At 43.7% G+C, this 57671-nt stretch carries 48 protein-coding genes, 1 tRNA gene and 1 pseudogene (2 of these 50 cut by a window edge); 27 read left to right on the plus strand and 23 right to left on the minus strand.

All coding sequences use genetic code 11. From position 1 onward, the window contains the following. The 5 genes from tolB to ACHUFZ_RS11590 form a co-directional block, all read left to right on the plus strand. Positions 1-1020, plus strand: the 3' portion of a protein-coding gene (gene tolB, locus ACHUFZ_RS11570) for a Tol-Pal system beta propeller repeat protein TolB (protein ID WP_370447442.1). It extends 294 nt beyond the left edge of the window; the window shows 1020 of its 1314 coding nt (coding positions 295-1314); its start codon lies beyond the left edge, outside the window; it ends in the stop codon at positions 1018-1020. 34 nt (positions 1021-1054) lie between these two features. Beyond that, entirely contained in the window at positions 1055-1585 is a 531-nt protein-coding gene (pal, locus tag ACHUFZ_RS11575; RefSeq protein ID WP_134834456.1) for a peptidoglycan-associated lipoprotein Pal, read from the plus strand. Between the two features lie 15 nt (positions 1586-1600). Then, positions 1601-2371, plus strand: coding sequence for a tol-pal system protein YbgF (gene ybgF / locus ACHUFZ_RS11580; RefSeq protein WP_394127285.1), 771 nt, complete (start codon positions 1601-1603; stop codon positions 2369-2371). Positions 2372-2510: 139 nt separating this feature from the next. Beyond that, the gene (gene nadA, locus ACHUFZ_RS11585) at positions 2511-3572 is read left to right on the plus strand and encodes a quinolinate synthase NadA (protein ID WP_053438524.1); all 1062 of its coding nucleotides are present in this window, start codon (positions 2511-2513) and stop codon (positions 3570-3572) included. A gap of 102 nt (positions 3573-3674) precedes the next feature. Next, positions 3675-4718, plus strand: a complete 1044-nt coding sequence (locus ACHUFZ_RS11590) for a potassium channel family protein (RefSeq protein ID WP_394127286.1) — start codon at positions 3675-3677, stop codon at positions 4716-4718. A 47-nt stretch (positions 4719-4765) separates the two neighbouring features. Here ACHUFZ_RS11590 and ACHUFZ_RS11595 read toward each other — a convergent pair whose 3' ends face one another. The 5 genes from ACHUFZ_RS11595 to ACHUFZ_RS11615 form a co-directional block, all read right to left on the minus strand. After that, positions 4766-6088 carry a CoA-disulfide reductase gene (locus ACHUFZ_RS11595; protein WP_394127287.1) on the minus strand — a complete coding sequence of 441 codons (1323 nt, stop codon included), beginning with the start codon at positions 6086-6088 and terminating at the stop codon, positions 4766-4768. Positions 6089-6164: 76 nt separating this feature from the next. Next, the gene (locus tag ACHUFZ_RS11600) at positions 6165-7571 is read right to left on the minus strand and encodes a cation:dicarboxylate symporter family transporter (RefSeq protein ID WP_394127288.1); all 1407 of its coding nucleotides are present in this window, start codon (positions 7569-7571) and stop codon (positions 6165-6167) included. Positions 7572-7611: 40 nt separating this feature from the next. Further along, a complete protein-coding gene (locus tag ACHUFZ_RS11605) occupies positions 7612-7995 on the minus strand; it encodes a RidA family protein (RefSeq protein WP_394127289.1) in 384 nt (127 codons plus the stop codon). Positions 7996-8019: 24 nt separating this feature from the next. Then, positions 8020-8688, minus strand: a complete 669-nt coding sequence (locus ACHUFZ_RS11610) for a helix-turn-helix transcriptional regulator (protein WP_134834450.1) — start codon at positions 8686-8688, stop codon at positions 8020-8022. Between the two features lie 425 nt (positions 8689-9113). Then, on the minus strand, positions 9114-9683 hold the full coding sequence (locus tag ACHUFZ_RS11615; RefSeq protein ID WP_394127290.1) for a UPF0149 family protein: 570 nt from the start codon (positions 9681-9683) through the stop codon (positions 9114-9116). A 127-nt stretch (positions 9684-9810) separates the two neighbouring features. On the opposite strand from ACHUFZ_RS11615, the gene ACHUFZ_RS11620 reads away from it, so the two are divergent. Then, entirely contained in the window at positions 9811-12243 is a 2433-nt protein-coding gene (locus ACHUFZ_RS11620; protein ID WP_394127291.1) for a hybrid sensor histidine kinase/response regulator, read from the plus strand. Between the two features lie 223 nt (positions 12244-12466). Beyond that, a complete protein-coding gene (locus ACHUFZ_RS11625; protein ID WP_053438532.1) occupies positions 12467-12916 on the plus strand; it encodes an L-alanine exporter AlaE in 450 nt (149 codons plus the stop codon). A gap of 110 nt (positions 12917-13026) precedes the next feature. Here ACHUFZ_RS11625 and ACHUFZ_RS11630 read toward each other — a convergent pair whose 3' ends face one another. Beyond that, on the minus strand, positions 13027-14127 hold the full coding sequence (locus tag ACHUFZ_RS11630; protein WP_394127292.1) for an alkene reductase: 1101 nt from the start codon (positions 14125-14127) through the stop codon (positions 13027-13029). 120 nt (positions 14128-14247) lie between these two features. Here ACHUFZ_RS11630 and ACHUFZ_RS11635 point away from each other — a divergent pair, with 120 nt between their 5' ends. From ACHUFZ_RS11635 to ACHUFZ_RS11645, 3 genes are all read left to right on the plus strand, one after another. After that, entirely contained in the window at positions 14248-15174 is a 927-nt protein-coding gene (locus tag ACHUFZ_RS11635) for a LysR family transcriptional regulator (protein ID WP_394127293.1), read from the plus strand. A gap of 163 nt (positions 15175-15337) precedes the next feature. Further along, positions 15338-15425: transfer RNA gene (locus tag ACHUFZ_RS11640), tRNA-Ser, on the plus strand. Between the two features lie 256 nt (positions 15426-15681). Continuing rightward, the gene (locus ACHUFZ_RS11645) at positions 15682-16503 is read left to right on the plus strand and encodes a restriction endonuclease (protein ID WP_394127294.1); all 822 of its coding nucleotides are present in this window, start codon (positions 15682-15684) and stop codon (positions 16501-16503) included. Positions 16504-16908: 405 nt separating this feature from the next. Here the strand turns inward: ACHUFZ_RS11645 and ACHUFZ_RS11650 are convergent, their stop codons facing one another. Genes ACHUFZ_RS11650 through ACHUFZ_RS11665 form a run of 4 tightly spaced genes read right to left on the minus strand, consistent with a single transcriptional unit; the run spans position 16909 to position 20999 of the window. Beyond that, a complete protein-coding gene (locus ACHUFZ_RS11650; RefSeq protein WP_394127295.1) occupies positions 16909-17763 on the minus strand; it encodes a Bpu10I family restriction endonuclease in 855 nt (284 codons plus the stop codon). Next, on the minus strand, positions 17756-18574 hold the full coding sequence (locus ACHUFZ_RS11655; RefSeq protein ID WP_394127296.1) for a Bpu10I family restriction endonuclease: 819 nt from the start codon (positions 18572-18574) through the stop codon (positions 17756-17758). The genes ACHUFZ_RS11650 and ACHUFZ_RS11655 overlap by 8 nt, the downstream gene beginning before the upstream one ends. Before the next feature lie 9 nt (positions 18575-18583). Continuing rightward, positions 18584-19774 carry a DNA cytosine methyltransferase gene (locus tag ACHUFZ_RS11660; protein ID WP_394127297.1) on the minus strand — a complete coding sequence of 397 codons (1191 nt, stop codon included), beginning with the start codon at positions 19772-19774 and terminating at the stop codon, positions 18584-18586. Continuing rightward, on the minus strand, positions 19764-20999 hold the full coding sequence (locus ACHUFZ_RS11665) for a DNA cytosine methyltransferase (protein ID WP_394127298.1): 1236 nt from the start codon (positions 20997-20999) through the stop codon (positions 19764-19766). The genes ACHUFZ_RS11660 and ACHUFZ_RS11665 overlap by 11 nt, the downstream gene beginning before the upstream one ends. A 363-nt stretch (positions 21000-21362) precedes the next feature. On the opposite strand from ACHUFZ_RS11665, the pseudogene ACHUFZ_RS11670 reads away from it, so the two are divergent. The 3 genes and pseudogenes from ACHUFZ_RS11670 to ACHUFZ_RS11680 all read left to right on the plus strand — a co-directional run. Next, positions 21363-21474 (plus strand): annotated as a pseudogene (locus ACHUFZ_RS11670) (IS5/IS1182 family transposase); the annotation flags it as partial. 445 nt (positions 21475-21919) lie between these two features. Further along, on the plus strand, positions 21920-22537 hold the full coding sequence (locus ACHUFZ_RS11675) for a class I SAM-dependent methyltransferase (RefSeq protein ID WP_394127299.1): 618 nt from the start codon (positions 21920-21922) through the stop codon (positions 22535-22537). Between the two features lie 3 nt (positions 22538-22540). Beyond that, positions 22541-23668, plus strand: coding sequence for an HNH endonuclease (locus ACHUFZ_RS11680; protein WP_394127300.1), 1128 nt, complete (start codon positions 22541-22543; stop codon positions 23666-23668). Between the two features lie 75 nt (positions 23669-23743). On the opposite strand, the gene ACHUFZ_RS11685 is transcribed toward ACHUFZ_RS11680, so the two are convergent. Beyond that, positions 23744-24157: a VF530 family protein gene (locus ACHUFZ_RS11685; RefSeq protein WP_394127301.1), complete on the minus strand. Its 414-nt coding sequence runs from the start codon at positions 24155-24157 to the stop codon at positions 23744-23746. A 307-nt stretch (positions 24158-24464) separates the two neighbouring features. Here ACHUFZ_RS11685 and ACHUFZ_RS11690 point away from each other — a divergent pair, with 307 nt between their 5' ends. Then, positions 24465-26201: a methyl-accepting chemotaxis protein gene (locus ACHUFZ_RS11690; RefSeq protein WP_394127302.1), complete on the plus strand. Its 1737-nt coding sequence runs from the start codon at positions 24465-24467 to the stop codon at positions 26199-26201. Positions 26202-26279: 78 nt separating this feature from the next. Here the strand turns inward: ACHUFZ_RS11690 and ACHUFZ_RS11695 are convergent, their stop codons facing one another. The 4 genes from ACHUFZ_RS11695 to ACHUFZ_RS11710 all read right to left on the minus strand — a co-directional run bounded on the left by ACHUFZ_RS11695 (position 26280) and on the right by ACHUFZ_RS11710 (position 31569). Continuing rightward, positions 26280-27677 carry a fructose-specific PTS transporter subunit EIIC gene (locus ACHUFZ_RS11695; RefSeq protein ID WP_394127303.1) on the minus strand — a complete coding sequence of 466 codons (1398 nt, stop codon included), beginning with the start codon at positions 27675-27677 and terminating at the stop codon, positions 26280-26282. Between the two features lie 12 nt (positions 27678-27689). Further along, the gene (locus ACHUFZ_RS11700; protein WP_394127304.1) at positions 27690-28130 is read right to left on the minus strand and encodes a PTS sugar transporter subunit IIA; all 441 of its coding nucleotides are present in this window, start codon (positions 28128-28130) and stop codon (positions 27690-27692) included. A 251-nt stretch (positions 28131-28381) separates the two neighbouring features. Beyond that, the gene (gene manA / locus ACHUFZ_RS11705) at positions 28382-29599 is read right to left on the minus strand and encodes a mannose-6-phosphate isomerase, class I (RefSeq protein WP_394127305.1); all 1218 of its coding nucleotides are present in this window, start codon (positions 29597-29599) and stop codon (positions 28382-28384) included. 65 nt (positions 29600-29664) lie between these two features. Continuing rightward, the gene (locus tag ACHUFZ_RS11710) at positions 29665-31569 is read right to left on the minus strand and encodes a PTS fructose transporter subunit IIABC (RefSeq protein ID WP_394127306.1); all 1905 of its coding nucleotides are present in this window, start codon (positions 31567-31569) and stop codon (positions 29665-29667) included. Positions 31570-31963: 394 nt separating this feature from the next. Here ACHUFZ_RS11710 and ACHUFZ_RS11715 point away from each other — a divergent pair, with 394 nt between their 5' ends. Then, positions 31964-32803, plus strand: coding sequence for a helix-turn-helix transcriptional regulator (locus tag ACHUFZ_RS11715; RefSeq protein ID WP_394127307.1), 840 nt, complete (start codon positions 31964-31966; stop codon positions 32801-32803). 38 nt (positions 32804-32841) lie between these two features. On the opposite strand, the gene ACHUFZ_RS11720 is transcribed toward ACHUFZ_RS11715, so the two are convergent. Next, a complete protein-coding gene (locus ACHUFZ_RS11720) occupies positions 32842-33618 on the minus strand; it encodes a PTS sugar transporter subunit IIA (RefSeq protein ID WP_394127308.1) in 777 nt (258 codons plus the stop codon). A gap of 26 nt (positions 33619-33644) precedes the next feature. Further along, positions 33645-33944 carry a PTS fructose transporter subunit IIB gene (locus tag ACHUFZ_RS11725; protein WP_126574402.1) on the minus strand — a complete coding sequence of 100 codons (300 nt, stop codon included), beginning with the start codon at positions 33942-33944 and terminating at the stop codon, positions 33645-33647. 202 nt (positions 33945-34146) lie between these two features. Here ACHUFZ_RS11725 and ACHUFZ_RS11730 point away from each other — a divergent pair, with 202 nt between their 5' ends. Next, on the plus strand, positions 34147-36012 hold the full coding sequence (locus ACHUFZ_RS11730; RefSeq protein ID WP_394127309.1) for a fructose-specific PTS transporter subunit EIIC: 1866 nt from the start codon (positions 34147-34149) through the stop codon (positions 36010-36012). A gap of 58 nt (positions 36013-36070) precedes the next feature. Here the strand turns inward: ACHUFZ_RS11730 and ACHUFZ_RS11735 are convergent, their stop codons facing one another. Continuing rightward, positions 36071-37165, minus strand: coding sequence for an HD-GYP domain-containing protein (locus tag ACHUFZ_RS11735; RefSeq protein WP_394127310.1), 1095 nt, complete (start codon positions 37163-37165; stop codon positions 36071-36073). A gap of 106 nt (positions 37166-37271) precedes the next feature. Between ACHUFZ_RS11735 and ACHUFZ_RS11740 the strand changes: the two genes are divergently transcribed. From ACHUFZ_RS11740 to ACHUFZ_RS11780, 9 genes are all read left to right on the plus strand, one after another. Beyond that, the gene (locus tag ACHUFZ_RS11740; RefSeq protein WP_394127311.1) at positions 37272-41231 is read left to right on the plus strand and encodes a PAS domain-containing hybrid sensor histidine kinase/response regulator; all 3960 of its coding nucleotides are present in this window, start codon (positions 37272-37274) and stop codon (positions 41229-41231) included. A 73-nt stretch (positions 41232-41304) separates the two neighbouring features. Further along, complete coding sequence (locus tag ACHUFZ_RS11745) at positions 41305-43041, plus strand: methyl-accepting chemotaxis protein (RefSeq protein ID WP_394127312.1); 1737 nt, start codon at positions 41305-41307, stop codon at positions 43039-43041. 364 nt (positions 43042-43405) lie between these two features. Next, positions 43406-47041, plus strand: a complete 3636-nt coding sequence (locus ACHUFZ_RS11750; RefSeq protein WP_394127313.1) for an ATP-binding protein — start codon at positions 43406-43408, stop codon at positions 47039-47041. Next, positions 47031-48197, plus strand: a complete 1167-nt coding sequence (locus ACHUFZ_RS11755; RefSeq protein ID WP_394127314.1) for an EAL domain-containing response regulator — start codon at positions 47031-47033, stop codon at positions 48195-48197. The genes ACHUFZ_RS11750 and ACHUFZ_RS11755 overlap by 11 nt, the downstream gene beginning before the upstream one ends. Continuing rightward, a complete protein-coding gene (locus ACHUFZ_RS11760; protein WP_394127315.1) occupies positions 48190-48786 on the plus strand; it encodes a response regulator in 597 nt (198 codons plus the stop codon). Before ACHUFZ_RS11755 ends, ACHUFZ_RS11760 begins: the two co-directional genes overlap by 8 nt. Then, on the plus strand, positions 48783-50180 hold the full coding sequence (locus ACHUFZ_RS11765) for a sensor domain-containing diguanylate cyclase (protein ID WP_394127316.1): 1398 nt from the start codon (positions 48783-48785) through the stop codon (positions 50178-50180). The genes ACHUFZ_RS11760 and ACHUFZ_RS11765 overlap by 4 nt, the downstream gene beginning before the upstream one ends. Then, entirely contained in the window at positions 50177-50530 is a 354-nt protein-coding gene (locus tag ACHUFZ_RS11770; protein WP_394127317.1) for an Hpt domain-containing protein, read from the plus strand. Before ACHUFZ_RS11765 ends, ACHUFZ_RS11770 begins: the two co-directional genes overlap by 4 nt. 5 nt (positions 50531-50535) lie before the next feature. After that, positions 50536-51468, plus strand: a complete 933-nt coding sequence (locus ACHUFZ_RS11775; protein ID WP_394127318.1) for a response regulator — start codon at positions 50536-50538, stop codon at positions 51466-51468. A gap of 126 nt (positions 51469-51594) precedes the next feature. Beyond that, on the plus strand, positions 51595-52164 hold the full coding sequence (locus ACHUFZ_RS11780; RefSeq protein ID WP_394127319.1) for a hypothetical protein: 570 nt from the start codon (positions 51595-51597) through the stop codon (positions 52162-52164). Between the two features lie 29 nt (positions 52165-52193). Here ACHUFZ_RS11780 and ACHUFZ_RS11785 read toward each other — a convergent pair whose 3' ends face one another. Together ACHUFZ_RS11785 and ACHUFZ_RS11790 are read right to left on the minus strand one after the other, a co-directional pair. After that, positions 52194-52592 carry a PPC domain-containing DNA-binding protein gene (locus tag ACHUFZ_RS11785; RefSeq protein WP_394127320.1) on the minus strand — a complete coding sequence of 133 codons (399 nt, stop codon included), beginning with the start codon at positions 52590-52592 and terminating at the stop codon, positions 52194-52196. 16 nt (positions 52593-52608) lie between these two features. After that, positions 52609-52923 carry a DUF1496 domain-containing protein gene (locus ACHUFZ_RS11790; protein ID WP_394127341.1) on the minus strand — a complete coding sequence of 105 codons (315 nt, stop codon included), beginning with the start codon at positions 52921-52923 and terminating at the stop codon, positions 52609-52611. Between the two features lie 294 nt (positions 52924-53217). Between ACHUFZ_RS11790 and ACHUFZ_RS11795 the strand changes: the two genes are divergently transcribed. After that, entirely contained in the window at positions 53218-53838 is a 621-nt protein-coding gene (locus tag ACHUFZ_RS11795) for a LuxR C-terminal-related transcriptional regulator (RefSeq protein WP_394127321.1), read from the plus strand. Positions 53839-53849: 11 nt separating this feature from the next. Here ACHUFZ_RS11795 and ACHUFZ_RS11800 read toward each other — a convergent pair whose 3' ends face one another. The 3 genes from ACHUFZ_RS11800 to ACHUFZ_RS11810 are packed head-to-tail and all read right to left on the minus strand — an operon-like array spanning position 53850 to position 56745. Next, the gene (locus ACHUFZ_RS11800; RefSeq protein WP_394127322.1) at positions 53850-54743 is read right to left on the minus strand and encodes a pyridoxal-phosphate dependent enzyme; all 894 of its coding nucleotides are present in this window, start codon (positions 54741-54743) and stop codon (positions 53850-53852) included. A gap of 56 nt (positions 54744-54799) precedes the next feature. Then, the gene (locus ACHUFZ_RS11805; protein WP_394127323.1) at positions 54800-56071 is read right to left on the minus strand and encodes a sensor histidine kinase; all 1272 of its coding nucleotides are present in this window, start codon (positions 56069-56071) and stop codon (positions 54800-54802) included. Next, complete coding sequence (locus ACHUFZ_RS11810) at positions 56071-56745, minus strand: response regulator transcription factor (RefSeq protein WP_394127324.1); 675 nt, start codon at positions 56743-56745, stop codon at positions 56071-56073. Before ACHUFZ_RS11810 ends, ACHUFZ_RS11805 begins: the two co-directional genes overlap by 1 nt. 167 nt (positions 56746-56912) lie before the next feature. Between ACHUFZ_RS11810 and ACHUFZ_RS11815 the strand changes: the two genes are divergently transcribed. Continuing rightward, positions 56913-57671, plus strand: partial view of a glycosyltransferase family 2 protein gene (locus ACHUFZ_RS11815; protein ID WP_394127325.1) — the 5' portion only. The gene runs 246 nt beyond the window's last position; the window shows 759 of its 1005 coding nt (coding positions 1-759); it begins with the start codon at positions 56913-56915; its stop codon lies beyond the right edge, outside the window.

Genomic DNA, 57671 nt, shown 5'->3' on the forward strand with positions numbered 1-57671 from the left:
GACTATGTCATCAACTACCAACTGGTTGATGTGGTACGCGGCCAATTAACTCAAGGTCAAAGCAAAGCACTGAGCGACGATGGTCAGCTTGTGCTGTCGAAAGATCACGTTATCTTCAATAAGCGAGCGACCGTACCGGGCAAGCGTTTAAGAGAGTACGCACACCGTATCTCTGATTTGGTTTATGAAGCGTTAACAGGCGAGAAGGGTGCATTCCTAACTCGTATCGCTTATGTGGTGGTGAGTGACAAAGATCAGTTCCCGTACCAGCTACGTGTGTCTGATTACGATGGTTACAATGAGCGCCTAGTGCTGCGTTCTAAGCAGCCACTGATGTCACCTGCGTGGTCTCCTGACGGTAAGAAGCTGGCTTATGTCAGCTTCCAAAACGGTCAGGCGGAAATCTTTATCATGAACATCTACACTGGTGAGCGTGAAAAGATATCGTCATACCCGCGTCATAATGGTGCGCCAAGATTCTCGCCTGATGGCAGTAAGCTTGCATTGGTTCTGTCTAAAACAGGTAGCCTGCAGGTTTATACTCTGGACCTAAATACTCGTAAGCTGACGCAAATTACCCGTGGACGATCGAACAATACTGAACCGTTTTGGCATCCCGATGGCAAATCTCTAGTCTTTACGTCGGATCGGGGTGGAAAACCGCAAATTTATCAAGTAGATTTGGCGAATGGCGCGACTAACCGTCTTACTTGGCAAGGTAGCCAGAACTTAGGTGGTCAAATCACACCTGACGGCCGTTTCTTAGTCATGGTTAATCGCAGCAATTCTGGTTTCAATCTCGCGAAGCTTGATCTCGAAACGGGTGCAATGCAGACACTTACCAAGACACTGCTTGATGAATCACCAAGCATTGCGCCAAACGGCGGAATGGTTATTTATAGCTCTACTTATAATAAATCTAACGTGCTTTCAATGGTGTCCATTGATGGGCGCTTTAAAGCAAGATTACCCGTCACTAATGGACGTGTTCGTGCACCAGCATGGTCACCGTTCTTGTAACGAGTAAACAATTACAATAAAGGAAAAGACAACAATGCAACTTAACAAGGTTCTTAAAGGGCTTCTAATTGCGCTGCCGGTTCTAGCAGTTACAGCATGTAGTTCAAGCGACGATGCAGCAAACGCATCTGGTTCAACTGAAACTAACCAAACTCAAGTAGTTGACAACAACACGGCTGTATCTCCAATTGATGCAAACGGTCAACTAACTGAGCAAGAGCTAAAAGAGCAAGCACTACGCGAAACTCAAACTATCTACTTCGCTTTCGACAACGCGACTATCGCGGGTGACTACGAAGCAATGCTAGCTGCACACGCTGCATACCTAAGCAAAAACCCAGCTCTTGAAGTGACTATCGAAGGTCACGCGGACGAGCGTGGTACTCCTGAGTACAACATTGCACTAGGTGAGCGTCGTGCTAACGCAGTTGCTAAGTACCTACAAGCGCTAGGTGTTCAAGCTGATCAAATCTCTATCGTTAGCTACGGTGAAGAGAAACCACTTCTTCTAGGTCAATCTGAAGATGTATACGCTAAGAACCGCCGCGCAGTTCTAGTATACTAATCAAGGGATTAGCCTATGTTCAGTAACCTTAAGCGCGTTGTTACGCTTACGTTACTGGCAAGTGCAGCGGGCAATGTGCTCGCTGCACCAGCTCCAGTATCCGATCTAAGCGGTAGCAACACAGCCACTTCTTCATCGTCAGTTCGTGGTAACGAGTCTGATGTCCAGCGCTTAGAGCGCCTATTGGAAAACCGTAATCGTGTACAGTTGCAAATGCAGCAGCAGTTAGACGATATGGCTCTAGAGATCAGCGACTTACGCGGACAACTAGAGAAAAGCACTTACGACATGCAGCAAATGTTGAAGCGCCAACGTGAATTGTTCATTGAACTGGACAAAGTACGTAGCCAAGCATCAACGCCTGCAGCTCAAACAGAAACGAAAACACCAGAGAAACAAACCGGTGGCACATTCAGCTCTAATGTTGATGAGCAAACCGCTTACCAAAACTCTGTTGATTTGATTCTGAAAAAGCGTGATTACACTGGTGCGATTGCTTCATTCCAACAGTTCCAAAAGGACTACCCAGATTCAACCTTCACCCCTAACTCTCATTACTGGTTAGGTCAGCTTTATTTCGCTAAGAAGCAAGATAAAGATGCGGTGAAGAGCTTCGCTGCGGTAGTGTCTTACAAAGATTCAAACAAGCGTGCTGATGCGCTAGTTAAGCTTGGCGACATCGCTCAGCGTAACAACAACGCAGAGCAAGCGAAGAAGTACTATCAACAAGTGGTTGATGAGTATCCAAATAGCGCGTCTGCCAAACTGGCCCAAGAGCGTTTATAGCCAAGATACTTTGGCAAAATCTAAAAGGAGCATTTGATGCTCCTTTTTGTTCTATATCTAATTTGACTCGAAACTGGAATCTACTCAGTTGTTGAGGTTACAATACTCGGATTACTGGAAGTAGCGTAGCGCAAGAGCAATGAGCCACATATTAGATACAATCGAGACAGTTTACCCATTCCCACCAAAACCAGTCCCACTATCAGAAGAAGAAAAACAAGCGTATACCGCCAATATTAAAAAGCTTCTGAAAGAGAAAGACGCGGTTTTGATCGCCCATTACTATACCGATCCTGAAATTCAAGCACTGGCTGAAGAGACAGGCGGCTTTGTTGGCGATTCTCTTGAGATGGCCAAGTTTGGTAACCGTCACCCAGCAAGCACCCTGATCATCGGTGGTGTACGCTTCATGGGTGAGTCTGCCAAGATCCTAACGCCTGAGAAACGCATCTTAATGCCAACGCTTGAAGCAGAGTGTTCGCTTGATTTAGGTTGCCCAGCTGACAAATTCTCTGAGTTCTGTGACGCGCACCCTGACCACACCGTTGTTGTGTATGCCAATACTTCAGCAGCAGTGAAAGCACGTGCTGACTGGGTGGTAACATCAAGTATCGCTCTTGAAATTGTTGAGCACCTAGACGCAGAAGATAAACCCATTATTTGGGGCCCTGACCGCCACCTAGGTTCATACATCTCAAATAAAACTGGCGCAGACATGCTGCTGTGGCAAGGCGAGTGTATCGTTCACGATGAGTTCTCAGCTGATGCTCTACGTAAGATGAAGTCTGTCTACCCAGACGCGGCTATTCTTGTTCACCCAGAGTCACCAGCAAGTGTTGTTGAACTTGCAGACGCAGTGGGTTCTACAAGCCAGTTAATTAAAGCTGCCAAAGAGCTACCGCATCAGCAGATGATTGTCGCGACTGACAAAGGTATCTTCTTTAAGATGCAGCAATTAGTGCCAGAGAAAGAACTCATCGAAGCGCCGACAGCCGGTGCAGGTGCAACCTGTCGTAGCTGTGCACACTGTCCTTGGATGGCGATGAACGGCCTAAAAGCGATTGAAGCAGCGCTTCGTGAAGGTGGTGCAGAGCATGAAATCTTTGTTGATGAAGCATTACGCGTTAAGTCTCTTATCCCGCTGAACCGAATGTTAGATTTCGCAGAACAGCTAAATATGCAAGTTAAAGGCAATGCATAAATAGATAGTTATCACAGTTCTTAAAACCAGCCACACTTGGCTGGTTTTTTTATGTGTGTGGTTAGGCTTAAATACAACCACAGTGTTTTAATAAGGAGTGTTATGACTCTTTGGTTATCATTTAAAAAATGGCTCGACTCCCATCTTTTTAACCTCAGTAATCGCAATTTGGCCTTTTTGGTTCTCGCCTATATTGCGCTTTCTTGGGCGTTATTGAGCCTAAGTGGTGAGCATTCACTTACCCATGATCTTTCTACTTTCGTTTACTTCTTAATGGTAACGGCCTCGACGGTTGGCTATGGGGATCACTCTCCAGAGACAGCGGCAGGTAAGTGGGTGGTGATCTTATTAGTTATCCCGGGTGGTTTGACCCTTTTCGCGGCGTTGATTGGTCGCTTAGCAACAGGCGCAGTCGAGTACTGGCGCGCAGGAATATTAGGTAAACGGAGAGTTGGTGTGGAAAATCACATATTGCTATTAGGTTGGAACGGTCAACGTACGATGCATTTGATTCGCATGCTGCAACACGAAGAAGAGGGCAAGCGTCCGATCGTGTTATGTAGCCGCTCAGATATCGAAAACCCGCTACCTGGTCAAATTGGCTTCGTAAAAGTTAACAGCTATACCGATGCTCAAGAGATGGAAAAAGCCGCGATTGATAAAGCGAGCTGCATTGTGGTGGATAACCTAGAAGATGACATCACGCTCTCTGCTGCGTTATACAGTGCCAACATTAACCCTAAGGCGCACTTGCTGGCTTATTTCAAAGATGAAGCGCTGAGTAACCTGCTTAACCAGCATTGCCCAAATGCTGAGTGTATTCCGGCGGTAGGGGCAGAGATGTTAGCCAAAGCGGCCGTCGACCCAGGTTCAAGCGCGCTGCACCAAGAGCTATTGGCATCGACTCGCGGTATGACTCAGTATTCGACGATATATCCAGAAAGCTTAAATGGAATCACGGTTGAAGCGGCGTTTCATTTTATGAAGAAAGAGTATCAGGCAACCTTGATTGCTCTTGATATTGGCAACGGCATTGAACTTAACCCAGAGCTAGAACGAGAAGTGATAGCGGGTAGTAAACTGTTTTACATTGCCGATGAGCGAATTGAATCGTTTGATTGGACGGTATTAAACAAGGACAACTAAAACCAATAGGGGGCTCGTAAGCCCCCTTTGAATATTGGTCAATAACGCTATTTTGCCACGTTACCTGCAACGTTGAGTGCATCCCATGTACGTGCAAATGGTGGTGCGTAGCAAAAATCCATATAGCCTAGCTGCTGCGTCGTCATTTTCGCGGTGATGGCAACAGCGAGAGCGTTGATTCGGCCGACTGCACCTTTCTTACCGACGATTTCACCACCAAGTAGAACCTTGGTTTCTGGGTGGTACACCAGCTTCACTTTAATGTCTTCTTGGCCTGGGTAGTAATCGGTTTGGTTTTTATCGGCAATGGTCGAAACTTTCACATCTAAACCATGTTCTTTCGCTAATAGTTCTGATACGCCAGTACATGCCAATTCGTAGTCCAGCACTTTTAAACAAGACGAACCCAAGAAGCCACTCATGTACGTGTCTTTACCTGCAAGCTTATCCGCCATCATACGCGCTTGTTTGTTGGCGGTAGTTGCAAGTGGAACATACACAGATTTGCCCAGCGCCATATGGTGAACCACTGCGCAGTCACCAACAGCGTAAATACTAGCGTCTTCTGTTGCGCCAAACTCATCGACTAACAATGCACCGTTAGCGGCTTTTGGTAACTCAAACGCTTCGGTGTTTGGTTTAAAGCCGAGTGACATGATCACCACGTCGGCTTCTACATTGCCGTTGGCGGTCTCGACAATGTAACCGTCATGCTCTGCGTCGCGAATGGCTGATACGCTGCAACCAGTTTTAAGCTCCGCACCCGATTCACGAATCGCGCCTTCTACCACCTCGATCATTTCTGGGCTGAACTGACGGCTCATCACGTGTTGTTCACGTTCAATGATGGTCACATGTTTACCTAATAGATGCGCGGCATCGAACACTTCAAGGCCGATAAAGCCACCACCGATAACGCAAACGCGTTGTTTGTTGCTGTCCTTAAGCGCTTCTTTTACTGCCAAACCATCTTCCATGCTGGTTAGCGTGTATACGTGTTCTGGGTTGTACTCGCCAAATGAAGGAACGATTGGGCGTGCACCAGTCGCAATCACCAACATATCGTAATCAATCGTGCTTTCTTCGCCTTGGTGACGAACTTTGATCTGCTTTTCAGCGCGGTCTAGAGCGACCATTTCCGTTTCAATGCGAACGTCTAAGCCCGACTTAATCGCTTGCTCCGGCGTGCGAGAAATCATGCGCTCTGTGTCATCAAACATGCCACCAGCAAAGTAAGGTAAACCACACGCACCGAACGAGATGTAATCGCGCTTATCTAGCACAATCACTTCATCTGATGGCTGATTACGTTTGTATTTCGCTGCGAAACTCATACCTGCAGCGCTACCGCCTACGACAACAACTTTCATATTTATTACCTAAATAACCTGAACTCAGGAAAAACGGAGAGCACCCGTGTTGGGTGCTCTTTATTAAGTTTGGAAATTACACTGCTGCTTCTTTTGTTACTGTTGCAGCAACATCAGCATTGTATTGCTCAGTGTTTAGTGAGCCATTCTTCTTCGCGGTGAGTACACCTGACAACATTGAGCCTGAGATGTTAAGCGCGGTACGTGCCATGTCGATTAGCGCTTCGATAGAAACCAGAATCGCCACAACCGTAATGTCTAGACCCATGATGGTCAGTACTGCTACTGCTGCGAACGTTGCACCGCCACCAACACCTGCGATACCGAATGAAGCAATCGCGATTACAGCAATCAGTTGTACGATGAAGCCTAGGTCAACTGGCATACCCATTACTTGAGCCGCCATGATAGCTAGCATTGCTGGGTAGATACCCGCACAACCATTCTGACCGATACTGGTACCGAATGTTGCTGACATGTTTGCTGTTTCTTCGTCCACACCTAGACGTTGAGTTTGAGTTTCAACGTTTAGTGGGATTGCCGCCATGCTTGAGCGAGAACCGAAACCGAATACTAGCACTGGCCAGATTTTCTTCATGAACTTCGCAGGAGACAGACCGAACATAGACACCATCACGAAGTGGATAGCGAACATTACACCGATTGCCACGTAGCTTGCTAGTAGGAAGCGCCCCATTTCTGCTAGTGCGAACAAATCGTTAGTCATCATGAACGTCGTCATCAGAGCAAATACACCGTAAGGCGTCAGCTTGAGGATCTCACGAACCATAGACAGTACAACTTCTTTAGCAGAGTTGATGAAATCAACGAAGTTTTGCACTTTCTCAGGCTTACGGTTTTTCACTTGTAGGATACAGTAGCCAAGGAACATACCGAACAATACGGTTGATAGTGTCGATGTACGTTGAGAACCCGTTAGCATGTCGAAGATGTTAGTTGGGATGATAGACAGCGCCATGCCTGATAGGCCGCTGCTCGCCATCGCATCTTGTGTTGCAATCAGAGAGTCACCACGTGCTTCGATAGCACTGTTAGTACCAATTGTGCTTACTAGCGCGTTAGCATCGATACCGAATAGGTAAATACTTGCGATGCCCACAGCCGCAGAGATAGCACAAGTGAAAAGTAGAATACCGATGATTTTTGGTGCGATGCGTGATAGTGCACCACCGCCTTCTACGTTCATGATCGAAGAGATCATCGCCACAAATACGAGTGGGATTACGATCATTTGTAGAAGCTTGATGTAGCCTTTACCAAACACAGAAATCAGTTCAGCAAAGCCTGACGTTGCAACGTTGCCCACGCCGAATACGAGCTGAATTGCGCCACCGAATAACAGACCAGCAGCCAGTGCGCTTAGTACGCGGAAGTTAAAGCTTTTCTTTTGTTTTTTGAAGTTAGCGAGTAACGCGTAGAATCCAAAGAACAGGATGCTCAATCCAATAAATGAAACGCTCATGAGAATCTCCTATTGATACCCATTTATGTCCGAAAGTCGGTTATTTTTTGAATGCAATGGCTTCAACTTCAACCAGTGCGTCTTTTGGTAGTCTTGCAGCTTCAACACAAGAGCGAGCTGGTGCGTTTTCGGTACCAAATACCTCTGTGTACACTTCGTTAAATGCGACGAAGTTTTCCATATCCGATAGGAAGCATGTCGTCTTCAATACGGTGTCTAGGCCAGCACCGCTTGCTTCTAGAACTGCTTTCAAGTTCTCCAGAGACTGACGAGCTTGCTCTTTGATGCCGCCTTCCACAAACTGCATGGTTTCTGGAACCAGTGGAAGTTGGCCTGATGTGTAAACCATGTCACCGTAACTCGTACCTTGAGAGTAAGGGCCGATAGCGGCTGGGGCTTGCTCAGTAGCAATGATCTGTTTCACAATATAACTCCTAAGTTATTAATTTTATTCTGATTTAAATTCACGGATAAATTTGTAGACTGCCTGGCGGCTGATCCCAAGTTGCTCGGATACTTGTGTGGTTGTCTCTTTTAGCTCGAATACGCCGTTATCAAATAGGCAGCGAATGATGGCTTTGTTACGACCTTTAGATGAAATCGTTTCGTCTTGATCGACTTCTTGGATGGCTGCATTCAAAGCTTGTTGAATCACATCATTGGCGTTGTTGCTGAAGGTCTCACTGACTAAGGTTTGTGAGACATTACAGTGCGGCATCAAGGTTTTGACGATTTCAGGGAATGGGAAAGATAAGTTCATGTTGATGCACAGCATGCCAATTGGCTTTTGTTCTGGGCCTGCCAAAATGCACGTGGTCGATTTCAGTAGCGAACCGTCTGCAGCATTGGTGAAGTAACTCTTTGGTGACACTTCGCCAGTTTTCTCAAATGTACGCCACATACGTAAACCAAGATCAGTAATCGGCGAACCAATTTCGCGGCCGGTATGATGGCCGTTGACGATCTTCACGACTGAATTTTCTAAGCTTTCAAATGAATGAATAACGACTTCGCAATACGGGCCAATTAGATCAGCGATAGTGTCTGCTAAGCGAAAATAGTTGCTTAAACATTTTCTGTCTTCATCGGTGAATCGAACTTGTTTTACATTCATCATTTCGGTTTACATTTTTGAACTCAATGATTAAAAGCTACTCCTTTAGGGTTATTTGAGCAATACGCAGTAAACTTCTGTAAACCGTTAAAAAGTGTTTGAAACACCAACAAATATCGAATTTTTAATCTAATTTGCGAATGAATTTCGAGCAGGATCACTAAAAACATATTAGTGCAGTTTAATTTCTTAAACCGCATCAAAGTTTAAATATTTAAAATCAAAGATTTCATTTTTGAACACTTTAATGATCTAGAACAATTTCCAAAGTCCGCTATAAATTACTGGTGTTTATGAGTTAGTTGGAGTTATTTGTGGTGGTGATGTTGGGGCTGATTTTGATAGAAGAGAGTGGATTGAGTGAAGAAAGGCAGTATTAAAAATGGGGCAATGTTCGCCCCATTTATATTTAATCTAGCAAGCTGAATTTAGTTTGTCTCAGCCAGCGTTACACCGCGCATCGTTAGACCACACAGCATGGTTGGCATCGCATTGAAGATCTCTTCAAACTGCTCTAGGCCTTGAATGCCTTGCTCTGCTAGCGTCGCAATTGATGTTTCTGGATCGTAAAGCATGCTCAAAGACAAAATCACGCCACCAAGTAGGGCGCTGTCTTCGGTGCCATCTGGCATGATGGTTTCCCAATCGTCTCTAGAAAGCTGCCAGCCTTGCAGTAGACCTTCACAGAAATCACGAGTTTGCGCTGTCACAATATCTTCTTCATCAAGCGTGCAGCCTTCAGGCCACTGCCAGGTATTATCAAGCAGTGCAGGGCGGTATTGATTCCAAAGGGCAATGATGTGCTCAATGTAAGTTTCGAGCTGCTCGCCATCGCTAAATGGTGCCACTTCTTCACCACCCCAAAGGAACGGTAGCCACTCTTCAGGCGGAAGAATATTAGGCGCAGCGGCCATCGCAGTGACGAAACCGTAAGTCTTAGCTTCGTTAATCAGTTTATCTTCTAGCTCTGGCAATGACAGCAGTTGTTGTAAAGTCAAAATAGACACCCTATTACAGTCAGGACTTGTGATGAGGCAATGGTAACAGCCAACACATAAGAGAAAAAGGTTGCTGCATTGATATATTCGCTATAATTTTTAATAAACGATAAAAATTCAAAGATTTATGGATATACGCTCGTCACTAAAAAGGAAGAGTATCATTGCCTTAGCTATTTACTTAGCTGTGGCGGTGGGGTTGATCGGTACGATTAACTATTTGGTAGTGGAGCCTCCAACGCGCGCCCAGCTAGAGCGAAACCTTGAATTACGCACAGAACTCATCTCTACTCAAATCAAAGAACCGCTCAATAAATCGTTAGGTATCTTGCAAGGTATTGTCACCATTGGGACTACCGACGAGTCTCAAGAGCATCAAGCCTACTTACTGCACCAACTGTTTCTGTTGATCGACGATATCACCGTTAGTGGTGGGTTATGGCCAGTTCCTTACTCCATAGATAAGAACAGCGCATTTAACAGTCTGTTCTTCAATCGAGCCAACGATGGCCAGGTGGATAGAGTCTACTCGTGGGACAACCCGGCATCAGGTGGCTATGACAAAGAGTCTTGGTATACCTCGGTGGTAAATATGCCTCAAGACACCGTTTCTTGGTCACCGGTATACATAGACCCGTTCACACATGTACAAATGATCACTGCATCGTCACCTTATTACAGTAATGGCGAATTTGCTGGCGTGGCGACGGTGGATATCTCCCTTGAATCACTCGTCGAGTTTGTCCGCCTGCACGCAGAGGAGTACGACTTAGGGGTGATTTTACGTGACGGCTACGGAGATGTGGTGACGGAATATAACTTTCAACTGGCAGAAAATATTTACATCAGTAAGAACACCTTTGGTGACTTCAATTGGAGTGTCGATGTCGTTAATGCCAAGCGCTTAGTAGCCGAACAAGTTTATGATGTGGTCTCCAAAGTTGAAGCTGTGATCGTGCCTCTTATGCTAGCGTTCGTAATGCTGGGTTATTTCTTGATTAACCGCTTTCTTATCTCTCCAGTTGTGGTTGTCGCGAGAAGTGTGCGGGAATCCAAAGAGGGCGGCAGCATCGACCTTAAGTACAACAGTAATGATGAGATCAAATACCTGATTGACTCCTTTAATCAGAAAACCGTTTATCTCGAAGAGGAGAAGGTAAAAGCCCAAGCGTCAACCAAAGCCAAAAGTGCCTTCTTAGCCACGTTATCACATGAGATCAGAACGCCAATGAATGGTGTACTGGGTACCGCTCAGATACTGCTCAAAAGTGACTTAACGAGTGAGCAACGCAAACATATGAAGACCTTATACGAATCGGGCGAACATATGATGACCTTGCTCAATGAGATCCTCGATTTTTCTAAAGTGGAGCAAGGTCATTTAGAGCTAGAGCGAGCGCCATTCCCGTTAGAAGCCATTATTGGCAGTATCAATAGTGTGTATTACACCTTATGTTCTGAAAAAGGCTTACAGTTCAAAGTTTATTCTGAAGTGCCAGAAAGTCGTTGGTATCGCTGTGACAAAGCAAGGTTAAGGCAGATCCTGTTCAACTTACTCAATAATGCAGTTAAGTTTACCTCACGTGGTTACGTGGAAGTGAGTTTTAAAGAAGAGTACAGAAACGGCCGTAACTTCTTAATTATTCAAGTACGAGATACAGGGATCGGAATAGATAAGTCCGTCCAACAAAAAGTCTTCAAACCCTTTGAACAAGCGGAGTCTTCAACTACTCGACGCTTTGGTGGCACTGGGCTTGGCCTTGCCATCGTTAAGCAGCTGTGTGATTTGATGGAGGGTGAGATCAAACTGACTAGTGAAGTTGGGATTGGCTCATGTTTTGAAGTCGCACTGCAGGTAGACATAGGCGAAGCGATTTTTGCCGAATATAAAGAGCGCAAGAAACTTGATTACCATGGATTGAAAGCACTGATTGTTGAAGATAATCGCACCAACTCAATCATCCTAAATACCTTCATGACCAATAAAGGTTTCTCGTGTGAATGTGTCGAAAATGGTGAATTGGCGGTTCATGAAGTAACCACCGGTGAGTATGACCTAGTTTTGATGGATAACCATATGCCGGGTATGGATGGGGTAGAGGCGACCTCCGTGATTCGCGGCCTAAGTGGAGAAAAATCTAAGGTTCTCATACTTGGCTGTACTGCGGATGTATTTAAAGACACTTGGCAGAGCATGCTAACTGCAGGGGCAAATTACATCGTCTCTAAGCCAGTTGATGAAACCGAGCTTGATGATGCACTGCTGAGTCACTCTGAGCAGCTCTATCAATATAAACCCCATTTACTTAAATCAACGCTCGACGAAGGAGAGGTTGAGATAGAAGAACCTCTCATGATGTTCTTTATGGCAATTGAAAACGAAAATTTACTCTATGCACGTGAGAGCTTTAGCTTAATTCAGCATCAACTTGAATCCGTACAGTCGCCAGCTTTAGACGAAACTCTCGCGATCATCGAGCGTTATCTAGTGTCTGGAGATTTTCCTCCGCAAGACGAGTTAGATGTGCTGACTGTACAACTAAAAGATTACTGTAACTAAATTACACCAACTTGTGTGTTTTTTGAGCTATTATTAAAAAGGTAGCGGATTTATCTAACTTTATTACTAATTCTAGTTGTTTATTTACCACTTTGTTTTAACTTTGAAATCTAAAACTGCAAATTTAATGATTTAATAGCGATATTGACTGGATAGTTTGCCTGGTCTTGGGTGTTTGTTTTGTCGTTTATTTAAAAGTGTAGTTTTTTGTGTTGGGGTTAAAATGAAGTCTCGTGGGCCTTTTTGTATACGTAATGCTGCGGCTGATACGTTTGCGATGGTAGTTTTCTGCTTTGTGTCTGGCATGATCATTGAGATCTTTATTTCAGGCATGACCTTTGAGCAATCTTTAGCGTCTCGTACACTTTCGATCCCAGTCAACATCGCTATTGCCTTCCCATATGGCTTGTTCCGAGACTACGTTTTGCGCCAAGGTGCTCGTATATCTAACACTGGCGTGATGAAGAACATCTCTGACCTAGTCGCTTATGTGCTGTTCCAGTCTCCTGTATATGCAGCAATTCTGTTTACCGTTGGCGCATCAACCGATCAAATCATCACAGCAGTGACCTCCAACGCAGTGGTATCTTGCGGCATGGGCGTGCTATACGGTTACTTCCTAGATATGTGCCGTAAGTGGTTCCGCGTTCCGGGCTACTACCAGGAAGCATAAAGGCAAGAAGCATAGAGGCAGGAAGCGTAAGGCGTAATTTACGCAGCTAAGTATTTATAAAGAAAGACGCTCAAGGGCGTCTTTCTTTCGTTTGGAACTCACTTCCCGAATTATGCTAAATGTTCAAGTGTCGGGTAGTCGGTATAGCCACGACAGTCGCCGCCAAACAGAGTTTTCCCATCAAGCTCAGCCAAGGGTTGCTGATGCTTCAAACGCTCAACCAGATCTGGGTTAGCAATAAATGGGCGCCCGAACGCAACTAAATCGGCATAGCCCTTGGCCACTATTTCATTTGCTGTTTCTTGGGTATAGCCACCCGCGACAATAATCGTATTGGTGAAGTTCTTACGTAGCTCAATACGAAAAGCCTCCGGAATAACAGGCGCGTCATCCCAATCTGCTTCAGACAAGTGCAAGTAAGCGATATCTCGTGCTTGCAGCTGTTTCGATGCCTCTAAAATCGTTGGCACAATCTCAGGGCAGTCCATATCTTTAAACGTGATGAATGGAGCAAGCCTAACGCCGACTTTATCAGCTCCAATCGCTTTGCTGACTGCATCAACTACTTCTAACAAAAAGCGAAGTCGGTTTGTGGTAGAGCCGCCATATTGATCATTGCGCTGGTTCGAGTTAGTACGCAAGAACTGATCGATCAGATAGCCATTGCCGCCGTGGATCTCGATGCCGTTAAACCCTGCTTCAATCGCGCGTTTCGCGGCATAGGCAAAATCACTCACAACACGGTCAATATCAGCTTGAGTCATGGCTCTTGGCTCTACACAGTCGACCATGTTGCCATTGCCTTGCTCATCAGCAATCCAAACTTGCGTAGCAACGGGCTTAAGCGCGGAAGGGGCGATAGGTAACTCACCATTTTGAAAGGTAGGGTGAGAGACACGGCCGACATGCCATAACTGACAGAACATAGCTGCCCCTTGCGCTTGAGTCGCTTGGGTGATGTTCTTCCACCCTTCGACGTGCTCGTCAGTGTAGACACCAGGCGTAAACGAATAACCTTGCGAGTCATCAGAAATTTGCGTCGCTTCTGAGATAATCAACCCCGCACTCGCACGCTGGTGGTAATAGGTCGCCATCATTTGGTTTGGCACATTACCCGGCTGACTGCTTCGCGCTCGTGTCATAGGCGCCATGACCATGCGGTTTTGTAGAGTTAGCTGCTTAAGCTTCGTGGCCTCAAAAAGTGTACTCATTGCTCTGTTCTCCAATTCGTGTTGATGGAGCCAGTATATTTATTGGCTGAGATTTGATAATTGAGTAATATTTGAATTGATTATTCAGCTCAGTCGAATAATGAAACGAAAGGAGAGGGCATGGACAAGTTTGCTGATATGACGCTGTTTGCGAGTATCGTTCAAAACCAAGGCTTAGCTGCAGCGGGTAGAGAGTTGGGGTTATCACCTGCAACCGTCACCGCTCGGCTACAGGCGTTAGAAGAGCGCTATGGCGTTAAACTGCTTAATCGCAGTACGCGGCATATTTCATTGACCGATTCTGGCGCCATGTACCATCAAGCTTGCCTAGAAATTATAGATACGGTTAAGCAGACAGAGAACTTGCTCCAAACGGGCAGCAAGCAAGTGCGCGGAACATTAAAGATTTCAGCGCCGAGAGATATTGGTAAGCAGTATATCTCTCCCATCGTATCGGCCTTTTGTGAGCAATACCCAGACGTGACGCCTTATTTATACCTTAACGACAACCTGACCAATTTGGCCGAGTCGGGGTTAGATGTGGTCATTCGCTACGGGGAGTTAGCCGATAGTAACCTCATCTCTCGTAAGCTGGCATCGAGCCGACGAGTGTTGTGCGCCTCTCCGCAATACTTGGCGAAGAAAGGCACGCCACTTACCCCTCAAGACTTAGCCGAACATGACTGTTTAGCTATGGTACGCAGTAACGAAGAGCTGAAGACATGGCATTTTCAATATGATGCCCAGCACAATGCCATTACCGTGGTTCCTAAGCGATTATCTGATGACGGTGAAGTGATTCGCCAATGGGCACTGGACGGGGCAGGGATCGCACTTAAGTCGATTCTGGACATCAATGAAGACCTTAAGCAGCAGCGGCTGGTGACGGTGCTAAATGGCTATATGAAGAACTTTAATGCCGCGACTTCTGCATCAGGCGCTGACCTTAATGTGATTTACTTAAGTCGTCAGTACCAACCTAAACGACTGCGCTTATTCATCGACTTTTTGCTTGAGCGATTTGAGCGTGACGTTCAACTGCCATAAGTGCTATTTATCAACATAACTGGCCGATTCATGATCGAATTAGCTAGTAAGTGTACAAACAGGCTAATAACGGCGCTTTTTTTGGGTAATAGGCTTGACCTAACCTAATAGAATCATTAAATTAGCGCCTCGTTGGTTAACGATACCAACCACAATTTGATTCGGTGAGTTGTCCGAGTGGCTGAAGGAGCACGCCTGGAAAGTGTGTATACGGCAACGTATCGAGAGTTCGAATCTCTCACTCACCGCCACATTCTAAAGAAGACGTCCTAGGGCGTCTTTTTTTGTGCTTGAAATTTTATAAATCAATGACTTAGGATTAATTTTGATTTTTAGGGTTAAGTAATATTTCTAGTAATCATCTATCACGATTTAAAGTGAGAGTTTCGGGTGATCTTATATAATCGGTGTAATTTAAAATGAAACTGAGCTTATAAGGCTATTTGCTATTCTCAGTGTTTATTGTTTGTGATTCAATGCGCTTAAATGCTTATTGGAGGGAGCCAGATGGCGCGAAAGAACGATGGAATTATATGGCACTTAATGGACGCACCTTGGTGGTTAAGCGTTTTACTCTCCGCGAGTATTTATCTCGGCTTTTCATATATTTTACCTAGCATTGCTACAAACAGTGGTAATTTTGTTTTTGATGCCATTGGTCAAAGCCTTCCCCAAATAGCGCCATATTTTGCCTTTTTATTTCTGCTTCCTGCACCTGTGGCGTTTATTAAGCAGTATCAGAGAAAGCGCAGCTATGTCACAACCACATCTCGGATTAAATCTCACAAAAGCCCCACGCCATTGCATGCTCTTAGCTGGTTAGAGTTTGAAAGCTATATCGGTGAGTACTTCAAACTCCAGGGATACAAAGTCAAACAGGAGTTCTCACAGAAACCTGATGGGGGTGTTGATATTTGGCTTACAAAGGATGGCGAGCTAAGCCTCGTACAATGTAAACATTGGAAATCTCGAAAAGTGGGAGTGCAAGTACTGCGCGAGATGTACGGGGTTATGATTGCTAACAAAGCCAGTAAGATGATTATTGTAACGTCAGGAGATTTCACGTCAGAAGCTGTCGCTTTTGCGTTAGATAAGCAATTGTGGTTGGTCAATGGTAGTGAACTGGTTCATATGATTGGAGATAGACGTAGTTTTCAGGATCAGCGTTCAGTACCAGACTCGACACCTGCGACAAAGACAGATTCCAAAGTTTGCCCAAGCTGCCAATCCAAACTTGTGCTGCGCGTAGCTAGGAGAGGGCCAAAAGCAGGGCGTCAATTTTACGGTTGTTCTGCTTATCCGAAGTGTCGTTACACTAGTGATTTGTGAACGTGAAGCTGAGCAGGTTTCAGGTAAAGGAATCTTCGCTTTAACAGTCGCCGAACTTGCACTGAATAAAACACACTTTTGCCCCAAACCGTTTTAGAGTCTGCTTACTTTTAGATAAGAAAGAGTAATGTTCTTGGTTGCAATCCAATTGGGCAACAGCTTGTTGCCCAATTTGGAAGTAACCTGTTCCAGAAAATGTCCAATAGCCAGTTGGACAAACTCTAGCCCTCAATTGTGCAATAGGCTCTTGCACAATTGCGAAACTGCTTGTTTCGTAAATTACATATTATGTCCCAAAGTCATTTATGAGTAGATACTCTTCACTATCGGCAAGTGCTCAGGTTGAGTAGTATTTTCAATCTAAACTCCGAATCGTAATGTTGAAATCAGTACACTAAAGAATATTTAATCTACGTTAAAAACTTTCCCTTCCTTTAATGCTGATTCAGGATCCCACCATATCTTTTTTAAGTGGTTTATACACTGAGAATACAAATCGATCACTAAATCTGCATAAATAGGATTAGGAACAAAGTCTTTAGATGATCTTTCAGAGTTTCTTTGTCTTCTTAGCACATATATCTCATCTATGAGAGACATCTCGGGTGCTGCTTTATCCATTTTTAAAAATTCAGCCACTACGAAATATTTACAATATGGTGTTGCTCGTTTAACTTTTTCCGCAGTTCCTGAGCATTCATCCAGCATATTTCTTTCTAAGTATCTTTTGCATTCTATCGCTATTGAAGGAATAACAATGTCAGACTGAACTTGGTTTCCTGTGCTGGTTGAGCCTATACTTAGCTTCAAGTTTGATCCAAGTACAAAGTCGTGGTCTTTCTTTCTAACTGTATATTCTGGAACATCTAACAAAGATTCAATTGAGCTCGGATTAAAAATTAAATCGACGAAGCCTTTTGCAGGCTTTCTTAACATATCTGTACCTATAACCTCAGAAATATTACAGAATAAGTATTCGAAAAACTCCTCCAAGATTGATGGTTGTAATACTTCTTGAGCACTATTAATTCTTTGGTCAAATATTGCTTCAGAGTAGCTTTTATACTCGTTCAAATATTGAACCAATAGTTCAATACCAGCTTGGTCTCTAGTTTTAACGCTTAAAGATTTTTCTTTCCAAATTTCGTATTTCTCCAAACAACCAAATAAAGAGTCGTCTTTGTTTTTAATCTTAGAAACCTTTTTTCTTAATTTGCTTCCATGGATATAGGTTGTTGGCTCAAAATTACTACTAGACATTAATTAGCTTTCCTGATTCTAGTCGGTCATAAACATGCCCTTTGGACTTAGTTGCTAACTGCATTGAAGTAACAACATCATCTAACAATTTTTGAAAGACGTCCGATTTTAAAGATGATTTATTTCTCCTTGCCTCTGAACGTACTTGCTTTCTTAAACAATAAATTTCATCAAGGTGGCCAGCTGCGTAGTTATCATTTAATGAAAAATCAACGGTTTCAGTCACTAGAAAGTATTTTGCAACAGGAAATGTTCTCTTAAGTCTTTCAGCTGAAAACTCAAGGCCACTTAACTTGTTGATATCAATGTTAGTTTTTACTTCAAATATTATTGAAGGAACGACAAATGATTGCTCCTTTCCTTCTAAAGTGGTGGTGCAGATTGCACCACCTAAGCATAAGTCTTGATTTTTCCTACGAATATTCCATGTGTTATCTGCTGTACCGTTAAGCGTCATTTCTACAACAGAGTCTCTAGTGCTAAAATAGTGGGGGATACCGAGAGCTGAGAGCCTTTTAGATATAATTCTATAAAGAAACTCTGGAATTACGCTACCTGCAAAATCACTTCTCCAATTAAAAAATGAATCCTGTCTCTCAATTTCTTTTGTATAGTTAACATAAGTTTCTAGCGCTGAAACGGCTGTTGAAACGTTACCATTTTTTACTTGTTCCCAATCTGCATTTTTCAAATAGTGGATGTAATTTTTCTTGACGTTATTTAGTACTTGAATTCGCTCGGGTGTTAATTGTTTGGTTCTCTTACTCTTTTGAACTAAATTGTTTTTATGTGACAAATTAGAGTTTGTCATACCCTATCCTTAATAGCTAATCTGGAGTTGTTCTTCTTTTATAAATTCATTACTATATTTTATTGCATTTAATAATCCATCAGCAACGGTTTTCCCTAATAGAGGAGGTACTGCATTTCCTATTTGATTATATTGACTTAGAAAATCTTCATGTTCTCGACCATGTTTTTTGAGGAACTTCGAGCTCATCTGAGTTCTCTTTCCCTTAAAGATATAAGTATCAGGAAATGACATTAGCCGTGCAGCTTCTCTTGCCGTTAGGTTTCTGTGTTGTGTTGGGTGAATAAAAGTAGACTGAAAGTTAGCTGTTATACACAGTGATGGCTTATTACCAAATAACCTTTGATTGTTCATCTTATAAGATGTAACTTTCTTTTCATCAGTTTTTCGTCCAATTCTGTAGCTACTATGGCCTTCTTCCATTCCCTTAAACCTTTCAACTAATCGAGAGGTATGCTTCATGGCAACGTGGTTAAAAACTCCGTTAGAGCCACTACGCATTCGGTTTTGAAAGTCACTCATAGCTTTGGACTTATAGCTCTGAGCATCATCGATACCTTCCGAGGCATTCAATTCTGGTAAATCAGATATAGCCTCATTCACAGATATATAAGGTTGCAAGCCACAGTTAATATCGGCCGAATGAGTTGCTGGCATGAATGGCGTTGGTAATTCAGTTCTAGAAGCAATAATAAATATTCTTGACCTTAATGACGGAACCCCATATTCTTCCGCGTTTAGCGTTTCCGAGTATACATAGAACCCTAAGCTCTTGAGTGTATCTGTTAAGTAATCAAATACTTTTTTGTTTTTACTGATACTGCCAGTCTTGAAGCCCTTCACGTTTTCAATTATCACGTATTTAGGTTCAACTTCCTCGACTACCCTCAAAAAATCGGTCACTAGAGAGTTAGACTCGGCAATAATGCCATATTGTCTTTTTCCTGAAACAGAAAAGCCTTGGCATGGGGGACCTCCAGCAACAATATCAACTTTTCCTAGGAATTTGTCTCTCCAAAAGCCTTTTTCGATCGAAGAAATATCTTTTTGAATCACTTCGACATTTGGATGATTATGTCTATATGTATCAGCTGCCCATTGATCAATTTCACAAGCCGCCAAAACTTCTAAACCAGCTTGCTCTAGTCCACAGGATAAACCACCACAACCAGCAAACAAATCAAGTACTTTAAGCGACATTTTTACATTCTCTTTTGGTTAATAATTTAGAAATATTTTTGGCTATAGATTCTGATAAAAGGGGTGGGACCGCATTACCAACCTGCATGCGTTGGTCTAAATAAATATCGTCTAATAGTCCTTTTTTGATAGATAGTTTTTTGCTAAGTACAGCTCTTTTTCCTTTAAGTACAAACCAATCGGGAAATGACTGAATTCTGAGCAGCTCTCTGACTGTGAAATTCCTATGTAAAAATGGATGAATGAAGTTGGAGTGTGAAGAGGCTACGACTGAATTACATGGTAAGTCTGGATGTTGGCGTCTACTATTTTGCGAATATTTTTTCTGAGATTTAATTTGTGGCATTCCTCGTTTGCTCGGCATATTTTCAAGAGTTACATTACCTTCACTTTGCCCAATTTTTATTTCTTTAAATCTCTCGATGACTCTTTGAGTATGTCTCATTGGTTCAGAGTTAGTTAACTCCCCATTAGAATCCACTCTCATTAGTTTCTGATAATCATTTTTAGGCATACATTGATAAGACTCAGTAGGATCAAAGTCAGCAAATGTACGTTGTGGCAAATCTGAAATAGCTTCCCATAAGGTAACTTCTTTCTTTGTATTATTGTTATCGAATAAATCACCATTGCCCGACTTAGTATGTGTTTGATTTGGGAATAAACGATACTCAGATAGGGAAGATAGATCTTTATTTATACCAATTATAAACAAACGTTGTCTTTTTTGAGGAACACCAAAGCTACGTGCATCTAGAAGCTCATAATGAACATTATATCCTACTTTTTCTAATTCAGATTTAATCAAGTTAATAACTTTCTCACCAGATTCTGTTTTTGTTTTAAGTAGCGCAGGAACATTTTCAATAATGCATAGCTTTGGCTTTAATACATTGACAAAACGAACAAACTCTTCAAATAGTGAATTTCTTGGGTCTTTAGGATCCTTATTTACTATATTTGCGTGTGAGAACCCTTGACAAGGTGGACCTCCAATTATTACATCTGGCACTTCATTGCTAAGTTTTAATATCTCATCATTAGTTATTTTACAAATATCACGCTCAATCACAGGAACTTCTGGAAAATTAAATTGATGTGTTTCTGAAGCCCACTTGTCAATTTCAATAGCATATAGTTGTTTGAAACCTGCATTTTCGAATCCAAGGCCAAATCCTCCCGCTCCTGCGAATAGGTCGATAAAAGTAAAGCTATTATTGTTCATTTATAAATCATTCTCTTTGTTTAACTCTGGTACCAGGAGAGTTAGAACCTTTAACTGTTGAGTGTTGCTGTACGAATTCGCGCATGAACTCTCGCAATACTTGTGCAGCTGGGCGGTCAAGATTTTTGCAGCATTCCAAAAAATTGGAGTGTAATTCAGGTTCAATCCGTATTCTCAATGCCGAACTTTTCATATTTCAAAGTGCCTTTGTGGTCACAATGTGTATCCATTCTCTCGATTCTATTGGTATCCCACCTTTGTCGTCAATGTCTTTATCTAATTATAATTATGCGAATAGTTGCTTTTGTTTTTTTCTTAAGCAATATCAGAGAGTTAAACTTAAATAGAGTATAGATAAAGTAGTACGGTTATCATATGCGTTCACTATCGGAGACCGAAAATGTACCGAGTGAGGTAGTTGTTGGGTGGAAAACTAAGTTTAATAAATTACAATGCTCAAGTTGGGGAAACTTACCCAATATGAATTAGGCAACAAAGTCCTTCCTGTTCCTAAAACCCGCTCAGGCGCACTTTTTAGTACCTAATCACCGATTTCCATGCAGAGATTCGCTTGAAAGTTTGTAGCAGATTTCAACGTTCGCAAGCGTCGATATGATCTATACGGAGAAATGTGTAAACCTGTAATAAAAGGTGCATTTGTGCGAGTCTCGAAAGGAGATTTTCTTCTGGTCAGCTAACTCAGATTTGTCCAATTATAAGTTAACAATACGTGAGAGAACTAATGTGAGTGAACTATTGATGGACTTACACGCCCGACTTCAGCTTTTTAGCAGTGAATCTCGTATCTGGCATCATCGATCTGGATTCTCATCACAATCCCTCATTCCTTTCTAATACTCTATCGCCATATGCAATCAAGATGGTTATTATGCCTTTAGGGAAACTTTTGGGTATTAGCCATGGATGTAAACCTCTCTTTTTACAACGAAAATGCTGCTCAATTGGCTGAGCAGTATGACTCGGTTGATTTTGAATCCGTACATAGTAGTTGGCGTTCATACTGGCCTCTATCGGGTTGCCGAGTGCTGGATGTCGGGGCTGGTTCAGGCAGAGACGCCCAGTGGTTTGATTCACATGGCTGCAAGGTTGTCGCTATTGAGCCTTCGGCAGGTTTTCGTCAGTTAGGCCAACAGTGTACCTCGCCGGAAGTTCATTGGGTTGATGCCCAGCTTCCAGACCTTAGTAACCTAGACGCTTTATCCGATGGCTTCGATCTTATTCTTGTCTCAGCAGTGTGGATGCATATTCCTGTGCCCAAGCGCTATCAGTCACTTTGTTCTTTAGTGGAACGGTTAGCCGAAAGGGGCAGAATTGTTATTACTCTGCGTCATGGTGCATTTGGTGATGGGCGTACAAGCTATGGTGTCTCTCTTGCTGAGTTAGAACAGATTGCTCAACGATTAGATCTAATGGTTTGTCATGTTGAAGATACTGAAGATGGGCTATCTCGGACAGGATTGACTTGGCAAACAGTGGTACTAGAAAAAGCATCATCAGTGCAGAGAAAGAGGAAATAAGCCGTGTCTCTTGAGTTCTATGTTGAAAAGTTCCAGAACCTAAATATGAACAGTGCTGGTGGTAAGAAAAGCCCGCATAAGGTGTGCATGCTGTTGACTGTAATGGATTTAATTCAAGCTGGTCATCTGGTAAAGAACAGAATTGAGTTCAACCAAGTGGTGAAAGATCGCTTTAGCCATTACTTTGATAGTTTCGCTCAAGGCAATGATCGTAATACTCCAGAGAACCCATTTTACCATCTCAAAAGTGAAGGCTTTTGGCACCTGAGTTATCACGCTGGTTTTGATGAGATAAACGCCAAAAGGTATTCATCCAAAGCGATAGAGTACGCCTATTTAGACCAAGAGCTGTTTGATTATATGAATAGCTCTATTGTTTCAAACGAGTTGAAAGATGCGCTTGTAGCGAATTTCGCTGATCTTCCATCCTTGTTCCGCCAATGGCTGCTAGATATTGGTAAGTCTGAGAAAACGGCGAAGAACTGCGTAGGAGCGATTAGAGGCTCTATCTCAAATTGGCTTGCAGATATTGGTGAACTCGAACAGCCACTCACCGAGGTTAAATCTTATAAGCAGTTTATTCGTTATGAAGAGCGAGTCAGGCAGTTGGATGAGTTTAAGATTCGGGACTCGCGCGGTAAAGGGATGTATAGCGAAGCGTTAGATCATTACCACCAATTTTTGATCGATTTGTCCCAGATTGATGTTAATGCCGATGTCCGTGAAGTTATGAGTGATAGAAAACTAACGGAAACTGAAAAGACGATTTTAATTAACACTCGGTTGGGGCAGGGCCAATTTCGCTCAAAACTTATCGAGATGTGGGGTGGCTGCGCGGTGACGGGGTATCGAAATACACAACTTCTGCTTGCTTCGCATATTAAGCCTTGGCGTAACTCAAACAACCAAGAGAGGCTCGACAAATATAATGGGTTGCTGCTTGTGGCGAACTTAGATAAGGCGTTCGATCTCGGGTTTATATCCTTTGATGATGGCGGCAAGGTGATGATTTCAAAGTACCTTGAAGCGCCCAATGTTCTAGGCCTTCGTGAAGGGATGTCGTTTAATATCAGACGAGAGAACAAGCCTTATCTTGGCTACCATCGTGGGGTGTTGTTTAAAGGGTTTTAACTTAGCTCTGCTCTTCTAACAAAAAAGCCAGACATCGCTGTCTGGCTTTTTATCAATTCTAATTAGCGCATCTAACTATCGACGGAAATTACGACCACGTGATGATTTTGCTTTGTGCGCTGACGCTGCCTTAGCTTGCGACTTTAAGATAGACTCAACGGTCAACTCCATTGGCTCTTTCGGTTTTAGGCCATGCGGAAACGTGCGAGCACGAGGGGGCAAGTCATACTCTTCAGCCGATGCGCGAGGCATGCGTTTAAAGCGGTAAAGATAAAAGTTCTCTAGTTTCTCGCGTGCCCACTCGGTTTTCTTTAAGTACTTAACACTGCTGGCAACCGACGGCTTGGTGTTAAAGCAGTTAAAGCGCATCGCCGTATCAAGAATGTCCCAACCATAGAAATCCACCAACTCTTGCAGCATGGTTTCTAGCTTAAGACCGTGCAACGGGTTGTTCTGTTGCAGTTCAATTCTTTCTTCATCAGTCATCATAATAAGCTCCTGGTTTCTACTTACCTAGCTGGTGGTTGGGTGGCTTTCGAGTTCGATAAAACGATGGTCGTTGGCCCGAACAGTAATAGGGGGCGGATACTAGCAGAGTTGGTCATTTTTCCCTAATCATCCGTTGATAAAACATTCCCTTAAGCTTAGTCATAGTTCTAGATATCTATGGTGTTGCTTAATTGTTTCTATTTTTAGATGATTGTATTCACTTTAGGCTAATAACTCATTACAATTTGCTTTCTTACTGCCGGAGTGCAGTACTATCTCGTAGTCACTTTTAAGGATGTAAAGTGTTATGACCAACCTGTCATTTAAGAACAAGATCATTGCCCTTATTGTTGCAATCATCACCCTCACTATTGCGACGTCATACTTTAGCGTAAATCATTTCATTAGCCGCTATATTCAAGAATCTGATAGCCAAAATATTACTCATAATGTTGATCTGATTAAGAAGAAGATCGAAACCGAACTCAGCAATAAGCTCTCGCTCGCCTCTAGCCTGAATTTCAGCATGATGGATATCGCAGAAGCTAAAGACAACAGCGGCTTTGCGCATGTGGTGAAGGTGGTCAACGGCTACGCATTCGATGATACAGGCAACATGAGTGATGAAGATGCGCAGGTATTCATTGACCTAGCTGAGTCTCATGGTGATGAGCTGGCCATTAGTCCAGTGACCAGAACGGAAGCGGGCTACCAAATCGTATTTTCAGTCAAACGTGCCGATGACTCGGTTGATTTCTTCACCTTACAGCTCAACGAGTTCGGCGCAATCATTTCTGAATATGCCGCACAAGGTAGCTATGCCCAGTTGATGGCAGGTAATGCGACCATCTTTACCAATAAGCAAGGTGATAACCTAACGCCGATTCAACGCCAGATTGAGTTTGCGGGCCAATCATGGCAGTTAGTCGGTTATATCGATTTAGATACTATCCAAAGCAATACCGATAAGCTTAATTGGCTGATCACCTTAGCGCTGCTAGTCTGTGCGGCTATTATCATCACCGTCAGCGTGGTAGTGATTAATTACTCCTTCAAACCGTTGAAGCGTTTACAAGATGTGGTCGCGGATTTATCGCAAGGTAACGGCGATCTAACCCAGCGTTTAACTGTGGAACGAAACGATGAGATTGGCACGATTTCGTTGTCTATCAACCAGTTTATTGAAAAGCTTCAGCACATGTTTGTCGATGTTTCTCGCTCTTCACAAGCGATTGATAGTGCGGTGCATAATATCGCTGAGCAGTCGGCCTCAAACGTTAAGACGCTCGATCAGCACACACTTGAAACGGAGCAAGCCATCACGGCGATTGAAGAGCTAAGTGCAACCGCGGCTTCTATCTCAGACAGTGCTGATAACGCAGCCAAGCTGACAGAAAGCACCAATCAATTTGCTGAACAATCTAAACAGACAGTCAATAACGCGGTAACCAGCGTGAATGCTCTGGTGAATCAGGTTTCTGCGATGTCTGAAGTCACTAGCACCATGAGTGAAGACACCAAGCAAATTAGCAGCGTACTGCAAGTGATTGGTGAGATTGCTGAGCAGACTAACTTGCTGGCGCTGAACGCCGCGATTGAGGCCGCTCGCGCAGGTGAGCAAGGCCGCGGTTTTGCTGTGGTGGCGGATGAGGTAAGAGCGCTGGCGGCAAGAACTCAAGATAGCACGTCTCAGATCAACGAGATGCTGGCCAAACTGAGATCAACGACAGACAATGTGGTCAACGAAATGGATGCAACTCGCCATAGTTGTGAGCAGACCGCAGCGAACACCAATCAGGTCATGGACTCGCTTAACCAAGTAACCAACTCTGTCGTTGAGATGAATGACCTTAACGCCTTGATTGCAACGTCAGCGATGCAGCAGAGCCAAGTGACAGGTGAAGTAAGTACTAACATGGCGGCAATTCAAGAGATTGTAAGGTTGCTGAATAACAACGCAGGAGAGGCGCACTCAGTATGTGAAGAGCTGCGTGAAACCTCGGTCGACTTATCTCAATTAGTCGGTAAGTTTAAGGTTCAGTAGCTTTAGATAGAATAAATAACGCCACCTTGATCGGTGGCGTTATTGTTTAGGGGGAGGTTTCGACTAAATTGATTGAGACTAGCTGTTGATGAGCTCAGCCGCTTTCTTCATTGCTTCTTTGGTTGAACACTCAACCACGTTCGCGTTAGCAAAGCGCTGTGCATCTTTCACTTGAATGTCGTGAGCCAAGATAACCAGTTTCGCGTTAGCTACGTCTAGGTCGGTGATGCGGTTCTGAATGCCGTTTTGACCTTGCGTTTCTACCTTAATCTTAATGCCTGCTGCTGCGCCTGCTTTCTCTAGCGCTTTCGCTGCCATGAAGGTGTGTGCTACGCCTGATGGACAGCAAGTTACTGCGACAACGTCGTACTCGCCTTCACCAGCAACTGGAGCCGCTTGAGCTTGTACAGGCGCTGCTTGTTCGATTTCTTGTTCTGATTCTTCAGCGACTGGTTTCCAGAAGCCAACGATAAGTGCGGTAGTTAGCGAGCCTAGCGCAATACCCACTACGTACATTGGAATGTTGCTTGATACAGGCGCTGTAATTAGACCGCCCCATGGTGCATGTAGTAGAACGTCTGTTAGGAAGCCGAATACACAGCCCACAATACCACCGGCAACGATTGAAGGAAGCACGCGCATTGGGTCGTTCGCTGCAAAAGGAATCGCACCTTCAGAGATACCGATAGAACCCATGATTGCTGCCGCTTTGCCTGCTTCTTGTTCTTGCTTAGTGAACTTCTTCTTGAATAGGAAGGTTGCAAGCGCCATACCTAGAGGAGGCGTACAGATAGCGATGCCCACACCGCCCATTAACCATGGTTGAGTGTCTACTTGAGTTTGAGCAAATAGCGTTGCCACTTTGTTGATAGGGCCGCCCATATCGAATGCTGTCATACCACCAAGAATCGCACCTAGAACCACTTTAGAAGCGCCAGCCATTGACGCTAGGAACTCGTTCATAGACGCCATGAACAGCTTGATTGGCTCACCGATACCCCAAAGAACGATACCAGCAGAAACTAGCGTACCGATAAGCGGGTAGATGAAGTAAGCGCCAAGTGCCGTCATGTTGGCTGAAAGTGGGATCTTCTTAAGTTGGAATACCACGCCACCGGCAATAAAACCCGCCACGATACAGCCTAAGAAGCCGCCGCCCATATCCGCCATGATGCCAGAAGAGATCATCGCTGGTGCAAGCGCTGGTTTGTCAGCGATAGAGTAACCAATAAAGCCGCCAAGAATGATAGGGAATAGCACTAGGCCTTTAATACCGATGTTGGAAATATCCGCCAGTAAGCCGTCAGCCGGAACCGCACCTTTACCTGATGCCATTACCGCCAATGCCAGAAGTACACCACCCGCAACAATAAATGGAAGCATATGAGAAGTACCGAATAAAAGGTGTCCTTTCATGGTGCTGAGTAGTTTTTTAAAATCGCTATTGTTAGTAGCTTGAGCTGTTAGGGTACTCATAATTACTACGCCTTATGAATTGATTAAAATATTAAGGATTTGTTGTTCGTCTTTCGCGTTTTGGATCTCTTCAATAAACTCTTCGCTGAATTTTCCGAACAGCTCTTGAAGGACATAAATATGATGATCGGCGCCGTTATCTGGTGAGGCGATCATAAAAAACAGAGTGGGTTTAATGCCGTCTTCATCGCCGTATTCGATGCCTTCGCGCTTTACGCCAACAGCGATAGCAGGGTTGGTTACGGCTTGGCTTTTGGCATGTGGGTAAGCAATGCCATCCATTGAGGTAATGCTTAAGGATTCGCGCGTTTCAATATCATCTAAGAACGCGGATTTACTATTAATGCGCTCGTTATCTAGCAGCATTTGAGCAAGCTCTTCAAACACTTCTTTTTTATTATTTGCTTGAAGGTTGCCGCTAATTAAATTGACGTTTGTTAGTTCAGTAATCATCTATTTTTGACTCATCAGTGCTTATGCAATGGAGTCAATTTAATCCTTGAACCTAAACTCGGAAATAGTAAAAAAAATTCAACTACTAGACTTTTGTATCCGCTAATTTTAAGTGTGATAAACGTCATTTTTAACCTGTGCGGACGCTCACAAAATAAATTTAAATCAACAGCTTAGATAGAAATAAAAAAGCCCTGCATAAGCAGGGCATTGTGTTAGTGCTGACCTTGGGGGAAGGCAGGAGCACGTTGTTAACTGTATGCGCGAGCGACTCGACCTGCGCAGTCAATGGTGTACTGCTGAGCGAAAGCTGGAATAAATACTGATTGGCCTTTTTCGATGACGCACTGCTCGCCACAAATGTGGGTCAGGACCATAGCTTCATCAAGAGGCAGCAATATTTCAGCGCCTTGCGTTTCAATTTCTCGCTGCTCGGAGTGTTCAATAATGGCGAATTTAAAATCTTCGACCGGAATTGGGTACTCCAGCATGCCATTATATTGAGTAGGCTCTAACAGCAGGCTATCAATGCGCTTTTCATTAAAACGAGTGCAAGAGACTAGCTCTTTCACATCCATGTATTTTGGCGTGAGTCCGGCGCGCAGTACGTTGTCAGAGTTTGCCATGATCTCAAGCCCAGTGCCTTTGATATACGCATGAGGCGTTTCGGCATCTAAGTACATCGCTTGGCCGGGTTTTAAGGCAATCACGTTAAGGATCAATGGAGCAAACAAGCCAACATCGCCAGGGTATTGCTCTTCAAGTTCTGTAATCAGATTAAACAGCGGAGTTGGCGACAGCTTGGCTTTCATGATCAGCATCATCAGCGCGATTTCTTTCTGCTCACCTTGCAGCGATAACAAACCAGCGAAAAAGCTCGCTAGGCCATTAGGGGCTTGATCGCCCGATAAGTCGTTTACCAGTGAGTTAAGCTCAGGAATATCAAGGTAGTTGAAATGGGCAAGGATCTCGCTAATCGGCCTAAAGCCATTCATCGCCGTGTAGTCGGTTAACGCGTAGACCAGCTCTGGCTTATGGTTGGCATCTTTGTAGTTGCGGTTACTTGCCGACAGCGGAATACCTTGCTGCTCTTCGTGTTCAAAACCAAGTTCGGCTTGTTGTTTATTCGGATGCACTTGGATAGAGAGCGCTTTTTCAGCCGCGAGGACTTTAAACAGGTACGGCAGCTCACCAAATCGGCTAGCAATCTTGTCACTTAAGAACAGGCTTAGGTTTTGGCTTATTAGGTTAGACAGCTTGGTCTGCTTTGCGCCTGTATCGACCATTGAGCAACCATTTGGGTGCGCGCCCATCCAAATCTCTGCCTGTGGTTCACCTGCCGTATTCGCAGTACCAAACAGTTGAGTAAAAGAAGATGGGCTGCCCCATGCGTAGTTTTGAATCACGTTGGTCATCGGGTAAAAAACGCGCTCAAGCAGCGATTCAGTATTGATAGTTAGTTCAGACATCGACATCACCATAAAGAGAAAAGTGGCTTGGACGCGTTGCCCAAGCCAATATCAGTAAGAAAGGACTAAGCCGCAGCGGCTGTGTATTTCGCTTTACGAAGGTTCTTTAAGGTGATGCAAGTTAGTGCTGTAACGCCTGCACCTGCTGCCATACATAGAAGGGCTAACAGTGGGTAGTTCATTGCGCCAAGTAGAGCAACAACCGGACCACCGTGAGCAACGCTATTGGTAATGCCGAACGAGAACGCCATCACTGCTGCAACCATAGAGCCCAGTACGTTGGCAGGGATCACCGACATAGGGTCTTGCGCAGCAAATGGAATCGCACCTTCAGAGATGCCGACTAAGCCCATTGCGCCTGCGGCTTTACCTGCTTCAATTTCAGAAGATTCAAACAGGTCAAACTTGCGACCAAGTACCGTAGCCAAAGCCATACCCAGTGGAGCAACAGGGATTGCACATGCCATTGCACCCATAAATTGAGTTTGGCCGCTAGCAATCATGCCAACAGAGAATAGGAACGCGACCTTGTTAAATGGACCGCCCATATCAAAGCCAGCCATGCCACCAAGTACAATGCCAAGTAGAACCACGTTACCTGTACTCATGCTGGTTAGCATTGCAGTTAGGCCGTCCATTAGGCTTGCGATAGGCGCGCCGATGACAAAGATGAATAGACCGGCGATAAACAGAGAACCAGTGATTGGCGCAATCATGATTGGCACAAGCGGTTGAATAAACTTGTGGTAGTTGATTGAAGTGATCCACTTAACGAAGTAGCCCACTAACAGACCAGCGATAATTGCACCGATAAAGCCTGTACCTGCGTCAGCGCCGTAAAATGAACCGTTGTTGGCAATCCAGCCACCGATTAGACCTGGAGTCAGAGCAGGGCGGTCAGCAATCGCATAGGCAATGTAACCGGCAAGGATTGGGATCATCAGAGTGAAGGCAACCACACCGACTTCTAAGATTTGGTTCCAAAGACTGCCATCAGGAATCGCCATGCCCGCTTCAGTTGGTTCACCACCAACTGCTAGAGCTAGGGCGATAAGCAGACCGCCCGTCACCACGAATGGGATCATGTGTGATACGCCGTTCATTAGGTAGCGGTAAAGATCCGAACGTGCTTGAGACGCTTTTTCGGTAACAGACTGTGGAGCGCTGGTGGTTTCAGCTTGGTAAGCCGGAGCATTCAGCGCTTGTGTAATCAAACCTTCCGCATCGCGAATCGGCGCTTTTACGTTGGTTTTGATTACTCGTTTACCGGCAAAACGGGCCATATCAACTTGTTTATCACAGGCGACAACAATCGCATCAGCGCGAGCAATCTCTTCTTCTGTTGGGCTGTTCTTCACGCCGATAGAGCCGTTGGTTTCGACTTTTACCTCAAAGCCCATAGCATGCGCGCCTTTCTCTAACGCCTCAGCTGCTAGATAGGTGTGGGCAACGCCAGCCGGGCAGCCAGTCACGCCGATGATGAAGCCTTTAGTGTTCTCTAAAGATAGCGGCTCTTCTGCTTGTGGTTTCTGTAGCAGTAACTCAAGCGCTTGATGAGGAGAAGTTGCGTTGATAAAGCCTTCCACAAAGCCATCTTCAATCAGCTTAGAAGAGAGTTCCGCAAGCACTTCGATGTGGTGGTTATCGCCGCCATCAGGAGAGGCGATCATAAAAAACAGTTTTGATGGTTGGCCGTCGTCTGCGCCGTATTCGATACCGGCTTTGTGAATACCAATCACCACTGCAGGTTCAATTACCGCGGCACTTTTTGCGTGCGGGATGGCAATGCCATCTTCAAAGCCAGTGTTACCTTCTGCTTCGCGCTTTTGGATATCAGCTAAAAAATCGGCCTTGTTAGAAATTCGACCTTGTTGGTGCAGAACCTCAATCAGCTCTTCAAATACCTCTTGTTTGGAGGTGGCTTGCAGCTCAAGCTTAATTAAATTTTCATTGATCAATTTGGTGATCATAGTGGACCCCTAATGTGTTTCTTGTTTTGTTAGGGGTATTCTGAAATCTATCAGCAGCGCTCTGTAGTGAAGAAAAAATGCATTTACTGGAGGATTGTTGCGTCCGTTTTAGAGTGTGATTTTGATCGGTTGTAGGGCCCTTTTGGGCTTGGTGTTGACAAAGCTGAGTCGCTTTTTATCCCTTTGTTTATATGGGTTACGTCGATTTTGTTTGTTGGTTTTATGAGGTGTTTGTGTAAATTTCTAACTGGAGTTTTATTGCCAAGGCTGGATTTTTGTAACCTAGATCTCGAATTGTGATTTTGCTCAATAGCGCTATGTTTCACTAAGGAGTATATCTAGGCGATTAGCACTGCAACGTGCGGACTTAGCTTGTAGTTAGAGATGATTCAACATGGTATTTCATGATCTAATCTCGTCGGTACTGAACGAACGAGAGCCTTTTCATAACATCTGGTTTGCCGGGGATTTTCATACGCCTCCGGCGTTTAGCTATCAGGTTAACTTTCCGCGTTTAGAACTTGTGTTGGATGGGGAATACATTAATGAAATGGAAACCCATGAACGCAAGGTGACTAGTATTGTTGCCAAAGCGGGCGACGCGATCTTTGTCCCGCCTAACTGTTGGAATAAACCAGACTGGGATACCGACTGCTCGGTGCTGAGTATGCTATTTGGTCGTAGGCAGCTAGGGCTAAGCTTGGTCAGTAAACGCAAAGGGGAAGCGAACTTTTACGACATTCAAAAGCACAGCATTCAAACCCGCTCAGGTTTTGCCATCGATAATATTCTAGAGGCGCTGAGCGCACTGGCGCGAGAAAGTAATAAGAACCCAATGGATGAGCTATTGCTGCAAGCGCTGCTGCAATACAGCAAAACCATGCTCGATGCGCCAGTCGAGAAGTCGCAAAGTCGCGTTCAGGATCTTTATCAGGGCATTTGTATTTACATTCAAGAGAATTTCCATCGCCAGATCACCCGTGACAGCATCGCGACTCGCTTTAGCATCTCATCTAATCATCTTTCTCGACTGTTCCGCCAGCAAGGGCATATGACGCTGGCCGACTACATTACTTGGGTACGTATTGATCGCGCTAAGTTCATGCTCAAAAAATACAACTTTAAGCTCAATGAAGTGTCGATGCGTTGTGGCTTTAAAGACGTGAACTATTTCTGCCGAGTGTTTAAAAATCGCACCGGAAGAACGCCGACGGAATATCGTGGTTCGGCTTAAAGATTAAATAAGAAAAATTAGATAAGAAAGATTCGAGGTTAAGACAGCAATTGCGACATCGAGTACATCAGCAGCGCTTGCAGATCAACGCTGCTGCGTGTGAGTTTAAGTCGCTCGGGGAGCTGCTCGCAAAGTAGGTTACGGGTAAGGTTAGTGGCCGCGATGATCTGTTCACGAGTCGGTTTTGCAGGCATCACCAGTGCTATAGCGAGGTGAACATCGCCCATTTGTGAAGCCCAATCAATCGGAGTGTCACTGGCGATTACCGCAATGGCAATATGGTCGATATCGTCAAACATCACATGAGGCAGGGCGATACCCGGAGTGACGCAAGTGGAAGAGCGCTCTTCCCTTTTAATAAAGGCGAGCAGGAGTTCGTCAGGATGGCCAGGGTGAATCAACTGCGCCAACCCCTTCAAGCACTCAAATTTGGTTAATTCAGTGTGGGCCTTGGCGTAGTGCCATTTGGTTTCACTCTCAGGGCATAGCTGAGGAAGCCTTTTGGCGAGCTCACTAGAAAACTCATAGTTGATCTGCGAGCCAATCAGGGTGTAATGGTCGGCAATCACATCTTTGAGGACAAAACAGGCCAGCTCTGCATCCATGCCTATTGCGGTGATTTGGCACAGATCACTTTGAACCAAACCTACTTGCAGCATTGCCACCGCCTTAGTTAAGTCAGCGCTTCGATTACGGGTGATGTTAATGATCTTAATCGTACTTTTGAACTTCTTGGCTAAGCGACGAAGTGGCTGGGCGATATGAGCATTTGATTCGCTGCTTTCGACTAAAAAGGTGATTTGATATTCGTTCATAGTTAACGGCTTAAGGCAGAGAATCGTTAACGGCAGTGCAGTAGGAACACTTTATCAACATTGACTAACACGTCTTCAATAGAAACACGAATCGCGTTACAGCCTTCAAAGCGCGCAGCTTGGTCAATATCAATGTCAGACACAATCAGCACTCTGTCTGCCTGTGCAATATCTTGCGGTGAGAGCAGGTTTTCGATGCCCATCGCACCTTGTGTTTCGACTTTGATTTGGACCTTATATTTGGGCGCGGCTTTGATAAGAGCATCGGCTGCCATATAGGTATGTGCAATGCCTGTAGGGCAGGCGGTGACAGCGACTATTTTCACGGTGTTTCTCGGCTTGTTATTTTTTCGGATATTAGCACAGCATAAAACGCTGGTTTTGATTTGGCACCATGATTCGACAGACACATATCACAGTTTGGTGTGAGTGTTACAATAATCCAGTTAATGGTGTTTTCGTCCTATATCTAACACCATGGTCGCTGGTTAATCTATGTTCGAGCGTGAACATTGCAAGGTAGATACAATGGACATTACTAATCTAATTGAGCCAGAGACGATCTGTTTGGATCTTAAGGCCACCACCAAAGCTGACGCGCTCAAAGAGTTAGTTGAATTGCTCGATGCGGCAGGGAAATTAGCCGATAAAGAGCAGTTTTTGGCCGATTTATGGAAGCGTGAAGAGATCGGCAACACCGGCTTTGAAGATGGTGTCGCTATCCCACACGCCAAAAGTGATGCGGTCACTGAGCCAGCTGTCGCTGTCGGTATCAGCCGAACGGGCATTGATTATGGTGCTGAAGATGGCGAACTGTCGGATGTGTTTTTCATGCTTGCATCGCCCGATGGTGGCGATCATCATCACATCGAAGTGCTTGCCCAGCTTTCGACCAAGCTTATAGAAGAAGAGTTCATCAGCCAGCTTAAAGCGGCGCAAAGTGTTGAGCAGGCACGAGAGCTTTTAACCGATATTCAGCAGTCCAACCACGAGTTCTGGGATGATGAGCCATTACCGCTGCCGGAGCCATTAAGTCCGTGGAAGCTAAGATTAGCCCATATCAAAGAACACTTACTGTTTGGCACCTCGCACATGATCCCTTTTATCGTTGCTGGTGGGGTGTTGTTGTCGCTATCTGTGATGATTTCTGGCCATGGCGCAGTACCAGAAAGTGGCGTATTGGCTGATATCGCTAAAATGGGTATTGCAGGTTTAACCCTATTTACCGCAGTGCTGGGTGGCTATATCGCTTATTCGATTGCCGATAAGCCAGGACTCGCGCCAGGTATGATTGGCTCTTGGGTCGCAGTGGATCAATACCATACCGGATTTCTAGGTGCGATCGTGGTGGGCTTTTTTGCGGGTTTTGTGGTGCGGATGCTAAAGAAAATCCAATTGCCAGACAGCATGACTTCACTCGGCTCGATTTTTATCTATCCACTGGTTGGGACTTTTGCCACTTGTGGTTTGGTGATGTGGTTAATTGGTTCACCAATATCAGCTGCCATGGCGGGGCTCAATGATTGGCTCACTGGTATGGCGGGTGCGAGCAAAGTAATGCTTGGTACGGTATTGGGCGCAATGACAGCATTTGATATGGGCGGCCCAGTGAATAAAGTCGCGACCTTGTTTGCTCAAACTCAAGTTAATACTCAGCCATGGCTAATGGGCGGGGTTGGAATTGCGATCTGTACGCCGCCACTTGGTTTAGCATTAGCGACTTTCTTATCACCGAAAAAGTTTAAACGTGATGAGCGCGAAGCAGGTAAAGCGGCTGGCATTATGGGCATGATTGGTATCAGTGAGGGGGCGATCCCATTTGCAGCGGCCGATCCGGCACGGGTATTACCGGCGATTGTGCTTGGCGGTATCGTCGGCAACGTGATTGGCTTTACGTTCCATGTGCTTAACCATGCGCCTTGGGGCGGCTGGATTGTGCTTCCTGTCGTCGATGGCAAACTCGGTTATATCGTCGGTACACTCGCGGGGGCATTCACCACGGCGCTGATTGTTATCTTACTCAAGAAAAATGTTCTCGATGAAGAAGAAGAGGCGGCATTGGTTCGTGCATATCACGCAATAGATGGAGAGGGTGAGGCAGAGATCTTAGCTGTCACTTCTTGCCCGTCTGGTGTGGCGCATACTTTCTTAGCCGCCAAGTCGTTAGAGAAAGCCGCTTATACCATGGGACTTAAAATTAAAGTCGAAACCCAAGGCGCCAATGGCATCAACAATCGTATTACGGAAAAGGACATTAAGAATGCGAAAATGGTGATTTTGGCGCATGACGTGGCAATCAAAGAACCCGAACGATTTAAAGGAATGAAGACAGTTGAAGTTCCGACTCGTGACGCAATATTAAATGCACGCGCCTTACTTTATAGGCGCCGCTAACACTGAATAAAATACCGAACCCTTAAGTCAAATAGTCCTCCGACTATGATGCTCTTTGCTAGTCGTCTGAAAACTCGCTGGCAATCTTAATAAACAGATCCTCTTGAGCGAGAAAAGCTTCAATCACTTCTGGATCAAAATGCTGCCCATTACCTTCTAAAATGATGCTTTTGGCTTTGTCGTGGCTCATTGGGTCTTTGTATACTCGCTTACAGATTAGGGCGTCATAAACATCAGCAACGGCCATCAAGCGTGCACTAATTGGAATCTGCTCTCCTGAGTAACCATTTGGGTAGCCCGAGCCATCCCATTTCTCGTGGTGACCGTAAGCAATCTCTTTAGCAATATCAATAAGGTCATTGTGCGCTCCAGAAAGCTGCTCTGCTCGCTCCAGTGCCTGTAAACCTAAGGTAGTGTGCGATTTCATTATCTCAAACTCTTCCTTAGTCAGTTTACCGGGTTTGAGTAAGATTGAATCAATAATGCCGACTTTCCCGATATCGTGCAGTGGCGCCGCTTTGAAGTAGGTATCGATCATTTTTGGGGTAAGCTCAGCGCTGTATTTATCTTTACTCGCAAGGTACTCCGCCAGTAACTTTACGTAGTGCTGAGTACGCAAAATGTGGTTGCCGGTTTCTGGGTCTCGAGTTTCAGCTAGGCTTGCCAACGCAAAAACAACGGCATCTTGCATACGGTCCAGTTCACTCGAACGCTTAAGAACTTCCTTCTCCAAATATCCATTTTGGTCGCGGAGGAAATCCTTAGAACGTTTGTTTTGTAGGTGTGTTTTTACTCGAGAGCGTAGCAGTGGAATACTGACTGGCTTATGTATGTAGTCCGCGGCTCCTAGCTCAAACCCCAATTTTTCGTCTTCTTGAGAGTCCTTTCCGGTTAAAAAGACAACAGGGATATGGCGTGTTTTGGAGTTGTTGGTCACGTAACGAATCACATCGTATCCAGACATTTCTGGCATCACGACATCCAGTAGGATCAAGTCAATATCAAACTGTTCGAGAATATGCAGTGCCATCTCACCGGATTTAGCGGCTTTGATTTGATAACGCCCAGCAAGTCCTTGAGCCATAAAGGCGAGGTTATCTGCAGAATCATCGACTAGCAGAACGGTGCAATCATCTAATTTTTCAATCGGCATCGCGTGATTTCATCCAAAGTTTTTTCGGCAGTTTGCTGACTACTAACTAAACTATAGACAAGTAATTCCGAAAATCATTTTAACCATTACGTATTAGAAGAAATCGATGCCCTCAATTCGAACGCTTTTCACTGTGTTGTTTTTAGCGATGGGACTTTGCTCACTCGCTATGTTTGGTGTTTCACTGAAACTCTCTGACTTACATGTCAAAAGTGGTGAGCATCAGAAACAGCTATTTGTGTTTTATCGCTTGTCCCATGAACTCAAACAGAGCTCAGATAACCTAACCAAATTTGCCCGTGCATACAGTGTGACCGGAGATGAGCATTGGGAAAAGTTGTTTAATAGAGTCTTAGAAGTTCGCTCAGGTCAAGTTCCAATACCAGAAGGCAACGAGTATGAGTATTGGGATGTTGTGGCAAACTCTGATTTGGATGCAGCCCTGCTGACTGTCGGTAGCAGCACACCGCTACTAGAGCGGATTCGGGAGTCAGGGATAAGTTCGATAGAGTTTTTTGAACTGAAGAATGCGTTGGCGCTATCTGATGCTTTAGTTCAGTTGGAGCGTGATGCCTTTCTAGCGATTAAAGGCTATCGGCAGGAGGAGAACGGTAATCTCGTTGATATGGGGCAAGCTGACCTAAGAACTGCGCAATCTCTTTTATATGGGGAACGATACTTTTCCGAGAAAGAGAAAATCATGAAGGCGATTGCCACGGCGAATCAGTCGATTTTAAGTAGAATTCAAGGCGAAATTTCTTTAGCAGAGGGGCAAGTTCGTCGTTATGAAGCATTGAATAGCGCAATTCTGGTGGTGTTATTATTGTCCATTTCGCTCTCATTCATACTGCTTTGGAGAATGTATATCAGCCCTTTGAGTCAATTACTAAGAACAGTTGTTGGTCAAGTTAAGCAGCAAGACTATGCATTTACTATCACTCAAACTGCTTATGCCGAACTGCAAAAGTTCATTGATAGCTTAAACGTCGTCTTTCATCACATCTCCGAACAGCTTAATCACAATACCTTAGTTAAAGATTTCAATATTGTCCTACGCACCAGCCAGTCAACCCAAACACTAGCAAGAGAAGTTACTCAATTTCTGCTGCATCAGTTTCCACTACAAATTATCGCAGTGTATATCTATCAGGAGGATAAACTGGAAAGAATCGCGGGTGTTGGGTTTGGCGATGATAGTACCAGTTCGATTCAAGACCCTTCATCAACGGAAATCAGCGTCTTGCTCTCAGGTAAGCCTTTTACTATGAGAGATCTCAAAGGTAAATATTCAATGCTGGTCAATGGCGCGTCATTAGAGCTAAATGAAATCTACTATTTCCCTTTGTGCGTGAACAACAAACCAGTCGCTTTGCTTGAACTAGGTACAATTGAACACCTCAGCCAACAGCAGTATCAGTGGTTAGTGCAGATGTTAGACGATCTGTCTGTCAGCATTCAATTGAGCCAAAATGTCGAGCTGCAGCGTAAAGCAGAGCAAAAAGTCCTTGAGCAATCTCAGCTTAATCAAGAGGTTTTGAATGCAACCCCTAATCCTATGTACTGCTTGTCTCCCGACGGGTATTACTTGACCGTTAATGCGAAGTTTTGCGAGATGCTAGGTCTACCCATGAAGGAGATTGTAGGTAGGACGCCTAGTGACGTATTTAGTGCAAGCACCGGTCAAGTGTTTACTACGGTTCATCAAGAGTTAAGCCAATCGCGGGGCAGCAGAAACTACGAGCTTTCTCTGTGCGATGCAGATAAACAAAACAAAGAGATGCTGGTCTATGAAGCCTCTTTTGGTAATGGCGACGGGGTTGTCTCTGGCATTGTTGGTATCTTGCTTGATCTCACTGAACGAAAACAGTTTGAGAATGAACTGCGTGAAGCGAAAGAGTTAGCCGATGCGATGAGCCAAGCCAAAGGGGATTTCTTGGCCAATATGAGTCATGAGATACGTACACCAATGAACGCTATTCTTGGCATGGCGCATTTGGCATTGAACACCGAGCTTGATCCGACACAGAAAAAATATCTCTCTCGGATTAATGAGTCAGCGAAAAACCTACTTGGGATCATCAATGACATTCTAGATTTTTCTAAAATTGAGGCGGGTAAGCTCTCTGTTGAATCGATAGATTTTAATTTGGATGAAGTCTTCGATAACTTGACCAATGTGATTTCTTATAAAGCCAATGAAAAAGGGGTGGAGTTCTTACTAGATATTGATCCGAAAGTACCAATCGGTTTGATAGGGGATCCTCTGAGAATCGGCCAAGTGCTAGTCAATCTCTGTGGAAATGCGGTCAAATTTACCGAAAGTGGTGAGATCGTAGTATCAGCGTGTGTTGAGGAACAAAACAACGATCAAGCTACGATCCGTTTCTCGGTCAAAGACAGCGGTATTGGCATTGCGAAAGAGAAAATCGAACATCTATTTCAGGCATTTTCACAGGCTGACAGCAGTATAACGCGCCAGTTTGGTGGTACGGGGCTGGGCTTGAGCATCAGCAAGCAATTGGTTGAATTAATGGGCGGTAAGCTGGTTGTAAATAGTACCGAAGGGCAAGGTTCGGAATTCAGTTTTACCATTCAGTGTCGACTGCAAGAAGCCAAAATGCGTGATATTTCTGAGCCAATTAGTGCGCTCTCAGGCAAGCGTGCTCTTATTGTTGACGATAATGACTCCGCACGAAGTATTTTGCTGACGCTGTTAAGTGCCATGCATTTCGACGCATCGGCGGTGAGTAATGGTTATGAAGCGCTCGATGAGTTAAAAAGCAGCAGTTTTGATCTACTGTTTGTCGATTGGAGCATGCCAGGTATGAGTGGTATTGAGCTGTTACAAAACGCTCAAGATCAGCAACTCATTCCCGATTGTAAAACCTTTCTAGTAACCGCATATGGACGTGAGTTGTCTTTAGTAGAAGCGAGCAGTAAGCTAATTGATGCTTTGATTGTCAAACCAGTGAATCCTTCCAACTTGCTTGATGCGATTATGGACAGTTTTGGTATTGAACATGTGTCAAGTAAGCCCGTGGTTTCAGATAATGCCCGTCCACGTTTTACCCAGCAAAAGGTATTGTTGGTTGAAGATAACGAAGTGAACCAAGAAGTGGCGCTTGGCTTACTTGATGGGACAAATTTGGATGTATTGGTTGCTAACCATGGTCAACAAGCCATAGAAATGCTCCAACGACATGAAGTCCACCTGGTGCTGATGGATATGCAGATGCCAGTGATGGACGGTGTCACCGCAACTCGAGAGATTAGAAAGCTGCCGCAATGGCAACAACTCCCAATCATCGCGATGACAGCCAATGCGATGCAAAGTGATGTCGATGTGTGTCTAGAGGCTGGCATGAATGGCCATATTGCTAAACCGATTAACGTCACTAACCTTTATTCCACCTTGCAACAATATCTACCGATTGAAGATCAAACGGTTGCTGCCAAACATCAACCTTCATCCATCAATAACGAACAAGTTAACGACGATTATCCGCACTTAACTGGCATTGATGTTGAGAAGGCTATTTTTGACACCGGTGGCAATCCTGACTCTTACTTTTCAATCTTAGAGCGCTTTTTGGATGCGCAAAAAATCGATAGCTTCTCTTTACAAGAAATCATTGCCAAAGAGGATTGGGAAGGGGCGGAGCGCATGGCCCATACCTTAAAAGGAGCATCGGCTAATCTGGGAATTACGGATTTGACCGAATTATCCGTTCAAATTGAAAAGCAAGTTCAAGCTAAGGATAAACGGGCCATTGAACTCGCCCAACAAGCGCATAGTACTGTCAAACAATTAAGACAACAGCTGCAAGCTTGGCGTGCATTACACGCGCCTGCTAAAGATGTGTCATGCGATGAACTTCAAGAGCTCTACTTACTCCTAGTCGAGAAAGTAGAGAACTACGATGTGGCGGCATTAGAAATTATCAATCAAGCGAAGCATTGTGATTTGTGGACTGAGCAAGAGAAAAACAAATTGATCGAACTGATAGAAAACTTCGAGTTTGAACAAGCGAAAGAACTACTAGATAAGTTACCTCAGCCTGAATGAAGCTGAATACTAAGTAACAAACAAGAATAAACACAACGTCAGGTGGTTTTCTTTATGGATAGAGGAAAGCAATATGAACATTAACAACACGATGAAATTGGTGTTTGTCGTAATAGGCCTCGGTATCATCATTAGTGTCGTTACGGTGTTACAACTGAACGGCCTACTACAGCAAGTAGATAACATGGCGAAAGTCCGTTATCAATCTTACCAAGCGGCTGATGAATTGCGCCAAAGCTCGGACGATTTGACACGTTTAGGCAGAACTTATGTTCTGACGGGGGATGAGACTTACGAAAAGATGTATATGGACATCTTAGCCATTCGAAACGGCGATAAGCCTCGTCCTCAAGAATACCACACCATTTACTGGGACTTAGTCTTGAGTTATGGGCAAAAACCCAAGCCAGATGGTCAGCGCATTTCTCTGCAAGCGATGATGGAAGACCTTGGTTTCTCGGATCAAGAGTTTCGTCTATTGAAAGAAGCGCAGGGCAATTCCGATGCTTTGGTGAATATGGAAGTCAAGGCGATGAATGCCGTCAAAGGTCTCTACCCGGACAGTTCAGGCAATTATACTCAGCGCGGGGAACCAGATTTAGCCATGGCCGCTCAACTTCTTCATAGTAAACAGTACCATCAAGAAAAAGCGAAGATCATGGCCCCAATTGATCAGTTTTTTAAGGCTCTGGAATCTCGAACCTCCTCCCAATTTAATAATGCCGCACAAGACGTAAGAACGACGGTGTTAATCGGCAATATTTCTCTGGTTGCCGTGTTTGTCATTGCCATCATCGGATATGCCATTGTGAACCGTAAAGTCGTGAAGCCGATTGATGAGATGGCGAAAGTACTCAAACAAGTGGATGTCGATTCTGATTTGACCTTGCGAGTGGATGATGTAAGCCAGAATGAGCTGGGTGTGATTGGTACGACGATTAACAAAGTACTGGTCAGCTACGCCACTACGATCACCAAAATCAATCAAGTAAACTCAACGATTTCTCAGATCTCTGAAGCGATTCAGGGGATTACCCAACGTAATATTTCTATGGCTAATCAGCAAAACCAAGAGATGGAAATGGCCGCGACTGCAATGGAAGAGATGACAGCTGCACTGTCTAATGTTGCTCAAAGCACAAATATGGCGGAAGAGTATGCTGGTAGCGCAGAAAAAGAAGCTTCGACGAGCAAGCAAGTGTTTGACAAAACGACCGATGAGTTCGGTCAGCTTGAAGGTGAGTTCTTAAACACTGCTGAAATCATTCAACAGTTGGCCGAAGAATCAAACAATGTGGGTAATGTGCTTGACGTTATTAAAGCAATTGCTGAACAAACTAACTTGCTAGCTCTGAACGCTGCGATTGAGGCCGCTCGAGCTGGTGAGCAAGGGCGTGGATTTGCTGTTGTTGCAGACGAAGTACGTTCATTGGCGCAAAGAACGCAAGATTCGACGGGCGAGATTGAAGGGATAGTCCAAACACTGCAAGAGAAAGCGAAACAGTCGACGGTGACTATTCAAAGCAGCTCAGAGAAAATGCAGTCAACGCGAGAGAACATGGGGGTCGCAAATGATGCGCTTGGCACGATTCAGGGCTCCGCGATAGAGATTCATAAATTGAATACGTCAATTGCAGCGGCGACCGAAGAGCAGTTAACGGTTAGTGATGAAATATCCGGTAATCTATCTAATATCAAAAACCTCTCATCAGATATGAATGAAGCAATTAATCAGTTAGAACCGATCGTCTTAGATCTTAAGCAGAATGTTGATGATCTCAATGGAGCTATACACCATATTCGAACTTAGTGGTTGCTGGATGACTCGACATGCTGTTGTGGGTAAGGGCCTCATATAAGCTGCCATTGATTTCAAAATCATTGGTAGCTTAGCTGTGGCAGCAACGCCAATATCAAGAAACGCTCTCTGTGTAGGCATAAACTTTTTATGCTTGGACAAAACTAAAATCTATAGGAATAGTCACCTATGTAAGAATGTCGTACATACAGAAATCACCTTGTAGGCACTTGCTGATAGTGTTGTAGTTATATTCCTACCTGTCTTGAAATAAATTAATAAATTCAATTATTTACATTCAACCTGTATTTTGGGGTTGTTTGACAAACATTCCAGAAGTCATATTCTTGCTGGCCTATAAGTCAGAGAAAGAAATATGCCTCACCTTTATCGTTCATTTGTATTCGCATTAGCAGCCTTTACGCTATTCATGTTTTCTGGGCACCCAGCTTATGCTCAGGAACAGTCAGTTTCAGAGAGCAAAAAATCGTTGGTGTTTGGTGTTGTTACGAGCGGAAATTGTGACAAGGATTGTGTTTTACAGACCAATACATTTTTCGCAATCAGTAACGATTACTTGCGAAATGTAGCATCGGCGATGAATGTTGCAGTTGAGTTTAAGTCTTACCCAAATATTGATGAGTTACTTTTTGCGGTTGAACATGATGAGGTTCTTGGTGCCGTAGGTTTTAGCCGAACAAAGCAACGAGAGTCTCGCTTTCTTTTTTCTGAGCCATTATTCAGAAGTCAAGTAGCAGTTTGGTACTTAGATGATTCACTTAGTAATACTCCAGCCAGTGAACTTAGCTGGGCGTGTGTAAAAGGCTCTTCTTATTGTGCTCAGCTAGAGCATGAGGGAATTAGTAAGATTTACTATGCTCAAAACGCTGACGAAGCAATGAGCAGCATGCAAGGTGGTAAAAGTAATGCGTTCATTTCTAGCTTTGTACTGCTAAGCAGATATTTAGATAATAAAAATGTTGTCAATGGCTCTATTGAAACGCCGAGTTGGGTTACGGAAGAGAGCGTTAGCCTAATTACATCAAAAAATAACCAATGGTTGATTGATAAAGTAAATCGAGTGATTGCACTCGAGCAATCTGGTGCGAATGTAAGAACGATAGTTTCGACCAATCGTTACCACACTATTGAACGCCGCCTACAAAAGTATCTTGCTGTTAGAGGGAGCAGTCGAGCGATTACTTACAGTACATCGCCAAATTCATATCCATTTTTATTTAGAGATGAAAACGGGGACCTAGATGGCTTTCTGTTTGATTTTTTTGAGCTGATAAAATCACGTAGTGGCTTGGATTTTGAGTATGTTGAGCCGACTGACGTTCTAAAGGGGAAGCTGTCAAGTTTTGATGCTGATATCGTTCCAGTTGCTTACACACAGATAACCTCCATTCCTAATTGGCAACTGACCAATTCATTTATGTCATTGAATTATGTGGCAGTGACAAAGTCAGGTGTTTCTATGCCCAGCAAAAATAGGGAGAAAGTCGGTATTTTAAGCGGGATTGAGGGAAAAGGTCTCGTCCACCTAGTCGGTTGGAGAGATAGTCAAGTGTCACAATACAATGATTTCTTGGGAATGGTGAATGATCTTAAAGAGCAGGTTATCGATGTTGCTTACATCCCTCAAGAGTTTGCTCATACAATTTTGTTAGGAAATGACGCGAGTGAGCTTGAGGTAGGGGAGCATGATTCGCTGAAAGTACATTTGGCTCTTGCGACAAAAAACAACCCTGAGCTAAATGCTCTACTGAACAGCCTTTTCAACAGCATTGATGAGAACGAGTTGAAGAAAGTGATGCGCAGCCATCGAAGCATCAACTTAGTTAATGGTGTTTCGTCAGAAAATCTTTGGCAGATGGGGGCAGGGGCATTTTCTATTTTGATATTCTTGGGCTTGTTCGCTTACTTCTTGATTTCTAACCTCAAGCTGAAAGTTGAGCTCGCAGAGTCGAGTGCCAATCAAGAAGAAAAAGAAAAAGAGTGGTTGAAATCGATAATTGTAGAGCTTGATAGCTGGGTATTTATTCATGACAGAAACAACAACCTTCTGCTAAGTAACTGTTCTCTTTACCTTAATAAGCAGTGCCAAGGCTGTAAGGTAAATGAAAATCTATCAAACCAATACCTAGTTGATAACGAAGAGGAAATCGAGCTGGTTCTCGGTGGGCAATCTATTATGGATTGCCATGAAGTTAACGGCTGTGAAAACAACCTACGTTATGTCTCTCGTCGACGTAAAGCCATTCGTTCAGTCACGGCAAACACAGAATATGTACTGACTGTGTTAGATGATATCAGTGAACAGAAACAGCGTGAAAGTGAACTGATTGCAGCGCGTGAAGAGGCTCAGCAAGCTGTGTCAGCTCGCGAGCAGTTTCTAGCTACCATGAGTCATGAGTTAAGAACGCCGATCGCGGCAATTCAAGGGTTACTAGAATTAGCTTCTTTACGAGAAAAGTATGGGCAAACTGCAGACTTACTTGCACAAGCTCAAAAATCAACTCGCCACCTTAATGTGCTAGTTGATGAGGTTCTCGACTTTTCCAAGCTCAATGCTCAGCAGCTCGTACTAAATCCTACTAAGGTAAATTTGCTTGAACTTTTATGTGAATCAATACGTTCATTTGAACAGGCTGCTCACTCAAAAGATCTTATCTATCAAGTGGATATCAATCCCATAGTGTGCCGTTATGTGCTCATTGATGAAGTTCGTTTAGTGCAAATTCTCAACAATTTACTTTCCAACGCGATCAAGTTTACTTCTTCAGGGTTTGTCAAAATTGAGGTGTCGGGAACGCAATGTGAACTCAAACTGAGTATTTCTGATAGTGGGATTGGTATGTCCACTGAGCAGATTGCAAAGGTTCTTAAACCATTTACTCAGGCTGATGCTGGTGTCACAAGGCAGTACGGTGGCTCGGGGTTGGGCTTGAGCATCGTCGACAAGTTGGTGAACTGCATGGACGGCAATATGTCTGTGGAGAGTATCCCCAACGTTGGCTCTGTGTTCCGCATCAACATTCCTCTTGAGTGTGTTGAGCAAGAAGATCGTCAACTTGCCCGTTTTACTTACTCAGAAAGCCTACCCGTTGCTCTTAAGCAGTGGTGCCGTATTTGGGGAATGTCAGCAGCTTCTGAGCACGAATACTCCAATATTTCTCTGGATGAGAAAGGGCATATTCAGGTAATGACAAATAGTAACGTGCGCGAGTCTATTTCACTTGAAGAGTGCCGTTACCCAAGTGTTATTCAGAACACACTTATTCAATCGGATACTGATAACTCACGACCTATTGAGAGTAATGCACTGATCGGGAAAGTATTGGTTGCTGAAGACAATGGTATTAATCAAACCATTATTAGAATGCAGTTGGATGAGATTGGTGTTCAGCATCATATTGTTAGCAACGGCAAAGAAGCGATCGACTACCTCAACCTTAATCAAGATGTATCCGTTGTTCTTACCGATTTCCATATGCCAGTTATGGATGGCTTTGAGTTAACGCGTCTAATAAAAAGCAGTGAAGTTTACGGCCATTTACCTGTCATCGGCATCACCGCGGAAGATGCCAGAGTGGCGAAGGAACTCGGCAAGGAATCAGGGCAAGATGCGGTGCTGTGCAAGCCATACAGCATCGATATTCTTCGCCTGTACCTTAAGGAACATCTGAATGAGGTTTCGTCAATGCCAACTTGGTTAACGCCTTATTCAGAGCGAGAACGTCCTGAATTTGCGGATATTTTTATTCAAACGATGGAACAAGATCTAGCAGCGCTTAAGAACTCAGATAACTTGGGAGCGAAGCGTAAAGCGTTGCACCGAATCAAAGGCGCGTTAGGGGCAGTCGGCATGTCGACGTTAGCACAGCAGTGTAAGCAAATAGAGAAAGCGTGCGATGAAGAGTTGGATCACATAGCGGCGGAGTTCATACAAAAACTCAACGCAGAGATCGACGCAACCAAGGTGTGGAGGATGTCTGGTGAAGTTTAATAAACATATCGTATTGCTTGATGATCATCTTATGCAATTAAAACTGCTTCAGCGAAGTTTAGAGTCATTAGGTGCAGAAACGGTGTCTTGTTATGACAACGTCGATCAAGCTTTAGCCCATATAAAATCAAATGTGGTCGATCTCATTGTCTGTGATTTAAGTATGCCCAATAAAGATGGCATTGACATGCTACTGATGCTGAATGAACAGGGTTTCAAAGGTGACGTTGCGATTATTAGTGCAATGGATTTACCAATTATTGCAACTGTTAAGTCGATGTGTGAAGGATTTACCTTTGACCTTATCGCAGAGATTTCGAAACCGTTTCAGCTCGATGCATTACAAGAGATAGTCAGCCATAAACGCAGCCCTCATGTTCATTCTCCCTGCTCTAGCTATGACGTGAGTGAAGAGAGCTTTCTGGTTGGCTTAGCAAATGGAGAGATATGTAATTTCTACCAACCTCAAGTTGAATTTAACACACGCAAGGTCGTCGGAGTAGAAGCGCTTGCTCGATGGCGTCATCCGACATTGGGTATTCTTACTCCTGATGCGTTCTTACCAATCGTAGAGCGTTGCAACTTATCGTGCGAGTTGTTTGATATTGTTGTTAGTAATGCAATTAGGGATATGCAAGCCGAGTTGCTGCCAAAGAACGTTTCTCTCAACGTGGATCAGTTTAATTTAGAGCATGCCTGCTTTGCTGATACTCTGATTAAAACGTGTAACCAGCATAACATCGATCCGACAAGGCTGACTATTGAGATAACAGAAGAATACTCTTACCGAAAGAGTATGTCGTTATTCAAAAACTTGGCAAAACTAAGAATAAACAATATCAATATTTCAATCGATGACTTCGGGACAGGACACTCGACATTAGAAAATTTATATTCTTTACCATTTAATGAAATAAAAATTGATCGCTCGTTTGTATTTAACTGTGAACACGATTCTAAGAAACAACAAATAATCAAGTTTATATGCGGTCTAGCGAATGAATTTGATATTAAAGTCGTTGCTGAAGGTGTTGAAAACTCTGATTGCTGGCAACTATTAAAAGAAATGAATGTTGATATTTGTCAAGGTTACTACATCAGTAAACCCGTCCCTGTAGATGAAATGAAAAATATAATGAGACTTGACTATGAATAAATTTGACTGTTTGGTTTTTGATGATCACCCATTAGTAGGAGTGGCAATTAAGGCGACGTTAAGTTTTATGGATTGTGTCAATTCTATCTCTGTCGTTTACTCTTTGAAAGATGCTCTCGATGCAGCCAAAAACAAAGATATCGATTTTATTATTTTGGATATTAATCTATCAGATGGGGATGGATATGATTTTTATCGACGAATTAAATTACATGGTTACCAAGGTAAGGTGTTATTTTACTCTGCCGAAGAGAGTTCATTATTTAGCGAAATGGCGTTTAAAGCAGGAGCAGATGGTTATGTTTGTAAATCTGAGGATCAAAAAACTCTCCAAGATGCAGTAGAAGCGATTGCTGCCGGATATACATTCTTCAAGTTTAAAAGTGATAAACAAGAGATCCAAGAGCAAGTGGTTCTTTCTAATCGTGAAACAACGGTTATGAGCCATCTATTGAAAGGTAAAAATAATAAAGAGATTGCTCAGTTATTAAAGATCAGTGATAAAACAGTAAGTACGTATAAGAAGCGTTTGTTTGATAAGTATGGTGTCGGTAATCTGATGGAGCTCAGTAAGGTAGTGAAAATATGAGTATTAAGGATTACAAATGGAATGTGGCATTTAAGTCGCTGGCACTTGCATTTATATCTTATACTATTATTTTTGTTTTGTACTCAATTGTTGAGGTGACTGATAAAAAATCCAAATTTGCTTTTGCGACTGAATTATTAGACAAACAAAAGCAGCGACTTGTTTATACATCACTGTTCGTTAATACTGTGTTTCATATTGACGGTGTTGTTTTGAAAAAAATTTACTCTGAGAGTGATAAATATGGTCTTGATACTTATGTTTATTCATTGTCAGGTAAGGGGGGCAAGTATGAAGGCAATGAGGAAATTGTTATTTTATCAATGATTTATGCCTTTGGTAATATGAATTCATTTATAGGCAATGAAAACTCATTAATATACTACCGTTCATATGAAAGTGGTGGGAAGATAATCTCATTTAACGATCTTGGCGACTTTGGTGTTAATCAGAGTATGTTTTCAAAAGAGAGATGTCAGCAATATAATTTGTGTTCGCTATACGCTACCAAAGAGTCTTTGTCTGACCGTTTACTCGTATCTAGTATTTATGATGATTATAGAACTGGCTCCAAAACCATTACTTTATCTAGTCCGATTATTGATAATGGGAAGGTTATTGGTGACATAAGTACCGACATCTATTTTGATATCTCAATACTGGCTGACGAAGCTTCAATTTCTAGTCAAACCCAAGGTGGGATGAATTACATTAATGTTGACTATCCGCAGTATCCGATGGGAGAACTTTCTTTTCGTTCTTCTTATGTCGTTGATAATAAATCGACGCTTGTATTTGAGCTACCAATTACTAAATTGATCTTAGATACAGCACCTATATTTCTTTTATCTTTGGCTATATCGCTTATTGCCACGATTCATTACATGCGATACACGATTCAAAAGAAGATGTTTTCTCAGGTATACGAAGAGTCAAATCGTGACGAAATGACAGGGTTATGTAACCGTAAAGTCTTCAGCACGCCAGAGTTTTTATCAGATACTTTGAATCAAACTGTGGCTATATTAGCGATTGATGGTAATAAGCTTAAACAGATCAATGATACCTATGGACACCATTGTGGCGATGCGGCAATTAAGCATATTGCTGATGCGATGAAAAAAGTGTTTAGAGATTCGGATTACATAGTGCGAACCGGTGGTGATGAGTTTCTCGCTATTTTGCCTGGTTGTCCGTCACCACGGGTCATGGAGCTTAAAGAGCAGCTTAAGAAAGAAGTCATGCGCAAAAAGATTCGTCCACACAATCTGGCAGTATCTGTCAGTGTTGGCATTGCCTTCAAGAGGCCTGAAGAAGATTTGGAATATGCCTTAATTGCCGCGGATGAGAATCTATATAGTGATAAAGCAGACTCGAGAGATGCATCTGCATGAGCACCCACTATCTTCATTTCGATCCGCGGCTAGAGTGGCTACTGTCTTACCCGGTCGACGCAGTCCCTTTGCTAGCGGAATCTTACGTTGTCGAAATGCGTGGGGACGTAATAGACCTAAAAGCAACAAGTAATAACCCGGCGAGCCTAATTAACTACCTACATAAAGTGAAGGGTAGCCTTGGCATGATTGGCTACCATGTTTTGCATGAAAAGGCGGATAAGTTACTAGTGATACTCAGAGAACAGCATGACGTGCCTTCAACTGAACTGGAGAGCTTAATCACTGAACTTGATGGCAGCATTCAGGCGCTTGAGCAGTGGTGTTTTGGTAGTGATGAAGTGAGCTAACTATTATGAACACTAAGCTCGATCTAAAGTCGCTTAAAGTGCTGGTGGCGGATGATTCTCGTCTGGTGTGTAATTCGATTGCAGTGATCCTTCGAGAAATTGGTTTTATCAGCGGTAATATTATTTGTGCATATAAGCCAATTGACGCTATCAACCATTGCAAAAACTACTGCTTTGACGTGGTGATCTGTGACTATAACTTTAATTCTAAATTGAATGGTTATCAGTTGCTCGATGAACTGCGTCACATGCAGCTTTTAGCCAGCCATGTTTTTTTTGTCTTTTTGACTGGAGAGAATCAACCCAAAATAGTCCGCAGTATTATCGATGGTGAACCAGATGACTACTTATTAAAACCATTTAATAAGCCATTCTTTTCATCAAGGTTATATTCAGGATTACAGCGTAAACAGTCGTTATCGTCTATCTATTCTGCGCTTCATAAACAAAGTTATCAGCTAGCTATAGATGAAGCTGAGTTACTGCAGCCTTTTTTTCCGAAATATGCATTAACAATCGGCACGCTAAAAGCACGTGCATTGATGGCATTAAAAAACTTTGATGAAGCAGTGCAAGAATACGAGTCATTGCTTCAGGTATATGATAACGATTTGCTTAAAGCGCGCATGGCCCATAGTTTGGTTGCGAAAGGTGATCGGGACCGGGCTTGTGAGGTGCTAGCAACACTAGAAAATCAAGAAAACAACCCATACTATCACGATATAAGAGCCTCTATGAGTATCCAAAGTGGCGACTTACCAGATGCGATTTTGCACTTAAAGAAAGCGACATTACTAATGGAAGTGGGGGCAGAGCGAGAGTTGATTATCTCAAATTTGTCTCTCGCGCTTGAACAGTATGAAGATGCATTCAACTACATCAAGCAGTATGCGGAAAAAACGAGAGTACCTACCGTGATAGCGAACATATTTCGTTAAATTACGTACGATGCTTTTTGTATAACTATTCAAACAATGAGCTGTTTAGTAATTTCGAAAGCCAAATTACATTAATGATGCCTAAGATTAATATGCTATCAAAGCTTTCATCGATGGAGTTTCAATATGAACATTATCAATGTGCATATTCATCTGATTCGCAATGAGCTTCGCCAAGCGAACTCGAAGATTATCGAGCTACAGCCGACGGGTGAGTTACACTTTTATGATTACTATCACTATGTCTATCTACTTGATAAATTAGGCCTTAGTCATGAGATAAAATCAGTGCTGCCATATATGCGAAAATCCATTCGAGATGATCAGATTATGCATATCAAACGAAGTCAGGAGCATATGGCTACATGTTTTGAGCTGTTATATTGCGAAAGGCAGCGTAAGATTAATGATATCAAATCAGAGATTGAGAGAATGAACCGGTATCAGGAAAAAGATGGCAATTTATACCTAAATCTCTATATACAGCTCAAAGAGCTCATGCCTAAATCGGTAAAAGTTAACCTCGCTATTATTAAAATGGTTGCTAACAATAATATTGCGATTAATGATTATAGACGCATTGTTAATGTCCTCGCGGATTGCAATCGAGTCGTTATTGCTCAGCTAAGTAATGATGATAAAGTAAGGATGAATTACAAAGACACCTATACAAAAGCGCTTGAAAAGATTGCTTAAGAATTTTCATTGCAACAAGGTCGTCTAGATTATTGTTGCTGAACGACCAGTTCGGTAAACCCAGTGCTTTGGTCGAATTCTCGATCAAAGCTTAAATTGTGATAGCTATGAATGATGAGCTCAGCAGTGGTATCGATTAGACAGCCTTCCACTAAATGTCCGCCAATCACTTCACCATTCTCTTTCGCGACAGAAAGGTGAATGTGTTGGTGATCTGGAGTTAGCGTCCCCATGATCGAAACTATCTCAAGCGGCTCATTCAACTGCAAAGTTTGAGTCGCGCCCGCCAAGCGAATACTGAATTGAGTAAAGCAACCCACGCACGAAGCAATGCTGCCAGCTTGAATTTGATGCTCTTCAACTAAACGTTGAATCGCTAACTTAATATCGTCACCTTTGACAAGGCGCACGGCGATGGGTGTGATCAAAATAGGCCTCTAAATATCAGTTAACAGAGTAGCGTTTTCCAGCCTTCGGAGCTTGGTCAGACTCTTGCTGCTCAGTCGCAGAATTAGAATCCAAATGCACCCATTTAAGCGCGCCATTGGTCTCAAAATCATTGGCTTCTTTGCATACCATGTAGTGCTCCCCAACTTGAAGAATTGCGCCGTCTGAATAAGCCTGATCTTGGTAATAACAGACACGCTTGGCAATCTCAGATGCATTGATACCAATCACGGGTTTTGCCGGAGTGGTGATGATAGTTGCCATGACGGGAGAGACCAGTACCAAGCTTAACCATAATATCGCTATTTTCATATCGAGTGTTGTCCAGAAAAACATTACGCCAACCGTATTGTCCATACCAATTATAGACTTACGATCATTCTTAGTCATTTTTATTAGTGTTAATTAATATATGTTGCGAGTTACATTGCTTAAATTAACTCATTGACTAATAACTATTTAATGTCGATATGAATCATGGAGTAGTAACCGATGGGTCTGCAAATTAGCATTCTAGAAATAATCACTTTAACACGCCATATACAGTCGCTAATGACTAACGTCAGAATAGCCTTGTTGGTATATGAATCGCGTAAGAGTAATCGTATGAAGCTATCAAACCCATTAGATGACAATCTAGCAAATTGTATTGTATTCGGGGCTTATCCCATTGTGTGTGATTCTCTAAAATCTCTGCTAGATGCACACCCCAAGGTTGGTCACGTATATACAATCAGTAATGTTGTTGAGGCTAAGCAACTACTATATAAGGAAAAGCTTAATTTACTCGTCCTTGATGTCGATCCTCCCTTATTCGATGGATTGGATTTTGTTCGACAAGTACGAGCTTCTGGTTACAAGATTAAAGTTCTTTTCTTCTCTTCAAACGAATATGAGACTTGCTCTCGAGAGGCCGAAATGCTCGGTGCTATTGGATACGTATCGAAGCTAGAGACCATGCAAGTGGTGGCTAGGTCGTTAGATATGGTACTGAATGGCTACCGTTGCTTTAAAGGTGTCAGTAGAGAATGTGTCGAGCCAGCACCTACATTATCGGTACGTGAAACAACAGTTTTAAAGTATTTAATGTCAGGTAAAACTAATAAGGATATATCCAATTTAATGTCATTGAGCCCTAAAACCATTAGTACCTACAAAACACGGATTCTGCGCAAGTATGATGCATCAAGCATTATCGAAATAATGAAAATGAAGGCAGTTTGCTAACGACGTGCTATTCAAACTCCAAACTTTCGCTCATAACGCGGCAGCATGCTTTCGTTGCCGAGTATTCCACCTTGGTGTACGTAGATGATGGTCTTGTCTGAATGTTGTTTATACCATGATTGTAGGCACTGCCACATCATTGGATCGTACAGCAGGTCAAATTCAACGTCGGTTTGTTCGAGTAGTTGTTGCCAAACTTGGTAGTCCTGTTGATAGAGCTTGCCGAAATGATGCTTCGTTTCTAGCTCAAGAATGGTCGGAAAGTCAGATTCACCCAGTTCCTTAAATTGCTCAATCAGATACTCTTTTCCCCCCACACATGGGCAAGTGAGTACTTCTATACCATGAGGTTTGAGGTACTTGTGCAAGTATAGAGCGGTTGTCCCAGTTCCTGCAGGGAGTGCAACGACAAACTGATGGCTGGGCTCAAAGCGGCTCCAAGAAAGGATTTCACTAGCAAGTTGGTTGATACCTTGTTTGGAAAGCGTTGTTCGTCCACCTTCTGGGAGTACAAGACAGCGTTGGTCAGGCTGACGTACTTGCTCAATGTAATCGGCTGGATGTAGTTGCGAGTCAGCTACTGGAATCACCTTAGCACCTAGCTCTAATGCGCCACGGTAATTGCCGATAGGTTTATCAATCAACCAACTTGGGATGCGGTCAACATAGAACTCAAACCGCCAACCTTTGATCGCGGCTAGGGCGGCTAGCGAGTAAAGGCTGTTTGCTTGCGCGCTGCCATAACAGATCAAAGTGTCAATGTTTGTGGTTTCTAGTTCTAGCAACGCCATGAACTTACGCGCTTTATTGCCACTAAAATGGCTGTGCAGTTGGTCATCACGCTTAAGAAAAAACGCAATGTCATCAAATTGGTGTTGAGTTACAGGCGTATTGGCAAGTTTCATCGGTTCGAAATATTGGAAAACGGGCGCTTATCTTACTTAATTGTCGGCCGTTAGTATCAAACTAGATCAAACTTTATCGTTGCTATACATCCCCTTGAGTGATGATTTTGAATATCAAACTGCCATTGATAGCGTTGGCATAGGTCATCGACAATTAATAGCCCAAGTCCGTGGCCTTCAGAGTTCGGCGCTTCTTTTAGCCCGGAGCCGTCATCAATAATCATCAGTTGGTCTTTAGAGATATTAACTGTAATTAAGCCTTGCTCAGTGGCCGCAATCGCGTTGCGTAGCAGGTTGCCTAGAATCATGTTTATCACCGGTTCTGTGGCGCGGGTAAGCGGGGAGCTATCAAATGAGAGTTCGATATCCAGATGTTTGCTTGACGCTTGGATGGCATTACTCTCAACAATCGATTCAATCTCTTCTTTAGTTATTTCTCTTAGCGGAGCATCACCAGTATTACGCTCGTAGCGGACAATGGATAGCAGCGCATCGACCATGGTGATCATTTCTTGTGTCGCGTCTTCAATACGCTGTATCTGGCGGCCTTGGAATTCGGTTGATTCAGATCGCATTAGTAGTTTGTTTGCGCCTTTTACCACAGTGAGGGGAGTTCTAAGCTCATGGCTGGCATAGCGAGCAAATGCTTGTTCACGTTTGAGGGTTTGGTTCAACTCAGAGCGGTATTGGTTGAGCCTGTTGGTTAATAAATGAAATTCATGTGCTGATTGCGGTTGGATGGAAAACGCTTGTTCCACATCGATTGAATCTTGATTGAGTTGTTCAGTAATATCGTTTAGTGGTTCGATGAGTCGAATCGATAATCGGTAAAGAATGGTGCCGAACGCAAACATTAATGTCGCGACAAACATCACCACGATGGCGCCTGAATAAACCAACTCATCTACACCGAACTCTACGCGATCGATCAGTGTTAGTAGCACTATAGGTTTAGTGTCACCTTGGTCAGTATATTGGCCTTTGAAGACCATATGTGAGAGAGGGTTAAAATCTTCGCCGACTTCCCCTAGATAGCTTTGCTTTGATTGGAGGAAATCGCGATAATCCTCTGGAACCAAGTTCATCTCATTATATGCGACAGTCAACTCATCCAGTCGTATCGCGCCATTTTCACCATTCAAGAAGCGTTCAACCGCTGCGTCTCGGTCGATAAGAATTCGTCGTTCACCAACCCTATCTTCAGACCACTGCAGGGCAAGGTAAAAGATAAAAAAGCTCACGATACCAACGGCAACAGACACCGCCGTAAAAAAAATCGCTAAGTGGCCAGTAAGGGTCTTGGTGTTGGAGAAAGAGGCGTTGAGCATCAGAATTCCTCTAGACGAAAGCCAATCTTAGGAATGGTGGTCAGCATCGGCTTGGCAAACGGCTTATCTAATTGGTTTCGTAGCTGATAAATGTGGCTGCGAAGAACGTCATTATTGGGTTCACTCTCTTGCCAAAGTTTTTCTGACAGTTCTTGGCGAGTGACCACTTCAGGCGCTTTTTGGCACAGCATTTCCAATATGGTATAGGTGGTTGGATTAAGCGCTAATAGCTTGTCTTCTCGAAACGCTTGGCGAGTTTTCTGATCGATTTTCAAGCTCGCAAACTGCATGACGGTATTAGCCACTTGGCCGCGATAGCGTTTGATCAACGCTTGAATACGCGCTTCTAAGATCTCTAAGTCAAACGGTTTGGTTAAGTAATCGTCTGCGCCATGTTTAAATCCTTTAAGCATATCTTCACGGTTATCCAGCGCAGTAAGCATCAAGACAGGTGTACTTACCCCGGCTTCTCTTAGCTTATTGCAAACCGTTAGGCCATCCATGCGTGGCAGCATTAAATCCAGCAGAATAAGGTCAAACGATCCTTCTAATGCTAGCTGAAGTCCAAGTTCGCCATTATCTGCGTAATCAAGCTCCATCCCTTCACATTCGAAGTAATCAAATAAGATGCCCGCGACTTCACGGTTATCTTCAATCAGCAATACCTTGTTCATAGTCTTCTCTCGATGATTAACGACTTAATGATCTCAATTCAAACGTGGAAAAAACGTGAACAACAAGCTTTCCACATCGCCGTTGTTAAATTGGCTTTCTATCAGCGGTGAGCTCAACCATCGCCTTGAACATCTCGAATCTAAAAGCCAGTAAATAGGGGGCGAATATGGGTATCGTTACTTCTGTTCCAGACTACAAAAACGCGGCTATAACGCTTAGTGTCATCGTGCCATATTTTAATGAGCAAGACGTTTTACCCGAACTGCATGCACGCCTTACCGCCGTGCTAGACCAATTGCCTGATTCTAGTGAGATCATTTATATCGATGATGGTAGCACAGACGATAGTTTACGCCTTGTGAATCGTTTTGAGTCATTAACCTCATCTATCCAAAGTGTTGCCCTTAGCCGTAACTTTGGGAAAGAGTCAGCGATGAGTGCGGGGCTTGAACACAGTAATGGGTTAGCTGTGATTGTGATTGATGCTGACTTGCAAGATCCCCCAGAGTTGATCCCAGAAATGTTGGCCAAATGGCGTGAAGGCTATGACATCGTCAATATGCAGCGTCGTGAAAGGCTGGGTGAAACTTGGTTCAAGCGCCAATCGGCTGCGGCTTTCTATCGTTTACTCAATTCTATGGTTAAGTCTGAAATTCCTGAGAACGTCGGTGATTTTCGTCTTTTGGCTCGAGAGGTCGTTGACCATATCAATGCTTTGCCGGAGCGAAATCGCTATATGAAAGGGATTTTTGCATGGCCGGGGTTTAAGCAGGCCACACTTCAATTTCAGCGTGATGCGCGCTTTTGCGGTGAAACCAAATGGAATTATTTCAAGCTAATCGGTCTTGCCGTTGATGGCATCACCTCATTCTCTATCCGACCACTACGCATTGCAACGGTGCTAGGCAGTTTGATTGCGTTAAGC

Origin of the sequence: Vibrio hepatarius, assembly GCF_043642085.1 — a bacterium.
Classification (GTDB): domain Bacteria; phylum Pseudomonadota; class Gammaproteobacteria; order Enterobacterales; family Vibrionaceae; genus Vibrio; species Vibrio hepatarius_C.

Coding starts and splice junctions, on each gene's coding strand:
- ACHUFZ_RS11790 (WP_394127341.1), bottom strand. CDS start 52,923: ATGAAAATAGCGATATTATGGTTAAGCTTGGTACTGGTCTCTCCCGTC.
- ACHUFZ_RS11635 (WP_394127293.1), top strand. CDS start 14,248: ATGGACAAGTTTGCTGATATGACGCTGTTTGCGAGTATCGTTCAAAAC.
- ACHUFZ_RS11740 (WP_394127311.1), top strand. CDS start 37,272: ATGCCCTCAATTCGAACGCTTTTCACTGTGTTGTTTTTAGCGATGGGA.
- ACHUFZ_RS11735 (WP_394127310.1), bottom strand. CDS start 37,165: ATGCCGATTGAAAAATTAGATGATTGCACCGTTCTGCTAGTCGATGAT.
- ACHUFZ_RS11655 (WP_394127296.1), bottom strand. CDS start 18,574: ATGACAAACTCTAATTTGTCACATAAAAACAATTTAGTTCAAAAGAGT.
- ACHUFZ_RS11650 (WP_394127295.1), bottom strand. CDS start 17,763: ATGTCTAGTAGTAATTTTGAGCCAACAACCTATATCCATGGAAGCAAA.
- ybgF (WP_394127285.1), top strand. CDS start 1,601: ATGTTCAGTAACCTTAAGCGCGTTGTTACGCTTACGTTACTGGCAAGT.
- manA (WP_394127305.1), bottom strand. CDS start 29,599: ATGTCTGAACTAACTATCAATACTGAATCGCTGCTTGAGCGCGTTTTT.
- ACHUFZ_RS11800 (WP_394127322.1), bottom strand. CDS start 54,743: ATGAAACTTGCCAATACGCCTGTAACTCAACACCAATTTGATGACATT.
- ACHUFZ_RS11675 (WP_394127299.1), top strand. CDS start 21,920: ATGGATGTAAACCTCTCTTTTTACAACGAAAATGCTGCTCAATTGGCT.
- pal (WP_134834456.1), top strand. CDS start 1,055: ATGCAACTTAACAAGGTTCTTAAAGGGCTTCTAATTGCGCTGCCGGTT.
- ACHUFZ_RS11770 (WP_394127317.1), top strand. CDS start 50,177: ATGAGCACCCACTATCTTCATTTCGATCCGCGGCTAGAGTGGCTACTG.
- ACHUFZ_RS11630 (WP_394127292.1), bottom strand. CDS start 14,127: ATGAGTACACTTTTTGAGGCCACGAAGCTTAAGCAGCTAACTCTACAA.
- ACHUFZ_RS11795 (WP_394127321.1), top strand. CDS start 53,218: ATGAAGCTATCAAACCCATTAGATGACAATCTAGCAAATTGTATTGTA.
- ACHUFZ_RS11765 (WP_394127316.1), top strand. CDS start 48,783: ATGAGTATTAAGGATTACAAATGGAATGTGGCATTTAAGTCGCTGGCA.
- ACHUFZ_RS11620 (WP_394127291.1), top strand. CDS start 9,811: ATGGATATACGCTCGTCACTAAAAAGGAAGAGTATCATTGCCTTAGCT.
- ACHUFZ_RS11595 (WP_394127287.1), bottom strand. CDS start 6,088: ATGAAAGTTGTTGTCGTAGGCGGTAGCGCTGCAGGTATGAGTTTCGCA.
- ACHUFZ_RS11625 (WP_053438532.1), top strand. CDS start 12,467: ATGAAGTCTCGTGGGCCTTTTTGTATACGTAATGCTGCGGCTGATACG.
- nadA (WP_053438524.1), top strand. CDS start 2,511: ATGAGCCACATATTAGATACAATCGAGACAGTTTACCCATTCCCACCA.
- ACHUFZ_RS11745 (WP_394127312.1), top strand. CDS start 41,305: ATGAACATTAACAACACGATGAAATTGGTGTTTGTCGTAATAGGCCTC.
- ACHUFZ_RS11780 (WP_394127319.1), top strand. CDS start 51,595: ATGAACATTATCAATGTGCATATTCATCTGATTCGCAATGAGCTTCGC.
- ACHUFZ_RS11750 (WP_394127313.1), top strand. CDS start 43,406: ATGCCTCACCTTTATCGTTCATTTGTATTCGCATTAGCAGCCTTTACG.
- ACHUFZ_RS11805 (WP_394127323.1), bottom strand. CDS start 56,071: ATGCTCAACGCCTCTTTCTCCAACACCAAGACCCTTACTGGCCACTTA.
- ACHUFZ_RS11695 (WP_394127303.1), bottom strand. CDS start 27,677: ATGAGTACCCTAACAGCTCAAGCTACTAACAATAGCGATTTTAAAAAA.
- ACHUFZ_RS11775 (WP_394127318.1), top strand. CDS start 50,536: ATGAACACTAAGCTCGATCTAAAGTCGCTTAAAGTGCTGGTGGCGGAT.
- ACHUFZ_RS11690 (WP_394127302.1), top strand. CDS start 24,465: ATGACCAACCTGTCATTTAAGAACAAGATCATTGCCCTTATTGTTGCA.
- ACHUFZ_RS11610 (WP_134834450.1), bottom strand. CDS start 8,688: ATGATGAATGTAAAACAAGTTCGATTCACCGATGAAGACAGAAAATGT.
- ACHUFZ_RS11660 (WP_394127297.1), bottom strand. CDS start 19,774: ATGTCGCTTAAAGTACTTGATTTGTTTGCTGGTTGTGGTGGTTTATCC.
- ACHUFZ_RS11645 (WP_394127294.1), top strand. CDS start 15,682: ATGGCGCGAAAGAACGATGGAATTATATGGCACTTAATGGACGCACCT.
- ACHUFZ_RS11810 (WP_394127324.1), bottom strand. CDS start 56,745: ATGAACAAGGTATTGCTGATTGAAGATAACCGTGAAGTCGCGGGCATC.
- ACHUFZ_RS11715 (WP_394127307.1), top strand. CDS start 31,964: ATGGTATTTCATGATCTAATCTCGTCGGTACTGAACGAACGAGAGCCT.
- ACHUFZ_RS11590 (WP_394127286.1), top strand. CDS start 3,675: ATGACTCTTTGGTTATCATTTAAAAAATGGCTCGACTCCCATCTTTTT.
- ACHUFZ_RS11710 (WP_394127306.1), bottom strand. CDS start 31,569: ATGATCACCAAATTGATCAATGAAAATTTAATTAAGCTTGAGCTGCAA.
- ACHUFZ_RS11685 (WP_394127301.1), bottom strand. CDS start 24,157: ATGATGACTGATGAAGAAAGAATTGAACTGCAACAGAACAACCCGTTG.
- ACHUFZ_RS11730 (WP_394127309.1), top strand. CDS start 34,147: ATGGACATTACTAATCTAATTGAGCCAGAGACGATCTGTTTGGATCTT.
- ACHUFZ_RS11760 (WP_394127315.1), top strand. CDS start 48,190: ATGAATAAATTTGACTGTTTGGTTTTTGATGATCACCCATTAGTAGGA.
- ACHUFZ_RS11600 (WP_394127288.1), bottom strand. CDS start 7,571: ATGAGCGTTTCATTTATTGGATTGAGCATCCTGTTCTTTGGATTCTAC.
- ACHUFZ_RS11720 (WP_394127308.1), bottom strand. CDS start 33,618: ATGAACGAATATCAAATCACCTTTTTAGTCGAAAGCAGCGAATCAAAT.
- ACHUFZ_RS11665 (WP_394127298.1), bottom strand. CDS start 20,999: ATGAACAATAATAGCTTTACTTTTATCGACCTATTCGCAGGAGCGGGA.
- ACHUFZ_RS11700 (WP_394127304.1), bottom strand. CDS start 28,130: ATGATTACTGAACTAACAAACGTCAATTTAATTAGCGGCAACCTTCAA.